General features: G+C 55.4%; 51 protein-coding genes (1 of these 51 running past the window's edge). 37 read left to right on the top strand and 14 right to left on the bottom strand.

Going from position 1 to position 57671, the window contains the following annotated elements; all coding sequences use genetic code 11:
- The coding region (locus ACWNRM_RS12135; protein ID WP_485171065.1) for a hypothetical protein at nucleotides 1-185 on the top strand (185 nt) is incomplete at its 5' end.
- 220 nt (nucleotides 186-405) lie between these two features.
- Here the strand turns inward: ACWNRM_RS12135 and flgH are convergent.
- From flgH to ACWNRM_RS12170, 7 genes are all read right to left on the bottom strand, one after another.
- Nucleotides 406-1128 (bottom strand): flagellar basal body L-ring protein FlgH, encoded by a 723-nt coding sequence (gene flgH, locus ACWNRM_RS12140; protein WP_485171066.1) that lies wholly within the window; start codon nucleotides 1126-1128, stop codon nucleotides 406-408.
- Nucleotides 1129-1159: 31 nt separating this feature from the next.
- Entirely contained in the window at nucleotides 1160-2155 is a 996-nt protein-coding gene (flgA, locus tag ACWNRM_RS12145; RefSeq protein WP_485171067.1) for a flagellar basal body P-ring formation chaperone FlgA, read from the bottom strand.
- A 7-nt stretch (nucleotides 2156-2162) separates the two neighbouring features.
- Nucleotides 2163-2948, bottom strand: coding sequence for a flagellar basal-body rod protein FlgG (gene flgG, locus ACWNRM_RS12150; protein ID WP_485171111.1), 786 nt, complete (start codon nucleotides 2946-2948; stop codon nucleotides 2163-2165).
- A gap of 281 nt (nucleotides 2949-3229) precedes the next feature.
- Nucleotides 3230-4648: a tetratricopeptide repeat protein gene (locus ACWNRM_RS12155; protein ID WP_485171068.1), complete on the bottom strand. Its 1419-nt coding sequence runs from the start codon at nucleotides 4646-4648 to the stop codon at nucleotides 3230-3232.
- Nucleotides 4648-5733, bottom strand: coding sequence for a flagellin (locus tag ACWNRM_RS12160; protein ID WP_485171069.1), 1086 nt, complete (start codon nucleotides 5731-5733; stop codon nucleotides 4648-4650). Before ACWNRM_RS12160 ends, ACWNRM_RS12155 begins: the two co-directional genes overlap by 1 nt.
- 18 nt (nucleotides 5734-5751) lie before the next feature.
- Nucleotides 5752-7320 (bottom strand): flagellar hook-associated protein FlgK, encoded by a 1569-nt coding sequence (flgK, locus tag ACWNRM_RS12165; RefSeq protein WP_485171070.1) that lies wholly within the window; start codon nucleotides 7318-7320, stop codon nucleotides 5752-5754.
- A gap of 413 nt (nucleotides 7321-7733) precedes the next feature.
- Nucleotides 7734-9392 (bottom strand): methyl-accepting chemotaxis protein, encoded by a 1659-nt coding sequence (locus ACWNRM_RS12170; RefSeq protein WP_485171071.1) that lies wholly within the window; start codon nucleotides 9390-9392, stop codon nucleotides 7734-7736.
- Nucleotides 9393-9920: 528 nt separating this feature from the next.
- Here ACWNRM_RS12170 and ACWNRM_RS12175 point away from each other — a divergent pair.
- The 4 genes from ACWNRM_RS12175 (at nucleotide 9921) to ACWNRM_RS12190 (ending at nucleotide 14163) form a co-directional block, all read left to right on the top strand.
- Nucleotides 9921-11639: a flagellar hook-basal body complex protein gene (locus ACWNRM_RS12175; RefSeq protein WP_485171072.1), complete on the top strand. Its 1719-nt coding sequence runs from the start codon at nucleotides 9921-9923 to the stop codon at nucleotides 11637-11639.
- A gap of 165 nt (nucleotides 11640-11804) precedes the next feature.
- On the top strand, nucleotides 11805-12323 hold the full coding sequence (locus ACWNRM_RS12180) for a flagellar basal body-associated FliL family protein (RefSeq protein WP_485171073.1): 519 nt from the start codon (nucleotides 11805-11807) through the stop codon (nucleotides 12321-12323).
- A gap of 46 nt (nucleotides 12324-12369) precedes the next feature.
- Nucleotides 12370-13512, top strand: a complete 1143-nt coding sequence (gene fliM / locus ACWNRM_RS12185) for a flagellar motor switch protein FliM (RefSeq protein WP_485171074.1) — start codon at nucleotides 12370-12372, stop codon at nucleotides 13510-13512.
- 48 nt (nucleotides 13513-13560) lie between these two features.
- On the top strand, nucleotides 13561-14163 hold the full coding sequence (locus ACWNRM_RS12190; RefSeq protein WP_485171075.1) for a DUF6468 domain-containing protein: 603 nt from the start codon (nucleotides 13561-13563) through the stop codon (nucleotides 14161-14163).
- A 489-nt stretch (nucleotides 14164-14652) separates the two neighbouring features.
- Here the strand turns inward: ACWNRM_RS12190 and ACWNRM_RS12195 are convergent, their stop codons facing one another.
- The 3 genes from ACWNRM_RS12195 to ACWNRM_RS12205 are packed head-to-tail and all read right to left on the bottom strand — an operon-like array spanning nucleotide 14653 to nucleotide 16476.
- Complete coding sequence (locus ACWNRM_RS12195; protein WP_485171076.1) at nucleotides 14653-15060, bottom strand: hypothetical protein; 408 nt, start codon at nucleotides 15058-15060, stop codon at nucleotides 14653-14655.
- Nucleotides 15057-15428: a rod-binding protein gene (locus ACWNRM_RS12200; protein ID WP_485171077.1), complete on the bottom strand. Its 372-nt coding sequence runs from the start codon at nucleotides 15426-15428 to the stop codon at nucleotides 15057-15059. The genes ACWNRM_RS12195 and ACWNRM_RS12200 overlap by 4 nt, the downstream gene beginning before the upstream one ends.
- Nucleotides 15394-16476 (bottom strand): flagellar basal body P-ring protein FlgI, encoded by a 1083-nt coding sequence (locus ACWNRM_RS12205; RefSeq protein ID WP_485171078.1) that lies wholly within the window; start codon nucleotides 16474-16476, stop codon nucleotides 15394-15396. Before ACWNRM_RS12205 ends, ACWNRM_RS12200 begins: the two co-directional genes overlap by 35 nt.
- Before the next feature lie 426 nt (nucleotides 16477-16902).
- Here ACWNRM_RS12205 and ACWNRM_RS12210 point away from each other — a divergent pair, with 426 nt between their 5' ends.
- Entirely contained in the window at nucleotides 16903-17736 is an 834-nt protein-coding gene (locus tag ACWNRM_RS12210) for a transglycosylase SLT domain-containing protein (protein WP_485171079.1), read from the top strand.
- Nucleotides 17737-17741: 5 nt separating this feature from the next.
- Here ACWNRM_RS12210 and ACWNRM_RS12215 read toward each other — a convergent pair whose 3' ends face one another.
- Nucleotides 17742-19316 (bottom strand): tetratricopeptide repeat protein, encoded by a 1575-nt coding sequence (locus ACWNRM_RS12215; RefSeq protein WP_485171080.1) that lies wholly within the window; start codon nucleotides 19314-19316, stop codon nucleotides 17742-17744.
- A 314-nt stretch (nucleotides 19317-19630) separates the two neighbouring features.
- Here ACWNRM_RS12215 and flhA point away from each other — a divergent pair, with 314 nt between their 5' ends.
- From flhA to ACWNRM_RS12265, 10 genes are all read left to right on the top strand, one after another.
- Nucleotides 19631-21736, top strand: a complete 2106-nt coding sequence (gene flhA / locus ACWNRM_RS12220; protein ID WP_485171112.1) for a flagellar biosynthesis protein FlhA — start codon at nucleotides 19631-19633, stop codon at nucleotides 21734-21736.
- 158 nt (nucleotides 21737-21894) lie between these two features.
- The gene (locus ACWNRM_RS12225) at nucleotides 21895-23469 is read left to right on the top strand and encodes a methyl-accepting chemotaxis protein (RefSeq protein WP_485171081.1); all 1575 of its coding nucleotides are present in this window, start codon (nucleotides 21895-21897) and stop codon (nucleotides 23467-23469) included.
- 50 nt (nucleotides 23470-23519) lie between these two features.
- Nucleotides 23520-25271, top strand: coding sequence for a DUF1217 domain-containing protein (locus tag ACWNRM_RS12230; protein ID WP_485171082.1), 1752 nt, complete (start codon nucleotides 23520-23522; stop codon nucleotides 25269-25271).
- 8 nt (nucleotides 25272-25279) lie between these two features.
- Nucleotides 25280-26704 (top strand): FliI/YscN family ATPase, encoded by a 1425-nt coding sequence (locus ACWNRM_RS12235; protein WP_485171083.1) that lies wholly within the window; start codon nucleotides 25280-25282, stop codon nucleotides 26702-26704.
- The gene (locus ACWNRM_RS12240) at nucleotides 26701-27114 is read left to right on the top strand and encodes a hypothetical protein (protein ID WP_485171084.1); all 414 of its coding nucleotides are present in this window, start codon (nucleotides 26701-26703) and stop codon (nucleotides 27112-27114) included. The genes ACWNRM_RS12235 and ACWNRM_RS12240 overlap by 4 nt, the downstream gene beginning before the upstream one ends.
- Before the next feature lie 132 nt (nucleotides 27115-27246).
- On the top strand, nucleotides 27247-28005 hold the full coding sequence (locus tag ACWNRM_RS12245; protein ID WP_062165219.1) for a hypothetical protein: 759 nt from the start codon (nucleotides 27247-27249) through the stop codon (nucleotides 28003-28005).
- Between the two features lie 18 nt (nucleotides 28006-28023).
- On the top strand, nucleotides 28024-29130 hold the full coding sequence (locus ACWNRM_RS12250) for a flagellar motor protein MotB (RefSeq protein WP_485171085.1): 1107 nt from the start codon (nucleotides 28024-28026) through the stop codon (nucleotides 29128-29130).
- Between the two features lie 65 nt (nucleotides 29131-29195).
- Nucleotides 29196-30068 (top strand): flagellar motor stator protein MotA, encoded by an 873-nt coding sequence (motA, locus tag ACWNRM_RS12255; RefSeq protein ID WP_023980041.1) that lies wholly within the window; start codon nucleotides 29196-29198, stop codon nucleotides 30066-30068.
- 286 nt (nucleotides 30069-30354) lie between these two features.
- The gene (locus ACWNRM_RS12260) at nucleotides 30355-32046 is read left to right on the top strand and encodes a hypothetical protein (RefSeq protein WP_485171086.1); all 1692 of its coding nucleotides are present in this window, start codon (nucleotides 30355-30357) and stop codon (nucleotides 32044-32046) included.
- A gap of 78 nt (nucleotides 32047-32124) precedes the next feature.
- Entirely contained in the window at nucleotides 32125-32862 is a 738-nt protein-coding gene (locus ACWNRM_RS12265; RefSeq protein WP_485171113.1) for a flagellar hook assembly protein FlgD, read from the top strand.
- 94 nt (nucleotides 32863-32956) lie between these two features.
- On the opposite strand, the gene ACWNRM_RS12270 is transcribed toward ACWNRM_RS12265, so the two are convergent.
- Nucleotides 32957-33760, bottom strand: coding sequence for a winged helix-turn-helix transcriptional regulator (locus ACWNRM_RS12270; protein WP_485171087.1), 804 nt, complete (start codon nucleotides 33758-33760; stop codon nucleotides 32957-32959).
- A gap of 507 nt (nucleotides 33761-34267) precedes the next feature.
- Here ACWNRM_RS12270 and ACWNRM_RS12275 point away from each other — a divergent pair.
- The 21 genes from ACWNRM_RS12275 to ACWNRM_RS12375 all read left to right on the top strand — a co-directional run bounded on the left by ACWNRM_RS12275 (nucleotide 34268) and on the right by ACWNRM_RS12375 (nucleotide 56372).
- The gene (locus ACWNRM_RS12275) at nucleotides 34268-34495 is read left to right on the top strand and encodes a hypothetical protein (protein ID WP_485171088.1); all 228 of its coding nucleotides are present in this window, start codon (nucleotides 34268-34270) and stop codon (nucleotides 34493-34495) included.
- Between the two features lie 96 nt (nucleotides 34496-34591).
- On the top strand, nucleotides 34592-37165 hold the full coding sequence (locus ACWNRM_RS12280) for a tetratricopeptide repeat protein (RefSeq protein ID WP_485171089.1): 2574 nt from the start codon (nucleotides 34592-34594) through the stop codon (nucleotides 37163-37165).
- A 143-nt stretch (nucleotides 37166-37308) separates the two neighbouring features.
- On the top strand, nucleotides 37309-37719 hold the full coding sequence (gene flgB, locus ACWNRM_RS12285; protein WP_062165227.1) for a flagellar basal body rod protein FlgB: 411 nt from the start codon (nucleotides 37309-37311) through the stop codon (nucleotides 37717-37719).
- A 21-nt stretch (nucleotides 37720-37740) separates the two neighbouring features.
- Nucleotides 37741-38148: a flagellar basal body rod protein FlgC gene (flgC, locus tag ACWNRM_RS12290; protein WP_023980049.1), complete on the top strand. Its 408-nt coding sequence runs from the start codon at nucleotides 37741-37743 to the stop codon at nucleotides 38146-38148.
- A gap of 81 nt (nucleotides 38149-38229) precedes the next feature.
- Entirely contained in the window at nucleotides 38230-38973 is a 744-nt protein-coding gene (flgF, locus tag ACWNRM_RS12295) for a flagellar basal-body rod protein FlgF (RefSeq protein ID WP_485171090.1), read from the top strand.
- Between the two features lie 618 nt (nucleotides 38974-39591).
- Complete coding sequence (gene fliF / locus ACWNRM_RS12300; RefSeq protein ID WP_485171091.1) at nucleotides 39592-41256, top strand: flagellar basal-body MS-ring/collar protein FliF; 1665 nt, start codon at nucleotides 39592-39594, stop codon at nucleotides 41254-41256.
- Nucleotides 41253-42302, top strand: coding sequence for a flagellar motor switch protein FliG (locus ACWNRM_RS12305; RefSeq protein WP_485171092.1), 1050 nt, complete (start codon nucleotides 41253-41255; stop codon nucleotides 42300-42302). The genes fliF and ACWNRM_RS12305 overlap by 4 nt, the downstream gene beginning before the upstream one ends.
- Nucleotides 42302-43045, top strand: a complete 744-nt coding sequence (locus ACWNRM_RS12310; protein ID WP_485171093.1) for a FliH/SctL family protein — start codon at nucleotides 42302-42304, stop codon at nucleotides 43043-43045. Before ACWNRM_RS12305 ends, ACWNRM_RS12310 begins: the two co-directional genes overlap by 1 nt.
- A complete protein-coding gene (gene fliN, locus ACWNRM_RS12315; protein ID WP_370458661.1) occupies nucleotides 43046-43399 on the top strand; it encodes a flagellar motor switch protein FliN in 354 nt (117 codons plus the stop codon).
- 489 nt (nucleotides 43400-43888) lie between these two features.
- Nucleotides 43889-44632, top strand: a complete 744-nt coding sequence (gene fliP, locus ACWNRM_RS12320; RefSeq protein WP_485171114.1) for a flagellar type III secretion system pore protein FliP — start codon at nucleotides 43889-43891, stop codon at nucleotides 44630-44632.
- Between the two features lie 502 nt (nucleotides 44633-45134).
- A complete protein-coding gene (locus tag ACWNRM_RS12325; protein WP_485171094.1) occupies nucleotides 45135-47318 on the top strand; it encodes a methyl-accepting chemotaxis protein in 2184 nt (727 codons plus the stop codon).
- A 587-nt stretch (nucleotides 47319-47905) separates the two neighbouring features.
- On the top strand, nucleotides 47906-49465 hold the full coding sequence (locus tag ACWNRM_RS12330; protein ID WP_485172219.1) for a methyl-accepting chemotaxis protein: 1560 nt from the start codon (nucleotides 47906-47908) through the stop codon (nucleotides 49463-49465).
- On the top strand, nucleotides 49465-49737 hold the full coding sequence (locus ACWNRM_RS12335; RefSeq protein ID WP_485171096.1) for an STAS domain-containing protein: 273 nt from the start codon (nucleotides 49465-49467) through the stop codon (nucleotides 49735-49737). Before ACWNRM_RS12330 ends, ACWNRM_RS12335 begins: the two co-directional genes overlap by 1 nt.
- A 19-nt stretch (nucleotides 49738-49756) precedes the next feature.
- Complete coding sequence (locus tag ACWNRM_RS12340; protein ID WP_035444293.1) at nucleotides 49757-50140, top strand: response regulator; 384 nt, start codon at nucleotides 49757-49759, stop codon at nucleotides 50138-50140.
- A gap of 15 nt (nucleotides 50141-50155) precedes the next feature.
- Complete coding sequence (locus tag ACWNRM_RS12345; protein ID WP_485171097.1) at nucleotides 50156-52477, top strand: chemotaxis protein CheA; 2322 nt, start codon at nucleotides 50156-50158, stop codon at nucleotides 52475-52477.
- 39 nt (nucleotides 52478-52516) lie between these two features.
- On the top strand, nucleotides 52517-52987 hold the full coding sequence (locus ACWNRM_RS12350) for a chemotaxis protein CheW (protein WP_023980062.1): 471 nt from the start codon (nucleotides 52517-52519) through the stop codon (nucleotides 52985-52987).
- Nucleotides 52984-53823, top strand: a complete 840-nt coding sequence (locus ACWNRM_RS12355) for a CheR family methyltransferase (protein WP_485171098.1) — start codon at nucleotides 52984-52986, stop codon at nucleotides 53821-53823. The genes ACWNRM_RS12350 and ACWNRM_RS12355 overlap by 4 nt, the downstream gene beginning before the upstream one ends.
- Nucleotides 53824-53837: 14 nt before the next feature.
- Nucleotides 53838-54866: a protein-glutamate methylesterase/protein-glutamine glutaminase gene (locus tag ACWNRM_RS12360; protein WP_485172221.1), complete on the top strand. Its 1029-nt coding sequence runs from the start codon at nucleotides 53838-53840 to the stop codon at nucleotides 54864-54866.
- Between the two features lie 79 nt (nucleotides 54867-54945).
- A complete protein-coding gene (locus ACWNRM_RS12365; protein WP_023980065.1) occupies nucleotides 54946-55335 on the top strand; it encodes a response regulator in 390 nt (129 codons plus the stop codon).
- An 11-nt stretch (nucleotides 55336-55346) separates the two neighbouring features.
- A complete protein-coding gene (locus tag ACWNRM_RS12370; RefSeq protein ID WP_485171100.1) occupies nucleotides 55347-55895 on the top strand; it encodes a chemotaxis protein CheD in 549 nt (182 codons plus the stop codon).
- A gap of 132 nt (nucleotides 55896-56027) precedes the next feature.
- Complete coding sequence (locus ACWNRM_RS12375) at nucleotides 56028-56372, top strand: hypothetical protein (protein ID WP_485171101.1); 345 nt, start codon at nucleotides 56028-56030, stop codon at nucleotides 56370-56372.
- Nucleotides 56373-56411: 39 nt separating this feature from the next.
- On the opposite strand, the gene ACWNRM_RS12380 is transcribed toward ACWNRM_RS12375, so the two are convergent.
- A complete protein-coding gene (locus ACWNRM_RS12380; RefSeq protein WP_231944573.1) occupies nucleotides 56412-56774 on the bottom strand; it encodes a flagellar biosynthesis regulator FlaF in 363 nt (120 codons plus the stop codon).
- Nucleotides 56775-56855: 81 nt separating this feature from the next.
- A protein-coding gene (locus ACWNRM_RS12385) for a MotE family protein (RefSeq protein ID WP_485171102.1) crosses the window boundary here: on the bottom strand, nucleotides 56856-57671 show its 3' portion. It continues 30 nt past the right edge of the window; 816 of the gene's 846 nt are visible here — the last part of the coding sequence; its start codon lies beyond the right edge, outside the window — the gene reads right to left on this strand; the stop codon is at nucleotides 56856-56858.

Consider the following 57671-nt stretch of genomic DNA (forward strand, 5'->3'; position numbering starts at 1 on the left):
AACCGGGCAAGCCGCTCCTCAACGTCAAAGAAACCACACTGCTTCATAGCGCCATTCCCTCAGTCAGAACCGGACGAATGGAATCACAGAGCTGGTTTCAAAACCAGTGGGTTCTTCGAACCCTCCAGCTGGAAATTTCCAACACGAAAATATCGACCATGGTGAGTGAGGGGGGAAGCATATAAATAATGGCCCCTTTCTTGCCCGTTCCTTCCGGTCATCGTTACTTTCTCTGATGCAGTTCGCATGAGCGCCCTGGCGAAAAGCCGGAGGAAACATGGGCAAGATGAAGCGTTGCTCGAGCCAGCCTCGTCGTGGCAGGGGGCTGCGCTACGCGAAAGACACCACATTTCCCAGAATTAAGAAGCCGATAAACCAAAACCTGCCAACAAGCCGGTTGCTTGGTCAGAATGGCAGGACACCATTCATAATCTGCTGTCCCCAGCGCGCATTCTGGACAGTGGTCAGCTGTCCACGACCGCCATACGAAATCCGTGCCTCTGCAATACGATCATGTGTGACGATGTTGTCTTCCGTTATATCCTGGGGTCGAACAACTCCGCTAACCATGAGTTGACGCAATTCACCATTGATGCGGACTTCCTGCCGGGCAACGACAACGAAGTTACCATTGGGCAGTACCTGCGTCACCGTCCCCGCCAGGGCAAGGGTGACAGTCTCATTACGGCGAATGACACCTGCGCCCGTATTTGCAGTCGCACTACTTGTGTCCAGCGCACTGCTACTTGATAGCACCTTACCTTGGGCCCCGAAGAAACTTGGGATCCCGAATGTCTGTGAGCCGCTTCCTGCGACGGTGGTATTGTCGTTGAGTGCCGCATTGTCCGAGATGTTGACGTTGATCGTTATCAGATCGCCAACCTGAGAGGCACGCTGGTCTTTGAAGAAAGCCCGACTTCCTGAGCGCCACAGGCTCCCGACCTCCGTCGGCGGAGGTTGGAGAGGTGGCATCGGCATTGTCACCGGACGATAGTCCGGCGACTGTGTCGGATCAGAAGTGTGGGTCATTCTCGGTGGATGACCAAGTTCCGTTAGATCAGAGAGTGATGTGCAGCCGCCCAGTAGCAGCAGCACGGTCAATGAGCCACGGGAATAAAAGCGCGTCATCGTATTCAGAGCCACCTATCGCCAAGAAACGTCAGGGCGCAGGATTGCGCATAGACGCCGAAAGCCGGCGCATTGTCTTCGGATCGGACGGGACTGGATGACTCGTCAACGCCACTTCCACATTTGACCCATCAGTGACTTTCCCGCTGACAATCATCCCGCTCGACTCATTCAATGCGCGGACCTGCTGTTTGGCACCGGCATCCTCAAGAACCCTTCCAGCAATCGACAATCTGAGCCCTGGAGCTACGTAGGTGATCATGACGGGATCTCCCTTATGCATGATCACAGTGCGCTGCAGGTCCTGCGCAATGACTGCGGAGCCCGCCACGACACCACGGCTGATGGTCTGCCCCTCTACCTCAGCCGGATCGGTGACGGCACGCGACGGCAGATGACCGGAATATGCCTCGTCCACCCTGACATCTGCGGCAGTGACAACGCTTCCTGCCCCCATCGAGTGGTTGTACACAATCACGCGCTGGGTGGCATGGACAACACCCGTCAGCATGAACGAGTCGGTTGCCAGATCTCCTGTAGGGTGGGCACGATAAACAGTGGAAGAAAACCACCCGCTCCGCTGATCCCATTTCACATCAGACAGAACAACCGGTTCGGCCTCATCCGCAGAGACTGTCACAGGATGAAAGTCGTGAAACGTTATTGAGACGGGGCCTTCGCCCAGGTCGGGCAGGTTTTTCCTGACGAGGGAAACGAAATAGTGCTCGTCAAGAATTCTTCCTGCTCTGGTAATCGTCATGAACGAAGAGGAGGATTGGTCCTCCCACTCGACACCATATTGATCGGCTATCGCAATCAGTTGTTGCCCGCTGACATGAATACTCGATCCAGGGGCCGGTCCAAGACCCAGAACCCGGTCCTGCCCTGGCTCAAGACCAGAAAAAATGTCTGAAAGACGAACCATCCCGGACGAGACGATGGACGTATTGCGCAGGGTCGCCGCATATCCTGATATGGAATAGCATATCAGAGATAGCCCTATGAGAGCAATCGTAAGCCCGCGCATATTGGTATCACCGCAGATTGGTCAGGGTTTGCAGCATTTCATTCGAGGCAGTGATCACTTTACTGTTCATCTCATAGGCCCGCTGCGCCGTAATGAGCGCGGTGATTTCGGTCACGACATTAACTGAGGATTCCTCCACAAAACCTTGACGGACCGAACCATATCCCTCACTCTGCGGTGTACTGAGGTTGGCTGTGCCAGATGAGGTTGTTTCGGTGAACAGGTTCTGCCCCATCGCCGTAAGACCATTCTCATTCTGAAATGTCGCGAGCTGCAACTGACCAGCAACCTGGGCCGTAGTCTGACCAGACAGCGTGTACTGTACCTGTCCAGACTGATCGATCGTGATATTCTCCGCATTGTTGGGAACGGAGATATTGGGAGACAGGGGATAGCCGTCCGCAGAGACAATCGTACCGTCTTCCGAGAGCGAGAACGTTCCGTCACGAGTATAGGCATATTCTCCCGATGGGAGGGTTACACGGAAATATCCACGCCCCTCAATGGCAAGATCCAGCGAATTTCCGGTCTGTTCCAGCGTACCCTGCTCGTTGATACGGTATATGCCAGCTGTGCGGACACCAAGACCAACCTGCGCACCTGCAGGAACAAGGTCCCCGGTATCAGAGCTCATCGTCCCGGCACGACGCAGATCCTGATAGATCAGATCCTGAAATTCAGCACGACGACGTTTGTAGCCGGTGGTTGTCATGTTGGCAATATTGTTGGAAATCGTCTCGACATTTGTGGTCTGGGCCTGCATGCCCGTATTCGCAATATCAAGCGATCTCATCATTTCAGGACACCCCTATCAAGAGCACTGCGAAGAGCCTCTTGCATCGACATTATATTTTTTTATCGCAACGAAATATTATTTCGGTTGCGTACAGGACTTCAATATCAGGCGATCTTCGAATTATCTGGCATGCAACATGGAGGCAGCTCGATGCCCCTATGCCGATATATGATGGTTACAGCCTACAATGCTTTGTTGCACAATACGAGACCAGGAATATGAAACTTTTCAAAATTTTCGGATGCCTGCGTCAGCGCGTCTTTTGGGACACGCCTGTCTCATCGGGCTGAGACGGGCGTGTGAGCATGCCTCGCCTCAAGAAGAGCCGTGAGATCGTCTGTGAGCAAGGCAACAGGCCCTTCCCAGTCGAGGGGCTGCTTTTGCTGATAAAGGCGTATCGACTCATACCACGGTGAATCACGTCGCCCCGAGAGCCAACGCCAGCATTGATCATAGCGTGAAAGAAGCCATGTGGGCTTCCCCAGCCCAGCCGATACATGCGCAGTCGATGTGTCGACAGCGATAACGAGATCCAGCGTGTCTATCAACGCAGCCGTATCATCAAAACTGGCGATGTGCCTCGTGTGATCCGCAAGACGCATCCCTTCAGGCGGATTTGCCGCCTGCGCTGCGCGTTCCCCTATCTGCAGGCTATAGAACCTGAGCGTCTCGAAGCGTCTGGCGACATGCCCTAACGGTGCCAGATCCTGCAGATTCATGGAGCGGCGATGGTCAGCAAGAAATGCTGCCTGAACTTCGGGATGCGGTGCGCCCGCCCATACAAGCCCCACACGAAAGGTATCGTGCCGGTCATCAGCATCCCCGGCCCGAAGCCGCTCGCGCCACAGGGCGGCCTTTATCGAGTCAGGCCGCAGATATCTGCCGGGAACAGGGATCGTCTCGAGCGTTATCCCGAGCACGTGAGGCAAGCTGAGAACCGGACATTCGAGATCGTGCTCGGGGAGGATATCGTCTTCCGACAGGACAGTGATTTCAGGGAAACTACGCTCCAGAAGCGAGACGAGCTCCGGCCTCACACGCAGAATGACCTGTCCGACCTTTTGCGCCGCAAGCGGAGCCAATCGGGAAAACTGCAAGACGTCTCCAAATCCGCCTTCGGTGAAAACCATCAGCGTTTTGTGAGGCGCCAGCTCTCCACCCCAGCGAGGCACACTACTTTGCCCGCCAGAAGCACGCAGCGCTGTCCAGCGATGCTCATACTCGCGAAAGCCTTCAGCATAATCGCCACTTTGAAGCAGCGAGACGGCGCGGTTGGTCCGGCTGTATACATTCTCCTGGTTCATCTGGACAGCGGCATCATGAAAACCGCGCGCCAGTGCATGATCGCCGCGATGATCAAGAGCTACGCCCATGTTACTGAGCGCCAGAGCATGTGAAGGCTCGAGGCGGAGACTGTTGCGATAGCAGGCGATTGCGTTTTCGTACTGGCTTAGATGTAAAAAACTGTTTCCTATATTGGACCACGCGTCGGGGAGACCAGGATCAAGCGCAACGGAACGGCTCAATAACGCGAGGGCATCCGAAAACCGGTTTTGCAAGTTGAGCAGGCCGCCGTAATTGCTCAGGGTGCGCGCGTCATCGGGAGATGCCTGAAGGCGGATTTCGTATGCTTTCGCCGCTGACACATAATCACCAGCCAGCTGAAGCGCCTCTGCGCTGCCTTCCGGATGGGTCATCAGAGATAATCCGCCAGTGTCATGCCCTTCATGTTTGAAATAAGGATATACGAGGCACTCAGGCTGGCTTTGATATTCGCTGCATTGGTCGCGACTGTCGCCATATCAGCATTTCGCGAATCGCCTAGCTGGCTTTCGAGCATTGTGGAAAGTCCAGTCAGCATTGTCGATTGCGAGGTCAGGCTGTTTTGCGTTGCGCCCACAGCGCCTTCCTCTTCGGTCAGCTGGCTAATTGTCGTGCCGAGCGACGTATAGATCTGCTTTGCGAGATCGGAAAATCCTGGCGTGTTGGACGACATCCCGTTCATTGCCGATACTGCCATAAGGTCTCGCATCAGATCCCTGATCGGCGATCCGGTGGACGTATTGTTCGACGAGGAGGTCATGGATGACTGAGTCGCAACGATACCGAAACTTGTTGTGGTGTTGGTCCCACTCATCACGCTGCGTTGATTGTCAGCAGCCTGAGCCGGAGATACGGAAAGTGTCGACGAAAATACGGATACGGCCTGATCGGTTGACCCCGCCAGAGAGGTCGCACTGGCAAGAACAGACTCCGCATTGGATGCGTTGAGAGACTGAACGCTCGCCGCAATCTGCTGAGCCAAGCTGCTTGATGACAGGGAAGCGCTCCCTTTTATGGGTGCTGTGTTGCTGTCAGTGCCCGCAAATACGTAATTTGCACCATCGCTCGTATTAAGCACTGTCTTAAGATCACCAAGGGCACTCATTGCCGATGAGGCGGCGGCAGCAACCTGACTGGATGTTGCCGTGCCTGAGATACCAAGCAGATTAGTGGAAAGTGTCTGCGCCATCGAAACAAGTTGATTGAGACCGGTGGCCGTGACCGACAACGTGTTCTGAGCGTTGGTGATATTGGATTGCCATGCCTGCACCTGAGTAATTTTGGGAGTGAGGCTGAGCGCCGCGGAACGGGATGTCCCCAGATCGGCATAAGTCGACCCGATGATACCTGTGCTGCTCTGCCACGTTGCGGTCTCCTGCTGCGAAGTCAGGGTCTTTACACTCGCCTCAAGAATGAGCGAGAGAGCCGATCCACCGTACTGACCTACCGCATTGCTCATGACCAATCTCCGGACCGATTACTGGATTGCCGATAACAGCGCATTGAACATGGTCTGCACCGTGGAAATGATCTTCGCGTTCGCCGTATAGGCATTTTGCAGCGCAACGGTCTTGGCCATTTCGTCATTGACGTTGACGCCCGAAACGTCTGCCACTTTGGTCTGCAGAAGCGTGAGAACGGCGCTGCTAGACGTGACACCCGCACTCATGGAAGCGATGGTAGCGCCCTGATTGGACGTAAGGGCGGTCGATAACGCGAGTAGTCCCTGATTACCTGCATATCCCGTCGAGATCGACCCACCTGGACCGAGATTGCTGGACGGCGCAGAAAGACTCCCGCTTACGTCTTCGGCATCCGAGCCAAAGGTGGTGGAAAGGACATTGCTGATGGTGGTTGTGACACCTGTGTTGGTGCTCCCATCACTATTCGTGGTGGTGGTGAGCGCCGACGGCGTCTTGGTATAGGTACTGTTGACACTCAGGCTGGCAGATAGCCCAACAATTCCCTGAGGCACCGGTTTACTGAGGTCACTGCCCTGAATCGAACTCGTCGCGTTGGCGTCAGAGCCGGTAACGAACAGAGGCAATCCTGCGCTGCTAAAACGATTCATTACCGTGTAGGAGAACGAATCGAGCTGCGCCTGCATCTGAGGGTAAGTGCTATCGCGTAGGGTCAGATTACCGCCAAGGCTCCCCCCTGTCAGACTCGTTGTAATATCCTGGCCAGCGAGAGTAATTGCCGGAATGGAAGAGTTCGTGTTCTGCGCACTGTAGTATGAACTGCTCGACAGTGTAGCACTCGAAGTCGAGAGAGGCCACGTGCTGCTGGGTAGCGTCTGGGTGCTATCATCCAGACCCATCTGATCAGGTCTGGTTGGCAACTGCGTTCCGTCTGCGGTGCGCACCGTCATATCGCCGTTCGCACTGGTGGTGAAGGACACGCTCAGATTGGAAGACAGGTCCGACATCACGCCCAAACGCTGATTTTCCAGATCGGTGGTACCCTGCCCGAGACTTTTGAATTTCATGATCTGCTTCGACAGGGCACCAATCTGTGTCAGGTCGGAGTTGATGGAGGACACATCGGAAACCGCACCATCAGCCGCCGCCTGTCGCTGCGAAGCATAGGCCGAGGCAAGAGTCTGCACGGTTGTCACCAAGGCAGAGGCCTTGCTGAGGACTGCACTCTGGGAGACGCTCTGGGTAGGAGTGGACGTCAGGGAAATCAGGGCACTTTGCAAATTGCCGAGCTGGTCTGAAAGGCTAGAAGTACTCCCGGAATCCTGAGAGGTAGATCCTTGCACGGAGGAGACGGCAGCCAGCGAATTGCTCATCACTGTGTAGGACGAGGCCTGGGCATTTTGCTGATAAAGCGATGATTGAAGCGCTTGATTGATCGCAAGCTGGGTATTTCCAAGCCTGACCCCTGTACCATACCCCGCAGCCACTGAAGACAGCGTCGCAGCCGTCTCTTTCACGTAGCCAGTGGTATTTGCGTTCGCGACATTGTTTGCCGTCACAGCATACTGGGCCTCGATAACACTGAGGCTACCCGTGGCGATAGAAAGGGAGGCCAAGAGGTTCATGCAATTCCGTTCAGCAAGAGAATGCCGCAGTCACCCACGACGGGCTTCAACACGCCACCCCGATGAAAAAGGGGAAACCAGCACGGACAGACCTAGAGACAAATAGTTTCGCAAAAGTTTCCAACCATCTCTGACGGTACGTGGGAAATAGCGCGAGAGGATACATACTTTCCGCCGATACGGCGGCTCTGGCTCTGGAAATTTGGCGCCACGAGAAGCTGGCACATCCGGGATAAAAAAGGCTGTAGCCACGCAAGAGCTCGGCCTCGGGGAACCGCACCCGCCCCCTGCATCAGGTAAGCCGATGCAGGGTGGTGCACACAATCCAGGTCTACTGCGCAGACCGGGCCACGCATCGTGAAAAATGGCACGGACTAAATACCTAGCCAAATGGCTGTAACTGGCCCGACACCCTAGACAACCTCGCTCAACGTGAACTCATCAACAAGCCCCTTGAGACGCCCCGCCTCGACACCGAGACTATTGGCCGCCGCAGTTGCCTCTTCGACCATTGCGGCATTCTGCTGGGTTACACGATCCAGTTGACCCACAGCCTGGTTGACCTGCCCCAGCCCCTCCGCCTGGTCTTCGGATCCCAAGGCGATTTCCGACAGAAGGCCGTCAATTCCGGATATACGTTCGACAATCCCACCCAGCGCAGATCCGGCATCCGTGATCAGCTTTGCGCCACGGTCAACGTGCGTCGTACTCTCTGAAATGAGGAGACGTATCTCCTGAGAGGCCTTCGCAGAACGTTCCGCCAACGCGCGCACTTCTGTAGCCACCACGGAGAACCCACGACCCGCCTCACCCGCGCGGGCGGCCTCGACGGCAGCGTTCAAGGCAAGCAAATTGGTCTGGAAGGCAATCTGTTCGATCATCCCGGTGATCTGCGAGATTGCCTTCGACGCCTCACGCATACGCTCCATGGCATCGATCGCTCCATCCACGATTTGGGTCGCCGCCAGTGCATCGACTCTCATTGATGAAGCTGAACAGGCCGCTGCCTTGGCGCTTTCCGCCCCTTTTGATACGCGCGCAGTAATCTGGTTGAGCGTAACGGCGGTGCGCTCGAGATTACCCGCCTGCATCTCCGTCCTGCGAGCGAGATCATTGGAGGCAACGACGATCTCATTGGCTCCGTTCGCGACCGTGCCCACCGAGGCCGCAACACCGCCGAGCGTCATGTCCAGCTTTGAGATTGCCCTGTTGAAATCTTCGCGGAGCTTCTCGTATGTGGGATCGATCTCGCCATTAAGGCGAAAACCGAGGATGTTATCGGCCAGTCGCGCCAGACCCTTACCAACGTCATCAATGGCCTTTACCCGTCCCGTGATGACTGTCGCGAATTTGACGACCTTGACCACCTCGCCTTTGATATCAAAAATCGGGTTATAGGAAGCCTGCAGCCACACCGGCTCCCCACGGCTATCGAGACGCTTGCATTCGAGCGGCACATATTCCCCTGTGCGCAGCTTATTCCAGAACGCGTTGTATTCCGGGGTGGAAGCCATATCCGACCCGACAAAGATCGCATGGTTGCGCCCGACAAGATCTGGCAGTGAATAGCCCATAGCTGCGAGAAAATTGGGATTCGCATGCAAGATGGTGCCGTCGGGCGCAAATTCGATAACAGCCTGAGCACGGGAGATCGCGTCGAGCTTGCCCGCTGTGTCAGCCCTGAGGGCCGCAGCCTCTGTCACTACAGCTGCCACCTTGACGATTTTATAGACCCGACCTGTAACGTCCCTGACCGGATTATAGCTCGCCTGCAGCAAAACCTCGGAACCGCTCTTTGCCAGTCTTATGCATTCCTGCGTGCAGGATTTTCCTTCAGATAGCCCGCGCCAGAATCCCGCATATTCCGCACTTGCCGCATAGGTATCGTCAATGAACAGGCGATGATGGCGCCCTACGATCTCATCGAGCCGATAACCCATTGCCTCGCAGAAATTCTGATTGGCCTCGAGGATCATGCCGCTCACATCGAATTCGATGAAAGCCAGTGCACGATCAAGCGCATTCATCTTGGCTTTGGCATCTGCCCAGCCACCAGGCCACGACTTAAACATCGATTTTTCACTCCGGAGATTGCCTGAAGAGTACTGGAGACGAGGGCAGATAGACACTCACAAAGCCGGAGTATACTAACGCCGCGCCACGAGCGCTGATTGTCAGAACCACCCCTATTTTGCGCCGGATCCATGCCGGCCCCTCATATAATTGTGAAAATAGTTAACGAAACGTTTTTATCCGACGCCTGCGGCTTTTGTCTCAATTTTGTCATTCGGCATTTAGCTTCCCGTTCTCGCACCGGAAAAAACACTTTACCGCATTACGATATCGTAAGCTACCATCCAGATAAACATCGTAACAAAGCTTGCGTTTCCACCAACACATGCTACCCATAACCAAGCTGGGATTCAGCTCGTTTCGGGATACTCCTGTTTGCCGCAGGCGCGGTGAGAGGCAAATTTCGATCCGGTCAACTCATCGCGCATTTTTATGTCGTCTCGTTCATTCAACATTCGGACTCTTCGTATACCATGCCCATGCGGCAAGCGAAGCAGCTCGTGGCATATAAGGTCGAGGACACTCTGATGTCAGTATTTAACGCGCTCACGACGGCCGTCAGCGGAATAAACGCGCAGTCAACGGCATTTACAAATCTCAGCAATAATATCGCAAACAGTCAGACCGTGGGCTACAAAGCCGATACGACTTCGTTCCAGAACTTCGTTGCCGGCTCTATGATTGGCAGTACGGCCTCGGCCGATGTCTCGGACTCCGTATCCGCTATCACGGTGCAGCATGTCGATAATCAGGGTACACCGACCACCAGCAGCAACAGTCTTGCCTCGGCTATTTCTGGGAATGGGCTATTCGTCGTCTCCAAGGCGAACGGTGCAGGCAATGCGAGCACAACGCAATTTTCAGATCAGAGTTACTACACGCGCAACGGTGAATTCTCGCAAAATAACCAAGGTTATCTTGTCAATACCAGCGGTTATTATCTCGACGGATATATGGTCGATCCGTCGTCCGGACAGCTTGGCACAAGTGTGACGCAGATCAATGTTGGCAATATCACTTACCGTCAGCCACAGACGAGCAAGCTCACGCTGACAGCTACTGTGGGCACAATGCCTGCAAATTCGGCGAGTTATACTAAAAATAATGCCCAGACATACACGACTGCACCCGTGACAGTTTATGATGCGAACGCGACACAGCATCATGTGGCACTCAACTGGTCCCAAAGCACCACAAATCCCCTCGTCTGGACTGCCAGCGCTTATGACGCAGATGGAACGGGCGCCATCAATCAGGCGGATAACACCTATAACGTCACCTTCAACAGCAACGGCACTCTGGCCAGCGTGACGGATTCGACGGGTGCTACAGTTGGCTCGACCACCACTGGCGCGGCTGTAACGCTCCCCATCACAGCGTCTTATGGAACGAATACCTCTCAGTCGATTAGCCTGTCACTGGGCACCATTGGTGGCACCAGCGGAACGATCATGGCACAATCGACGGGCACTGCGAGCAAGAGCGCAGTCTCGAGCCTGACGCTTGATCAGAATACTCCGACACTCACTGAGGACAGCTCTCAAATCGGTACGGCCACCGGCTCGAACCAGAGCTATATGACGTCGCCGGTTGATGTCGGGGGTACGCCCGTATCGCTTCGGTGGGCTCAGACATCTGCTTCGCCGCCAACCTGGAACGTGTCGGCCATCAACTCCTCTACCGGCGCTGCGCTGAGCTCGACGAGTTCGATCACCTTTAATGCGAACGGCACGGCAAATTCACCCCCGACGACTCTTGCCGCCACGATCAACGGGCAGGCCTATACGGTGAAGCTGCCAGACATGACCAGCACAACGAGCCCCCTGCTTTCGACTTCGAGCTCGCTTGGACAGGACACGACAGCTCTCACATCCGACGCTGTAGCCGCTGGCACCTATCAGGGCGTTCAGATACAGAGCGACGGATCGGTCATGGCGCAGTTCAGCAACGGGGCATCCCAACTTGCGGGCAAGATTGCGCTTGCCAATTTCGCCAATGTCAACGGATTGAACGCGGTAGACGGGCAAGCGTACACCGCTACCGCAGCGTCTGGTAACCCCGCTGTCGGCACTGTTGGCGCCAACGGGACCGGAACACTCTCCGTAGGTTACACAGAGTCTTCAACCACAAATCTCACAAGCGACCTTTCTGCCCTGATCGTCGCTCAGGAAGCGTATTCAGCCAATACCAAGGTCATCACCACTGCAGACACTCTGCTGCAGGCTACCATTGCCATGAAGCAATAATATAAAAAGACGATTTCCCGGGCAGCAGTCTGATGCTGCCCGTTGAAACAAGGCGGCCTCGCAGGAGGATGCTCCTCCTATGGCGCCCTAGAAATTTCCGTCCGCGCATGAATGGCGCATTAATCAAACTACAATCACTGCCAGAAGAACGTGAGCGAAAGATAAATGAGTGAATCCCGCCTGAACGATGATCTCGACATCAACGTTGTCGATGACGATCGGCTTGGGATGAAGGCTCAACCTAGAAAGAAACGCCTCATTCTCGTGGCAACATCACTGATCCTGCTCACTTTAATCGCCGGCACAGGCTATCTTGCAATCCATAAGGGGTGGTTTTCATCAACGAAGCAGGCAGCAGAGGCTGCTGACCCGTCCACTACCCAAAACACCATCCTGGCGGTACCATCCATCATCTCGAGCCTCGATAATGGTGAAAATCGACCCGTCTATGTGAAGATGACAACGCGTGTGGAGATTGCAGGAACTCAGAATGAGGCCTCGCTGAGGCGGTATATTCCCCAGATCCAGGATATATTTCAGACCTATCTGCACGAGACGCGCCCTCAGGAGATAAGGGGGAACGGGGTGTACAGGTTGCGTGAAACTCTTCTGAGGCGGCTTAGAATTGAGATAGCGCCCCTCAAGATCACCAATTTTTATATTACCGAATTCCTCATACAGTGAGACCGGTTGAGATAAACATCGGTCCTTTCGATGCAGGCAGAGTTTCATGATGTCGCCTAGTGAACACCATATCCCGCCCATACCTGATGCCTGGGCCGACCCCAAGGTCGAGAGCGAGAATGACCCCTTTTCCGGCAACGCCTCCGAGCCTTTTCAGGCGGAGGAAACGCTGAACCAGATGCTCGACCAGTCGGAGATTGACAATCTCCTTGGCGGCGCATTCAGCGACCTGCCTGAACGGCACGAGACAGGAATGGAGCGTGTGATCAGGGCCGGCTTTGTCGCTTACGAGCGCATGCCGATGCTCGAGATCGTGCTTGACCGTCTGGTCCGCCTCCTCACAACGGGCCTTCGGAATTTCACGAATGACAATGTCGAAATTACCACAGAATACACGCGCTCCATGTGTTTCGGCGACTACGTCAACAGCGTGCCGTCATCCTCGCTGTTTTGCGTCTTCAAGGCTGTCCAATGGGAGAATTACGGTCTTCTCGTAATCGATTCCGCGCTGGCCTACTCCATAATCGATATTCTCATGGGTGGCCCGCGTGGGAAGGGTCATTCAGGCACTGAGGGGCGGCCTCACACCGCGATAGAGCGCACTCTGATCGAAAAGCTCATGAACCTGACCCTGCGGGAATTGTCGGTCGCGTTCAGCCCAGTATGCGAGATCGACCTTATCTTCGAACGGCTTGAAGTAAGCTCACGCTTTGCGGCGATCGCTCGTGCTTCAAATGCTGTCGTGACATCGAAGATGCATATCGATATGGAGGACCGGACCGGCAATATGGATCTTGTCATCCCTTATGCAACCCTCGAACCTGTGCGAGATCTGCTCTCCCAGCAGTTCATGGGGGAGCGATTCGGCCGTGATTCGGTTTGGGAAAACCATCTTATTTCCGAAATTATGGAAACCAATGCCGAAATCCTGGCTGTGCTTGAGGAGCAGACCGTCAGCCTTTCGACATTGCTCACCATGAAGCCAGGTATGCGGCTCGTATTTCCCCACAAGGTGAAAAACACCCTTCCTGTGACGCTGCAGTGTAATCAGACGACCCTCTTCGAGGGACATCTGGGGCAATCAGGAGGGAAAGCAGCCGTGAAGATCGATCATCGGCTTGTGCCCGAGGATAGCCCGCATATACACAGCCCGAGTGAGGACACCACTGACTTCGAGACTATGGACTGACATCCTGCAAAACAAGGGTGGCGATAGATAACGGAGGATCGAGAGAGAATGCTCGCCCAAATTCAGGTATTCATAGAAGCGGCACTCTCGGTTCTGCTGCTGTTGGGCATCGCCTATAACTTTCACATCAGCAAGACGCTATCGGCTTTGAAGAGCGACAAAGCAAGTCTCGTCAAACTTATCGAAAAGCTCGAGACCAGTATCAAAAATGCGCATGATGGTGTTGAAAAGCTGCGTGTCGCGGGTCAAGTCAGCGGCCGACCGCTGAGCCGCACGATCGAGCAAGCCAAGATCGTCGGGGGTGAACTGGATACGCTTGTGGACAAGGCCGATTCGAAGGCTGAGCAGCTTAGCGTTCTGACACGAAAAGCGGAATCCAGTGAGCAATCCCTGGGAAAACTTCTGGATGATGTGTCAGACGTCAAACTGGATATGCTTCGACAGTCAGAGTCACCTATCCTGCAAGACGATCCGGAAAATACCGAAGCTCCCCTTCCGGATAACCACACCTTAACGAAGGCTCCCATTCCCGAACCAGAGCGACACGAGCAACGCCCGGCCGTCACGCCCGTGGTTACCGAGGCCCGCAAGCCGGTGCCAGAAGGTCATCATGCTCGCAAACGTATGGGCAGCAAGTTTCTCGGCGAGTAGAGAACCGAGCCGTTTCTACCATGCAGCCCCGGTTACATATCGGGGCTGGGTAGCCCCGGGGTCTGCAAGGCTGGACCAGGCACTCCAGTCCCAGACGCTTGTATCGCGTCGATTTTCAGCAGCCATCGCTGCAATCGAAGGAACATTCTTGATGGGCAAGTGCTGATTTCGAACAACAGGAGTCGAATTCAAGAGATAAACGAACGCCACGTCCGATCCCATGTAAACACAGCCGCATCCGATCGGGTCTGCGTAGAGATAAATGGGGCCGCCAGGAGCAGGCCGATAGGTCATCACACCAGGCGGGAGCGAATTCATCATTGCGTATCGTGCAGTTGTATCTGCGGGATGGGCTATAAACCCCGCATCCGCTATCCGTTTACCCATGGTGAGATACGGCTTTGCTGGAGACTGACATGCAGTCAACGCCAAGCTTATAAACAGACCTGTCGACCTCGCCAATCCAACGCGCATACGGTCTTTCAACTCTCAGATTTCACTGTGAAGGGTCAAGGCAGCGCTCTCTGTCGTCGGTGTGACGTAGTGACCTGACGGACTGTATGCCTGCGTGATTTCTTCAACGGGCGCGGCACATATCAATTTCAGGAATTCGGTTTGAACCACTGACATATGTTCGAGCAAAGCCTGGTTCTCCGCAACAAGCGCGATCAGGTCCCCCATGGTCGGCAGCAGAGCTGTTTTATCGCCCCCCTGCTCTTCAAATTGAGCCAGTGCCTGCTCCATTTTTGACAGTAATTTCGTTTTGTCCGCGAGCAGTAACTCAATCTGTTCAGGCTTTCCCTGACGGAGCTGTTCGTTTTCTGCTTTCAGCAGGGCCATAAGCCGCGATGCCGCTTTTGTGACGGGTGAGGTCTGGTCTGAGCGCATACCGATCATGTTTCCTCGTGTTCCTGCATCGCAAGTATTTGTCGATACACACTGTCGGCAATACCGATCCCGCCATTATTGGCTATCTGCTTTCCCATCTCCAGCACTTGCAAGGAACGGAATTGCTTTTCAGCCGCGCCTCCACCAAATTCGTTGTCTGAGATGTCTGCAGTGTCGAACATGGGCTGAAGCAACTCACCCAGCGTGAGGCCCTCAAAAGATCTCGCTGTTTCGCGTGCCTTGTCAGCTTTTGCGGTTCGGGCAGCCTCCTGCGCTTTAGCCAATGTCTCATTCTGTGCAGCAGAGAGAGAAGAGAGTGTTGCAGGCGTTAAAGCCGTCATGTCATCGAACCTCCAGATCCGCTTGGAGAGCGCCATCGGCCTTGATAGCCTGCAAGATACTGATCATGTCGCGCGGCCCCATTCCCAAGGCGTTCAGCCCGGCAACAAGGCTCGCGAGCGTGGGACCTTCACGAAGGATACCCAATCGGTGAGAACTGTCTGTACTGGCATCGATCTGCGTTCGAGGCACGATCGCCGTCGTCCCATTCGAAAATGGTGCAGGCTGGGCAATCAACGGAGTTTCCGTCACCTGGATCGTAAGGTTGCCTTGCGCAATGGCAACCGTGCTGATGCGCACATTATCGCCCATCACGATGGTCCCGCTTGCCTCATCCACAATGACTTTGGCCATCGTATCCGGTTCGATCATAAGATCGCCGATCCGATAGAGAAGCGAGGGCGCATCTCGCCCGGCCATATTGACTGAAACCGTGCGCGGATCATCCATTTTGGCCGTGCCATATCCGAGAGAACGGTTGATGGCATTGACGATCCTGTTTGCCGTCGTGAAATTCGGATTTCGCAAGGAGAGATGAATCAACCCGCCTCTGCCCAGGGAGACCGGCACCTCGCGCTCAACAACTGCGCCATTGGCGATATGCCCTGTCGTTGGAATATTGCGGGTAGCCGAGGCCGCCGCTCCTCCGACTGAGAAAGCATTCGTGACGAGGGAGCCCTGCGCCACAGCGTAGACCTCACCGTCTGCTGCCTGGAGCGGCGTCACCAGCAACGTGCCTCCCGCAAGGTCACGGGCGTCGCCCACTGCCGATACCGTAACATCGATATGCCCACCCCCGTGAGAGAAAGGAGGCAAAGTCGCGGTCACCATGACTGCGGCAACATCGTGAGTCTGTAACTGCACTTCTCGATCGCGGATATTCACTCCAAGACGATTGAGCATGCTGATGAGGGTTTCGCGAGTGAAGATCGTGTTTGTCAGCCGGTCGCCCGTTCCTCGCAGACCAACAACCAATCCGTATCCGACCAACTGGTTGTCACGCACACCCTCATAATCGACAATATCTTTGACACGTACTGCGGTGGCGTTTGACGCCGGCGCATAACCCCCGATTCCCAGGCTCATGCAAAAAAGGAGCGTCTTTATCAGGCAGCCAAACGTCTTTTTCCTGTTACGACAATGCATCGTATGATCGTCCAGCCCAGTTCCCGGTGTGACGCAAAGTGCGTATCGAAATGTCTTTATCAAATGGATGAGCCTGCATCATCGATAGCAATCGTGTACGACAGGCGCCAGCAACGACACCCTACGACACAGGCCCGTCACTTACAACCACAACAAGGTTAACGCTTTCCAACAGACAGACGGTTTCACACCGGCATTGTTGCAAAAGCGATAATGATTGTCATAACGCCTGCTTATCCTGTAACGGGAAGACCCTTGATATTGATCTATGCCGCACCACGGCGAACCGTAATCCCGCTGTCACATACACGCCGATGAAAGACTGCCATGGATTTCGCTGTGAGGCATAACGGACTCATCATTTTCATGAAATCACGCCTATCGAAATCAGCCAGCGCGTCTCTCGCAATACTGGGTTTCAGCGTTGTTCTCGCTCCCGTGCCGGCCCTGTCTCAGACGATGGAAGCCGAGCGCTGCCGTATAGCCTCCAGCCAGGCTGAAAAAGTCCTCCGCATTCCCGAAGGTTTCTTATATGCCATCAGTCGGGTCGAGAGCGGCAAGACCGACGCGCAGGGGCGACTGTCATCCTGGCCGTGGACAATAATGGCCAATGGCGTTGGCCATTATTACGATTCCAAACAGGACGCCGTCACGGCGGCAACCGAATTTCGCAATGCGGGTATTATGTCGATCGACGTCGGGTGCTTGCAGGTCAACCTGCAACAGCATCCGGATGCTTTCCATTCACTTGATGAGGCGTTCGACCCAACCTCGAATGCTCTCTATGCCGGGCGTTTTCTTAACCAGATGCACGACAAGATGGGAAGTTGGCCGCGTGCGGCGGCGGCCTATCATTCCCAGACCCCAGGGCTCGGAGCCCCGTATCAATGGAAGGTGCTCGAAACCTGGGCCATACCTGATGACGAACGGATAGGCCCGTCAGGGGACGTTAAACACCCGCCTCAGCGTAAGGGCGCGATTGATTTGGCGGCGCCACGAAGCCAGTCTCCTTACGGCGATACAATCGTTGCTGATGCGCGTGAGGGAACACAGCCTGCTGTGAGGGCATTTCATCCTTTCCAGGGTTTCAGTCATTTCACCCAACCTGCCCCTCATCATTCAGGCATGAGCGGCATGAGAGGACGCAGCCTCGCATCATACCGAAGCAGCCCTACGCAATTGGCACGACCAACAGGCTGAAAGCATCAGACGCCTCGCATATCGATCCAGAGTCTCAGCGCTTTTCCGACTTCTCGAAGGACAGGAAGGAAAGAGCGCTCATTCGAGCGGAAAATTCTCATTGTAGGGTACCATGGGCTCCCTGTTCCGGAATCCCCCCAGCGCCAGCACGCATCCCAACGGCTTATCAACCATACGGGACAACCAAGCGCTCCGGCGAGATGCGCGGGTGACGTGTCGACCGAGATGATCAGATCAAGATTACGCATGATGGCCGCCGTATCCGCCATGTCTTGTACCTCGCTCATGGGATCATGAATTGTCTGACCGGCCCAGCTCTTCAGCTCTTCCCTTGGTGTCCCGAATTGCAGATTGACGAAGGTCGCCTCAGCCGGGAGGAGCGCCTCGGCGAGATCGCTGAAGGAAATCGAGCGCCGCATATCAGCCAATGCGTATTCTGAGCGAAGACGCCGTTCGCCTGCCCATACAAGACCGATCCGCGGTCTACCCGCTGGCAGCAGGGCCGCCATTTTTTCTCGGTCAGCGGGGATATCGGTAATGTATGGAATGCAGGTTGGAATATCGTGCACCGTCCGCACCCCGCTGATAAAGGGCAGATCCGGCACGGGGCACGCGTAATCATATGCGTGGTTCGTAGCAGCACTCACAGGGTCCAGCACCGTCAAAGCCGGGTAGGACTGACGCACAAGGCGCACCAGAGAGGCGGGCACACAGACGTGGATTTCGGCACCACGCGCTGCAAGGGCGGGTAGGTGACGTATAAACTGGATCGTATCGCCCAACCCCTGCTCCTGAAAGACAAGGATACGCTTCCCTGAGAGGCCGGTATCAGGACGGAGCCGCTGAATGCTGCGTACCCAGCCCTGCTGTGGGGTTATCTGCAATTCGCGCTCGAAATAGAGTGGCCAGCCTCTCTCAAAAAGACCCGCCTTGATCAGGGTGCAGGCATAACCGAACGCGATAGCTCTGCGTTCAGGGCTGATTCTGAGGGCTTTTTCATACCACGGCAGGGCTTCAACGGAGCGATTGAGCCGCTCGAGCGCACAACCGGCATTATTGAGCAGTGACGCTGTTTCATCTCCGTCGTTGAACAGAGATTTCAGCACCGCAAGCGCCTCAGCAGGATACCCGACTTCAAGCAGGGACATGCTGATGAATTCCCCGATCTCCGCTTTCTGCCCGGGATATGTTGCCATCATCTGTGCAAAGCTTGCGCAGCCGCCGCTTACGTCCCCGCGCACGATCTGCAAATGGGCGGAGAAAGCCTGGGCGGGCACATTGTCAGGTTGCAGGCGTATGACATTGCGCAGCAGGACCCCAACGATGTCGTAACGCGTTGTGAAACGCAGGATGAGCGACGCTCCCGCCATGGAGAGCTTCCACTCGTCCTGATGGACTGCCATCGTTTCGAGTACAAGTTTTAATCCGCTGATCCCGTCACCTGAGCCCAGCAGGGCCTCGCATGCCTCAACAAACTTCCCGACATCCGGCGGTGCACCCGGGATTTTCCACCACTGCTCAGCAGGCGATGAAGCATGTGTCAGATTTCGCGGTTCCGGACTAGCCGTGTCTTGTGTCATGCCATCACCGATCATGTTCAGGTCATTTCGAAAGCAGGTTAGCGATCCATGAACGCGTAACGCTTAATATCTTGCCTCATCTACGCGAGACGGGATACCTCTTGGCGCGAGATTCAAGCGCCTGCCGCAACGATTGGCGTATCATTCATTTCAGGACGACAGGTCGGGGCCCATTGCGCAGCAATGCCGTCGGCATCATGACTTAGGCTAGGAAAGCTGACATTTTGGAAAGCGCAAACGTCTCTCCGGTCCGTGCCCCTTCCTCCAGCAAATCGCGCACGGGTGGCAACGCTGCCTCAAAACTTTTTTCTTCCTTGTCCGGGCAAGTAACGAAGGCATCTCAATCCGTCAGAGATGGCAGTTACAAGACCTCCTGGCGACGTGCGATCCCCGGCACCGATGTCGGCCTTGCGCTCGGCGTGTTGTTGCTGCTGTCGATTCTGATCATCCCTCTGCCGACGTTCATTCTCGATCTCGGTCTCTCATTGTCGATCACATCGAGCGTGCTTGTTCTGATGGTTTCCCTGTTTTTGGAGAGACCCATTGAATTCACCTCATTCCCTACCCTGCTTCTCCTCACGACACTGCTCCGCCTCTCGCTCGAAATCGCGACAACACGCCTTATCCTGAGCCACGGCAACGAAGGCACCTTTGCCGCAGGGCATGTTGTCGCCGCATTCGGAGGGTTCCTGATGGGCGGTGATGTCGTGATCGGGGGAATTGTCTTCAGCATTCTTCTCGTCGTGAACTTCATGGTCATCACGAAGGGCTCGGGACGCATCGCTGAGGTCGCAGCACGTTTCTTTCTCGATTCCATGCCTGGCAAACAGATGGCCATCGATGCTGAGCTGTCGTCAGGAGCCATCAACGACAAGGTAGCACGCCTCAAGCGCAGGGAGCTCGAAGACGAAAGCTCGTTTTACGGTGCCATGGACGGTGCTGCAAAATTTGTCCGCGGTGATGCCATCGCAGCACTGATCATTACAGGGATCAACATTGTCGGGGGGTTGGCTATCGGTGTCCTCCGGTACGGCATGCCTATCGGCGATGCGGCGAGCACTTTTACAACGCTGACTGTCGGTGACGGACTTGTGTCCCAGATTCCTGCCCTGCTCGTTTCGACAGCCTCCGGTATTGTGGTGACCAAAGGGGGAACTGCGGGGTCGGCAGACGTCACGCTTGTCCGCCAGCTCGGCGGAAACCCGAAGCCCATGGCGATGGCCGCGATTCTGTCTGGCTGCTTCGCGTTGATGCCTGGGCTGCCAGCGTTTCCGTTCCTTATCATTGCTGCCCTTGCGGCCACCGCTGCATGGTGGCGCTGGAAAGTGCCGACACCAGATGAAAATGACACTGACGTCAGCGAAGCGCCCCCGGCCCCTGCAGCGTCACCTATTTCTGATGTGCTCAAACTGGATCTGCTTCGTCTTGAGCTCGGGTTCGGGCTTCTTCCAATGACCAATGGTGAGAACGCGCAACTGACCGAGCAGATCAAGGCGCTGAGAAGAACAATCGCATCCGAGATGGGCTTCATTACACCGCCCATCCGCATACAGGACAATATCGTCCTGCCGTCTGATTGCTACGTTATCAAACTGAAGGAAATCACCATCGGTAGTGGTGAAGTCCGGCCTGGCCGCCTCATGGCCATGACACCATCGGGGGGCGCTCCCGATCTTGAGGGCGAGAGGACGTCTGAACCCGCTTTCGGTCTTCCCGCCGTGTGGATTGCACCGGCCCTCAAGCCGCGAGCCATGGCCCTCAAATGCACGGTAGTCGATCCTGCGAGTGTTCTGGTCACACATCTCAGCGAACTTGTGAGGCAAAATCTGCCAGATTTGCTGACTTACGTAGCGACCCAGAATCTGCTCGATGAACTGCCCCGGGATCAGCAGAAGCTGGTGGGAGACCTCATTCCGTCACAGGTCACCCTGAGTACGGTGCAGCGTGTGTTGCAGTCGCTTCTCGCCGAACGGGTCTCGATACGCGATCTGCCCACAATTCTAGAGAGCATCCAGGAGGGTAATGGTCTGGGCTTGCGAGGCATCCAGGCCCTCACCGCTCATGTGCGCGTCCGCCTCTCCCGACAAATCTGCAGCGGCCTGGAGGGGCCCGCAGGTTATATCCCGATGATTACTCTCTCTCCGGAATGGGAAAACGACTTCGCCGCTCATATAGCCGGACAAGGCGATGACCGGCGACTTGCCATGCCGCCATCCATGCTCAATCGCTTCGTGATCAAACTGCGCGACGCCTTCAACGCCGTTTCAGCAAGTGGCGAGGTGCCGGTCATCGTGGTCTCCTCGACTGTACGCGATTCAATGCGATCAATCGTTGAGCGCGTACGCCCCGCGGTCCCGGTGCTATCCCAGGCAGAGATCTATCCCCGGGCACGTATCAAAACCATCGAGACGATTACCTAGGCCTCACCTCGCCCCCAAAAACCAGCCCGAAAGGCTCCGCACGACCAGATCATTGACAATGATTACAAACAATCCTCTCTTCACGCTCTCTTGAAGGTTTGCTCAATAGGGGGCGCACCGCACCATTGAGTACCAACGAACAAGCGAGAAGCTGCAACATGACTGAAACCCTACTCTCTGATCTGGCACGCAGGCAGGATTTCATTGGCATGGGACAGAGTGATCTCTCCTCGTTGCGCTCGATGGCCAGTCTCATAGAACGGGAACTCCCGGGAGTACTTGACGGCCTCTACCGGAAGATCCGTGAAACACCGCGCTCACGTGCATTCTTTACTGATAACGCCCATATGGAGCGTGCTAAAGAGGCGCAACTCGCCCACTGGCAACGTATAGCCAAGGCGCGGTTTGACGAGGATTACGTTGCACATGTCACAAAGATAGGGATAACTCATGCCCGTATCGGGCTGGAACCCAGCTTTTACATCGGTGCATATGGCCGGATTCTTGTTGCTCTGATGCATGAAATCATCCGCGATGATCAGCCCCGGGGTATTCTGAAAAAGCTGTCTTCACACAGTGTGGATGACATGGCTGGACGCATCGAAAGTCTGACCAAGGCTGTCCTCATTGAGATCGATCTTACAATATCGGCTTACCTCGATGGCATGGACCAGGCCCGTCTCCGTTTACAGGAGGAGCAGACGCAGCGTGCGCGAGAAGATCAGGCAACAGTTGAGACTCTCGGTCAGGCCCTGAGCGCCCTGGCGAATGGTGATCTGACCCTCAGGATTGCAGATGGGGCAGTCCCGGAGCGGCTGGACGCTCTTCGTCTGCACTTCAATCAGGCTGCGGTCACGCTCCAGAAGACGATACACCATATCAGCAACGAGGCCGTGCATATTGGAACAAATGCCACCGATATCGGTCACGGCGCCGATCAGCTTTCCAGCCGTACCGAACAACAGGCGGCGGCTGGGGAGGAGATGTCAGCAGCGCTTGGCCAGATAGCCGGCAGTGTGAAGCAGACCGCTATCGAAACGCGCAAAACCGAAGAGATGGTTCTCGTGGCCCAGCGTGAGGCAGAACATGCCGACATCATCAGGACCGATACGATTGCCGCGATGACTGCCATTGAGTCTTCCTCAAAGGAGATCGGTGGCATCATCACCATCATGAACGAGATTGCATTCCAGACCAACCTTCTTGCCTTGAATGCGAGCGTGGAAGCCGCGCGCGCCGGTGATGTCGGTCGCGGCTTTGCCGTGGTGGCCGAAGAGGTCCGGGCCCTCTCACAGCGCTCTCGGGAGGCAGCAGAGGCTATAGGACGGCTGATCGCTCAATCGGATGCCCATGTGCGTCTCGGCGTCACGAAAGTGCGAGAGACCGGACTGGCGCTACAAAAGGTGATGGATCAGGTTCGGGAAATCAGCAGCGCCGTCACAGTCATCGCATCATCTGCGCAGAGACAGTCCCAAAGCATCGGCGAACTCAATGTGGCAATGAGCGACCTTGAGCAGACAACCATGCAGAATGCAGGCGCGGCCGAGGAAAGCGCAGAGGCAGTGAAGAGCCTCGTGTCAACAGCAGACTCTCTTGCAGAACTCGTATCGCACTTTGCCTTAAGTGATATCGAGCGCAATTCGGCGTCAGAAGGAACGTCCCCTCCCTCGGCGCGAGGAGCGCACCCGGGGAGAATGATCGCGGGAGAGGCCCATCTGGAAACCTCTTCGTAATTTTCTCCCGTTAGGATTGAGCAAGAGCGGAGGAACCCCGGGAGACGTGTATGGCCATAACAAACATATCACCGGTTGCCAGCTACCTTTCAGCCCTCAAGGATGAGGACCTGGCCGCATCGAATTACGCCAAGAGCGATATTGCAACGAAGCAGGCAGTCGCTGCCTTTGAGAAGAAAGCGCCTGCGATAACCTCTGCTGATGCCCTCCTGAAAGATTATTCCTCTCTTCAGGTCGTACTTGGGGCGTTTGGGATGGGGAGCTACGCCAATGCGACAGCACTCATCAAGGACCTGCTGACCCAGGACCCCAACTCCAGCACATCTCTCGCCAAGACGTCTCAAAACGCAACATGGCTTGCCTTCGCCGACGCGTTCAAGGTCTGGGGGCAGAACAAGGGTAGCTCTAGCGACACAGCGTTTATCGCTGGTAGCGGTTCAACGGCGCTCAGCACGACCTATACGCCGACCAGTTCTGTAACGATGAGCGCAACGCTCCCCTCTGCAGGGGCCTCTGGCCAGACATATGTTTCGCCCGCCGTCGATGCGTATGACGATGTTTCCGGGGCTCACAAGATCGCGCTTCAGTGGACACAAAGCCAGACGAACCCTTTGAGCTGGAGTGTCTCTGCCTTTGATGCCGAGGGCAACGCATCGGTCGCGAGCAATGCGTTTCAGGTAACATTTAACAGTGATGGTACGCTTGCTTCCGCGACCAATACGACCACCGGAGCAGATATTGCCTCGGGTGCAGCCGGACAGGCGGTCGAGCTGCCCATCACGCTCAACGACGCGAATGAAAAGGGTCAGGCAATATCAATCTCGCTGGGCACGCTTGGGGGCAGTTCAGGCGTGATCATGGCTGGCAACAGCTACCAGGCTACCAGCCCAACCCAGTCGGTGCTGTTGCAGAACGTCGACTCTTCCAGCACCTCGCTCTCAATGCCCTCCGCGACAATCGGGGCGCTTTCCGGCACCGGACAGACCTATATCACGGCCCCTTTCAATCCGAACCAGACGTCTGACGATACGAACAATGTCACGCTCGGTCGGACGTACCTGTCGGTCAAATGGGCGCAGAGCAGCAGCGATCCGAGCACCTGGAGTGCTTACGTCGTCGATCCTTATGGTTCTACCGTCAATAGCACCATGGTGTCAGTGGGGTTCGATGGCTCCGGCAACGTGCTTCAGGTTAACGGGCAGTACACCCATGACATCCCCTCGCTGCAGGCAACGGTCAACGGAGTGCAGTACAGCGTCGCTCTCCAACCACCCAATCTGTCACAGAGTTCCGAGGCTAGCCAATCGGTGCTCAAGAGCGACAGTAAGGTCTCCAGTACGGTTGATGGTGTGTCGATCGATCAGATCGTTTCGAACTATCAGAAACAGCAATATGAATCGAACGACGCCAACACGGATAACGGCGTAGGGAACGCTCTGTATTTTACGCGCAAGATGGCCAGCGTCACCTCGCTCAGCCAGATCATGTCCGATTCCAAGTTGCTTCAGGTGGTTGAGACCGTATCAGGCTACGATCCCTCGACGTTTGGTGCGCTGAGCTACGATCAGCAAGTGCGCATGCTCACGAGAAAGGTAGACTTCTCGAAACTCAATACTCGTGATCAGATCCAGAAATACGCTGAACAATATCTGACCCTTCTTCAGATCACTCCGCAGCCAGCGGACAAGCCTGCGGACATGCTCGATCTGTTTGGTGGTGACGACTCGAAATCAGGCATACTCGCGTTGTTCGGCGATGATGACAGCTCTTCTTCATCCAGCATTTATTCTGGTCTGTTTTGACCGATCAAATGCGCCTTGTTGAAGACTTGACACTTTCCCGGCTCACACAAGAGCTTGGTGCCCTTGCACAGGCCGTCAGAACGCCCTTGCACGACCTTCCTGTTGCATGCCTGGAAGGAAAGGTCACTGCAGTTACGGGCCTTTCCGTCGCATTAACCGGTATGACGGGCTTTACTGGCGTAGGTGATCGGGTCACCCTCGCAGCCCTGGATGGACGTGAAATCGATGCCGAAATTGTCGGCTTTCGTGACGAGACGGCCATTGCGATGCCATTCGGTGCCCTTGATGGCATTGGGGCTGGCTGTCGCGCTCTTTTTCCGCTTCTGCCATCGGGTGAACGTCAGAAACGTTCCGGCGCAAATCTCGTGGTCAATGATCATTTTGTTGGTCGCGTGATCGACCCCATGGGCAAGCCCATCGATGGGAAAGCGCCCCTCTCCCCAAGTGGCCTATCGTGCAACCTGCGGGCGTCGCCGCCAGATGCAGCGTCTCGCGCACGCCTCGGCCCCCGGATGAGCCTGGGTGTTTCCGCATTGGACCTGTTTGCTACATGTCGCCAGGGACAGCGGCTCGGACTTTTTGCGGGTTCCGGCGTAGGCAAGTCCACGCTTATGGGAATGCTTACGCGCAACAGCACTTGCGATATCGCCGTAATCGCTCTCGTTGGGGAGCGAGGGCGTGAGGTAAGGGAATTCCTTGAGGATGATCTGGGCGAAGAAGGGTTGTCGAAGGCCGTAGTCGTCGTTGCAACGTCCGATTCTCCCCCATTAATGAGGCGGGAAGCTGCTTATACCGCCACGACGATTGCCGAGTATTTCCGAGATCAGGGAAAATCAGTGCTGCTTCTGATGGACAGCGTCACACGTTTTTGCCACGCCTTGCGAGAAATTGGCCTGTCTGGCGGTGAGCCCCCCGCAACACGAGGCTATCCTCCAAGCGTTTTTGCCGAATTGCCCAGACTCCTTGAGCGAGCAGGTCCGGGGCTTTCAACGCGAGACGGGCGTGCAGGACAAATAACCGCCATCTATTCGGTCCTTGTCGAAGGAGACGACCATAATGAGCCCGTTGCAGATGCGGTTCGCGGCATTCTGGACGGGCATGTGATAATGGATCGACGCATAGCGGAGGCCGGACGTTATCCGGCTATAAACGTGCTGCGCTCCCTTTCCCGCACGGCGTCAGGATGCAACACCCGTGAAGAGAATGCCCTGACGCGTGAGGCACGCGCGACCCTGGCAGTGTGGGAGGATATCCGAGATATCGTTCAGCTTGGTGCCTATCGTGAGGGCAGTGATGCCAAGTCGGACCGGGCCATCAGGCTTGCACCGGAGATCGATTTTCTACTCCAGCAGGAACGCATGGAAGTCAGAGCCCTGTCCGACAGTTTTCTTGCCCTCAATAATCTGATTGCTGCCTATGGCGGACCACAATGACCCATCGCCTGCGCTGCCTCGCCACTTTGGTCAAAATCCGGGAACGCGAAAGACTTGATGCGCAAACGCAACTGATTGCTGCGCAGCAGCTGCAGGATGGTAAATCCGCGAGCCTGACTTATGCGACAGACGTACTTGCCGAGGAACGTCGCATTGCAACGGCGGGAAACGTGACAATGGAGACGTTTCGCGTCTGGTTTCCGTCTGGCCTTGAAAAGGTCGCGTACGCCAGAGAAGAATATCACAACGCTTCTGCCGCGACAGAAACTGCGCGACCTTTCGCTCTGGAGACGGCAGTCAGACATAAGGCTACAGAAACGGTCTTTCGGCGTCTGGAAAAAGAGCGTAATGATTCTCACACACGCCGTGAGCAAGCCGAACTCGACGAGTTATCGTTGCGTAAGCGCTGATTCATAGGCGAATGTCTTTGATACGTCGCTTTGAACGCCCGAGAGTTTGCGTTTTTTAACATTCGCAAACCTCGTCATTTCACTCCGCCAGTCAGGTGGAGACCTCATATTCCAATAGCGATCAGGAATGTTATGGAAGAGATACAGAACGCCAAGATATTCATTGCGACGCCCTGCTTCGGCGGGCTTGTAACGCAGGAATATATGGAATCGATTATCGCCTGCACAAGCATCATTCGTATTCCCATGACCTTGTCCCTCCTGGGCGACGATGCCATGGTGAGCCGCGCGCGCAACACGCTCGTTCATCAGTTCTATACACGCTCGGATGCAACGCATCTTCTTTTTGTAGATGCAGATATCGGGTTTCCCGCAGAGGCGCCCGCCCGACTGCTTGCAGCCGACAAGGATATCGTTGCCGGGATGTACCCTATCAAGGAGCGCTTCTGGGACAAGGGAACCCAGGAAAATCTGAACCGCGGTGAAAAGCTTGAAACAGCCTCGCTACGCTACGTCGGTGAGACGGATGCGATGCATTCCTCGTGGGACAAGGGGCCGTTGTTCCGAACCCATTACGCAGGCACCGGATTTATGATGATCAGCCGCAAGGTGATTACAGCGATGATCAAACACTATCCGGAGACCGCCTACCGGCGCATAGACGCGGCGGGCTCAGGAGACGGAAGCATGTGTCACGCCCTGTTCGATGGAAGCATCGATCAGGAGACCGGCACCTATCTCAGCGAAGATTTCACATTCTGCAAGCGTTGGCGCGATCTGGGCGGCGAGGTCTGGCTGGATACGTCGATCGCTCTCAACCATGCAGGACGCGCCTCGTTTGAAGGTACACCCGCGTCCCGCCTGGGCATGTTACATCTGAAAGGGCGATAACGGGACCCCTGAGCGCAGATGGCCAGAAAAAATCGCCCCTCCGTCATCATCCGTCGCCAAGATGAGGATGGACACGAGCCCCATCATGGTGGTGCATGGAAAATCGCCTACGCGGATTTCATGACGGCCATGATGGCGTTTTTTCTCGTCATGTGGCTCCTGAATGCAACGACTGACGAGCAGCGCCGGGGGATTGCCCAGTACTTCAACCCGCTGGCTGATGAAAAATCGGCAATTCCGCCGGAAAAAATCGTTGATACTCCCCCCGCTCCTATGATGGGCGGGAGCAGTTTTGATCGTCTCGAAGACAATGAGAATATGGATACGGCGGGGCCGGTGCCCGTTCCCTATGAAGGGCATGGCGCTTCGTCCCCTATCGAGGCAGTTCCGGCCTCCCATCATCAATCCGAGCATGAATCGCTGCCGGCCCAGGCGGCAATCGTTCCCATAGGGGGCCCGGAAGCAGGATCGCGTCATGATAAACCTGGCCCTGTCGGGTCCGAGGCATCGAGAGCCGAGCAGGCCAACCTGCATGATATGACACGCAATCTGGAACAGGCACTCAAAGCAGGCAAAGATACCAGCGATCATCTCGACAATGTGGCGATCTCTTATGGTCGGGATGAAATCAGGATTGAGCTTCACGACACCGAAAATGTGCCAATGTTCGAGCTTGGAGCCTCTGCACCAAACAAAGCCGCACGCGCCATGCTGGGCGAGATAGCAAAATGGCTCGCGCCGATGCCGGAGCGTATCTCAATCGTCGGGTATACGGATGCAGCCCCTTTCAAGGGCAAGGATGCAGGAGGAATGTCCAACTGGACCTTGTCCGCCTTGAGAGCCGATCAGTCACGCGAAATTCTCGTCAAGTCGGGATATCCTGACCCCAGGATCCTGGACGTATCAGGTGGCGCAGATCGGGAACTTGCTGACCCGGCAATACCGTCAGCCGCAGCGAACCGCCGGGTCGTTATCATCATGCATCGCTTGCATCCCGATATAAATCAGCTGGAGGCCAGATCAGGCAATCTGACAGGCGAGCACGAAAAACCCGTGGATAATAGACTCGGTTCGCCTAAGATCATGCCACAGGCTGGGCACAATGCCTCTTCTCCAAACCCTTAGCATTCTCCGACATCACATCAGATACCTTTCAACATTCAGCCTCGAATAAGAAACGGAATTCAAAAATGCTTTTTATCGGGGGGCTTGTCTTTTCCCTTCTGTGTGTTTTCGGCTCATTCGCTGCATCAGGCGGTGTAATGGGGCCACTGCTCGCATCCATGCCCTTTGAACTGATTACAATTCTAGGTTCGGCGCTTGGCATTTTTGTTATGTCGAATTCCATAGGTGCCCTCAAGGAACTGCCGCACAACTTCAAGCTTGCGCTTAAAGGGCCGCAATATGACAAGGCCGCCTATGTGGATCTTCTCGTTGTTCTCTTTCGCCTGACCCGTCTCGCTCAAGCCAAAGGGGCGATGGCGCTCGAGGAGCATGTAGAAAATCCGCAAGACAGTGGTATCTTCGCGCTCTCTCCGAAGGTCCGTGACGATACGGAAACCCGCGATCTTATTTGCGATTATCTGCGCCTGGTGAGTCTCAATCTCGAGGACGCCTACCAGCTTGACGACGTCATGGCCCGCGAGCTTCGCAAAAATCAGGCCGAGAAACTGCATATTTCAGAGTGTCTAACAAGTATTGCTGATGCCCTGCCTGCGCTGGGTATCGTCGCCGCTGTGCTTGGCGTGATTAAAACCATGGCCTCAATCAGCAAACCTCCTGCCATTCTGGGCGAGATGATTTCCGGGGCACTCGTCGGAACATTTCTGGGCGTTCTGCTGTCCTACGGGGTGGTGGCTCCCCTCGCCTCAAGAATTAAAGCGGTGATTGTGCAGGATGGCCGTTATCAAGGCATTATCAAGACGGTCCTAGTTGCTCATCTCCAGGGCAATCCCCCGCAGGTTAGCGCCGAAATCGGGCGAAAAGAGATTCCCCCGGCTGCTATGCCGAGCTTTTTCGAACTCGATGTCGCCCTAACAGAGTCTCAGGGAGTCGCCTCATGACACTCCTGACCTGCGAGATGACGGAGAGGTCAATATGAGAGTGAGAGAGAGACAGGGTCGATCTGTGGCGAGTGATAAGGCATCGCGGTCAAACCTGCCCGGCAATGCCCCACAACTCACTTCGGGCGCCGCAGTGTCGGGTGCCCCCCTGCCGTCCCCCCAGTCATTCCGCAGTCAACTTTCGTCAGCAACTCAACCACAGAAAGCTGTTTCGAGTGCCCTGACGCCTCCAACTGACAAATGGTCAGATGTCGTCAGCGGTGCCTCACTGGCCGTGGAGGGAGGGTTGAGCGGTTCAACGTCTCTAGCCAATGCCCCACCCGACATACTCCCGACACTGTCGAGCAAAGGGCAACGCACCAGCTCCGGGAAAGAGGATGAAGGCTCGATCAGCAACGAAGCCGTGAGCAACCAATCATCGGTCGCAGTGATGCAAGGGGGCTATTTTTTAGCCTCAAGCCAGGTCCTCGCCCCCTCTGATATGGGTCCTGCCTCAACGTCCGGACAGAGCGACATACGCACATTCGCCAACGGCTCGTCGTCGGACGGATTCGATATTTTCACACACGCAGCGCCCTTCGCTTCGGTACAGGCACCAAGTGGGTCAGCAATCCTGCAAAATGCCGATATCTCCTTCCAGCGGCAAAGCTCGGCGTTGTCAGGACAATCGGATACTGCCGCCGCCATTGCTCAACCAGTCTCCGCCGGTGCGCCCCCGCTCCCAAACCCGTTCCTTGGCGACGCAACGCAGCTACCGATAACGCCTGACACAACATTTGGCCGCAGCGCCCTGACTACCCCGCAAGGATTATCAACTCCAGCGATTGGGGCCTATGTCGGGCTTGCCTCCTCGTCAGGCGCTTCTGTCAGCAGCGGGCGGGACGACGGGAGATTGTCATTACAGCCAATCATTAACGCGTCCGCCGTATTCAATCCGGCGGCAGCGATAACCCAAACAGGAGGGACTTGGCTGGCGACACAGTCCGCTGCCGTTATCTCTGGTACCGGTGGAGGCTCATCATATCTGACGGATGGTACCCTCGCTCAAGGCTGGGTAGTCACGACCTTGCCAGACAATAGCCAAAGCAACACGCTCACTTCTTCGATCATCAATCAAGCGACCGTACATCAGAGCGAAAGACAGGCGCATTTTGGATCTCTTTCCGACAGCGCAGGCAAACCTGCCGCAGGCGTCACGCCCCAGCTATCTGGCGCAGCAGATGAACCGGATTATGAAAGTGACTGGTCCGGCATCGCAGCGTTAGGCGGTGCGACAGGTAGAGCAGAGGGCGAAGAAACATCGTCAAAAGGAGATAACCCGCCCGAGGATCACTCTGAGGCAAAGGCAGAGACGCCATTGCTGGTCGCGCAACTTGCTGATGCCATCGGGGGGTTACACAAGGACTTTGGATCGATGGTGCTCAACGGCCAAAGAGAGGACGGGCAGCAAAAGACCTCAGATCCTATGGAAAGAGCGACATCGAACTCCACGACGAATCAAGGTGACCAGGCACAGACCGCGTCCAGCTCGACGACGACACTGACTATGACGTTGCAGACAACTGATACGAGTCCGATTCAACTAAGCCTCGAGGGGCAAAATGGGATAGCGACACGCATCATCCTTCAGAGCGATGATGATTCCACTGCGGAAAGCCTGAGCAAAACCAGACACGATCTTATCGCCTCCCTGCATTCAGCTGGAATTGATACGACTTCGATCAGAATCGACATCGTCTCATCCGTGTCTGGCGGGTCCGGTGCGCAGACCCACGACCATCACGCCCAGAATGGCATGAACCTGTTGATGCAAGGGCAAAACTTTGCTGGCGGTGGTCAGAATTCCAACCCCGGATACAGACAGCAAGAGAGTAGACTTGGGACGTCCGAACCCGATAATATAGGGGATACCGGCGTTATATTGCGGGCTTCAGAATCCGCCTTGGCAACCAATGGCCGCGTCAACATCACGGCTTGATGACAGACATTCAACGCTTCGACTTTTTTCACAAGGGCAACAACATTGGCAACCTCGTCGATCAGCAACGAAACTGCATTGCTTCAGGCCGCTGAGTCCACCGCAAAAGCTTCGGCCAACTCTTCGTCATCAAGCACCTCATCGAGTTCGAGTGCTGCCTTGGGTCTCTCGTCCCTTGCGAATAACTATACAACATTTCTGACGTTGCTAACGACCCAGCTGCAGCATCAGGATCCCAGCAGCCCCATGAGTTCTGACTCGTTCACCTCTGAACTCGTCCAGTTCGCCGGTGTGGAGCAGCAGGTGCAAACCAACACCAATCTGTCATCCCTTATCTCGCTCAACGAGAGCAGCCAGCTCAGTTCGGGCAGCCAATGGGTGGGACAGACAGCTACGGCGAAGTCGACCACGTTGCCCCTTCAGAGCGGTGCAGCCTCGCTCAGTTTCAGTGCAACTCAGGGCCAGAATGTGGCCATCGCCGTTAGCGACTCATCTGGAAAAATCGTCAAGACCGATACAGGGTCCGCAGTTTCGGGCACCAACAAATGGACATGGGATGGGACTGACAATTCGGGTAACAAACTGGCGGACGGCGCTTACAGTGTCGCGGTAAAAACGATCGACTCTACCGGCACCACATCCGACGTGCCCTTTACCGTAACGGGCATTGTGACAGGCGTTACGAAAGGAAGCTCCGATCTTGAGATTCAGATGGGAGGTGCCACAATCCCATTGTCGAACATCACCAATTTCAGTGGCAAGACAACCTCGAGCACAACCCAGAGTTCCGACAGCTCGGATAGCGTTGAGGCCTAAACAGGACGACGAGGTAGCGCGATACGCAATACCTCGCAGGCCACCTTCCCAAGGCATGACAAGTCAAGCAATGCCTTGGATACCCTGATCTGGCTCAGCTCTGAGCCTGCCCAGGCGATGCCATGGAACCAAGCATATGAATACCCCCGGTTACGGGGAGGCAATTTTCTCTTGCCAGGGTGCGAACGTGCAATTCTTCCTGAGGCAGAACAATTGTCACAGGTGAAAAGGCAGGCTCATTCAGTCGATAACCTATCCCCCATTGGGTTGTGAATGGCTCATCTATTCCGGAAGCCCTTATCTTTTTCCTGATCTTGCAAATCATTACGTCGATAACTTTTCCAAAGGGCTCGTCCTCACCACTATAAAGGCTATCCAGCAGCACTTCCTTACTCAGGACCTGGTTTTTGCGCATGACGAGAAGGACGAGAAGATCATATTCCTTTCGGGTCAAGGGAACCACGGCCCCGTCAATGTGCACCTCGCGGCGGTCGATACCGACCGACATTCTGCCAACCTGCAATGTTGGGCTGTCATGACCGCCCGCGCGCCTAGCCACCGCGCGCAAACGCGCGAGAAGAACCCTATGATCGGTCTCCTCGCCAACGCAGTCATCTGCGCCCGCGGAAAGCAGTTCGACCTCTCCTTCCGCCGAACCGATTTTACGAACAACGATGACAGGTACTGCAATCTTCCCTTTGCGTAATTGCCGGATGATACGGGTATCCGAAGCGGCCTGCTGCAGAACCACGATATCATAATGCGAGCGCCGCAAGGTCTCCACAATCCCGGCAGGACCGCTGGCCGTGATCGACAGGGACCCTGCTATCGCCGCTTTTGCGAGCTCGTCGCTCGGCCTTCCTGCCCCAGAGCTTTCGGCAACACACAATACGCGCATTTATGATCCACCAATAGTTTTACTTATGATTGTATAATTTTATCTGGTTATTTAGTTTATTAAATATGAAAATATACCTTGATTACCTTACCTGCGTTCACAGACCGACATTACTGGTCAAGAGACCCTCAAGGGGCACAGGCTGACCATACAGGGCAGACATTAACGAGACCACCATTGGGTGACGAAATATGGCTGACTCGCGACGATTTTTTTCCCCTGTTGCCCAAAGTCACCTCCACATCGTCAAATTCCATCAATACCCTCTCCGGTAGACAATTTCGGGATACCCGAAACGTTTCGACAAAAGCATGGCCCTACCATCGAAATCCGTGCTAGCATTGAGTTATGGTGCCTGAGGCGTCCCATATGTAACAAGCAAAAACATTAACGTTATTGTAATAAATAAGGCGCATAACTTGTGACAAGATGTTTTACAATGTAAGCCGCAAGCCATTTTCAAGGGGTATTTTTGCCCCGTTTGACGATTTATAACCGGAAATAACAATGTCAGATATTTCAGCTGCCTCCTCGCTCTCCGCCGCGCTGCGTCAGGCGACAAGCGCGAGCGCGCACACATCCTATGCTGCAAGCCGCCACGGTACCTTGTCATCTCAAGCTCTTGCCGAAACAGCCAAATCCGGGGCAGTGCAATTTTCTGCTGACGGGGGCTTGTCCGCAACCTCTGCACGAAGCGGCTCAACCATCACCCAGATTCTCGATTTTCTGGCCTAACCTGATAGCGCCCATGTCCTGCCAGATAGAAAGAACGCCCGTTACCGCAGGCGTCTGCACTGGAGATATCGGCCACGCTCATTGGGCGGACCGGCTGTGTCGCATCTGAATTTCAAGGCAATCGGGAAAGCCCTGTGCCTCGCACCTGCCGCGTTGCTTCCAGGCCTTGTCTTTGTGGCGTCCGCAAGGGCCGATCATCGGCATACGCTTCCAGGACGCAAAGAGCTGCACCCGCATACGCGGCCTGCCCATCCGCGAGAAATACCAGACCAGAAAGAGCATCTGGCCAATCGGATTTCCGGGAGTGACCTTGTGCAAGGCCTTCCCCCTTCGTGGCGTGCAACGCTTCTGAATGCTCCTGCAGCTTTACCTACGGAAAAGACAGGCAGCAGACCCAAACCCGCCCCTGCACCCCTGCCCGCCGTCACAAAGGCGGCCGCGCCGTCAGGGGCCGATCTGCCCGTGTCAACGTCACAGGCCTCCCAGGATCGGGTCCTGCTGCCTATCCCGCCCAAGGCTGGCATCGCGGCATTCGAGAGCGGGGATCGCTTTGTCATTATCGTTGACAACGCCATTCCGATGGATACGTCCGCGATACATGGAGACGGCGTTTTTTCGTCCCTGAGCGTCGATGTATTGCCAGACGCCACCATCATCCAGCTACGCAGATCAGACAGCCGACCGCTCTTTCTGTCACAACAGAGCGATGGCTGGGTGCTGGGGCTCAAACCGCCGCTTGATATTCCCCAACAGGATCGACGCACTATAAACCCTCACGTCGTCGCAACGGGTGTCCTGTATCCGATGCGCCGCAGCGGACGCGTTCTATCTGTATCTGACCCAGCCTCGGGCGCACGCCTTCTGATTGGCACCTCCCTTCTCGATGATGGGGGCGTCACATCCATGCGACGTACACCGGGATACGATGTGTGGCCGACCAATGAGGGCGTCGTCGTCTCTGCACGTGACGCCGAAATCACGCTATACGCCGTCCCTTCAGGCCTTCTGCTCAATCGAGACGGACGCAGCATGGTGGATGATGGCCAGGCGGTCTATACCAACGACATCGATCTCGAGTGGCTTGCCCTCAAAGATCTTGACGATACCGCTATGCGTCAGAGATTTCATAACGCTTTTCTCGCAGCAGCAGACTCCAGCCCTTCCAAGCGCTTCGAGGCTCGCGTGAAAGAAGCGCAGGCAGCCTTCAGCATGGGAGCATTTACCGAGGCGAGAGGCATATTGGCCGTTGCGCTCAGAGACGATCCAGAGGAAATCGGCCGTCCGGAAATAAGGTTCCTGACTGAAGCAACCGCGCTGATGAGTGGCGATCTTGATGACGCCTCGGGATTGGATGGCCCATGGCCCGAGAAACAGCAACGAGCGGCGCAGTTATGGCGGGCACTCTATCTTGCTCAGGCTAATCAGATCGATGCGCGCGGCACCCATCGCCTCGTGCTTGATCTCGATCGGATCAGGAGTTACCCCGCTAACGTGCGGGATATTTTGCTTCCCCTCGCTGCCGAAACAATTGCGCGCAACGCTACGCCCACTGATCTGCCCGCCTTGAACAAGCTGCCGCAGTTATCTGGCTTTCAGTTGGGCCGCGCGCTCGCCAATATGCGGCTTGGTAGGACTGACGCAGCGCGGAGAAGCTTTGAACACCTCAAGACCGATCGCGATCCTGTAATCGCCGAAAAGGCGGCGGAAAGCGAGATCGTGCTTGACCATATGCAAGGCAAGTTATCTCCCCAGCAGATGATCCATGCCCTTGATGCCATCATCCTCGATGCGCGACTGGCCGGGCGCGAGATGGCGGTTCGCCTCACTCAGGCAGAGGCATTTCTGCAGCTGGGCGATTGGCAAAACGCTGCTCTGATGATCGATCAGGGCGTCCCCTTAGGGCGTCCCTCTGCCTTGATGAGCAAACGTAACACGATACTTCTGAGAGCCCTGAAGGGGCTGGCTGAAATTCCCGCCACCGGTCTGGACAAGCAACAGGCGCTACGCAATGCAGCGCTACTCAAGGCCCATATTGCAGGACTTCCGAACGGTCCCGAGCAGGCCAGCCTACAAGCTGCCTATGGAAGGCTTCTTCTTTCTATCGGTCTGATCGATGACGGGTCCAAAGCACTCGAAGCAGCCGTGCCGGCTCTGGAGAGTCCAGAAGACAAAGCCAGTGCGGGTCTTGCTCTCGCCCAACTCGCCATACAGCAACGAGACGCGGCACGCGCGCTTCAAACGCTCGATATGACCGAGTCTGACACGGTATCCCCCGAACTTCGCGCGCAGCGCAATGTCGCAAGAGCCGAAATTGCCCTTCTGGACGGAAACACGGCAAAAGGTCTCAACATCCTGAAGGACGCACAGGGCCAGTCTGCCAGACTGGTATCAGCGGCCACCTTTGAAAATCAGGGGGACTGGGCCGCTGCGACTCATGAGCTCAAAATTGTCGCACAAGAAGATCTTCCCGCCAAAGGTACTCTTTCGGATGTGGCACAGGACCTTGCTCTCAGACTCGCATCCGACGCCGCACGTGCCGGAGATGACACAACGCTCAAATGGCTTGCAGGGCGCATCGCCGGGAGAGCGATGAGCCCTTCCAGGGCAAGCATATTTTCGCTTTTAACCCAGCACACCCCGCCGCCCACCCTGTCGGCCGGCAATCCATGACATACCAAGGAGAGGCGACGCAGAAATTTTTTGTTACGCATCGCGGTTCTGCTTCTCCAGGCCGCTTTTTCATACTAGAATGGGAACTATCCGAATAATGCTATTTATCGCTTCTGTCGGCGAAGAATGAAGGCCGAAATTTAATGCTCCAAGCAACGTCACCGCTTTCAGTCAGCGCTGATAAAGGGACAGATATTCTCGACCTCGCCAACCGCCGCATGCAGTGGTTGCAGTCGCGCGAGACGCTCATCGCAGGCAATATCGCCAATGCAAATACGCCTAATTATGTGGCCCGTGACCTTCCTGATTTCAAAGGCGCCCTACAGAACCAGATGTCTGTCCAGCTTGCCCAGACCGAGCCAGGGCATATTGCCAGCAACATGAGCCAGAAAGGTTCGGTCAAAGCCGATAGCAGCACGTCGATCGATGGCAACAAGGTCGACCTTGAGAGCGAACTCGTTAAAATTGCGCAGACCGATGACCAACAGCGCATGGCTACGAGCGCTTACAGCACCTATATGTCCATGTTTTCTCTCGCTCTAGGTTCATCCTGAACCTGGTCTTTCGAGGTCGAAATGAACTTCACAGATACTATCGGAATTTCCGCGTCCGGCATGCAGGCTCAGGCGAAGCGCCTACAGGTCGCAGCCGAGAACTTGGCAAACTCTGAAACGACTGGCTCTACACCGGGTTCCGATCCCTACCGCCGAAAAACCATTACATTTAAGGAAATTCTTAATCGCGATACTGGCGTTTCATCTGTCTCAGTGAAGGAGATAGGTGAAGACCGGACGGCCTTCGAGACCCATTACGACCCATCCCAACCGGCCGCAGACAAAAATGGGCTCGTCAAGCTTCCCAATGTCGATGCGATGACCGAAATTATGGATACCCACGAAGCACAACACTCCTATGAGGCCAATTTGAACGCTTTGCAGGTGACGCGTTCGATGCTCACGCGCACGATCAACCTGATGAAGTAATGGATTGTATTTTTATGTTCATGCGCAAGTGTGCGCGCATGATTTCTTTGCCATTCAAAATAAAAAGGCTGGTCGAGCGCCATGGATAGCACTGCTTATATTGCCTTGTCGCGCATTGACGTGCTCAAGCGTGAGCTCGACGTTGCCGCCAATAATCTGGCGAACGAGAACACCGACGGCTTCAAGGGATCCCGGGAACTCTTTTCGCAGTATCTTGTCCATCAGAAAGGGTCCGGGGTGACTCTAGGGGATCGGGAGCAGGCGTATGCCCAGGATAAGGCAACATTCAGGGATCTGGTCCAAGGCCCCTTGAGAAGCACAGGTAACGCGACCGACGTTGCGATCAATGGTGACGGCTATTTTACCGTCCGCACAACGCAAGGGGTACGACTGACCCGCAACGGACAATTTACACGCCGCCTCGATGGCACGATCATTGATAGCGCGGGCAATCCTGTGCTGGACAATAACGGTCGCAATCTTGTTCTGCGGCAAGAGAGCGGAGATTTCTCGATCGCCAAGGACGGAACCATATCGACCGAAGATGGTCCACTGGGGACGATAGGCGTTGTCACGGTCGATAACCCCCAGACACTCATGGCAGAGGGCAGCTTCCTCTTTAAGCCTACAACACCAACGCGGCAGATGCCCACTCCCGAGTTGCATCAGGCAATGCTAGAGGGAAGCAATGTCAATGCGGTAGCCGAAACAACCCGTCTGGTGCAGATCCAGCGCGATTACGATCTCACTTTTCAGCTCATCCAGACGGAGACGACCCGAGGCATGAATGCTATCGACAAGATTGCAGCCGAGCCTAGCAGTTGACGCTAACGAAGCGATTCCGCATGCCGGCCTCTCCCCATCGGTGATTGAAATGCTCCCCTATCGGTCAAGGATCGCAATGAGCTTCCGGTTCTGCGTTTTCTCTTACAGGCCCATGCTTCGTTGCTGCATACTCGGGATAACTGGTCTTCAGCTTTCTGCGTGCGCGGCTGATGACATCGCACGTCATCTTACCGGTCGTGAATGCAACGCCGGTTACATACAGCAGGGTGAAGACTGGTGCGCTCCAGCCGAGCGACCACCTGCGCCACAGCCATATTGCACCCAAAGCTGGAACGGCGTGGACTGCTGGAGCAGACCTGACCTCATGCCAAATGTCGCTCGTCAGGTGGCACAGGGCCCCACGGGCCTGACGCAGGATCAGAACGCAAACCGCCTCAATCTGCCGCTCAAGGAAACACCGCCAACGAATGCCTACATCCCATGATGAGCATACTTCCACGCGGACGGGGAGCATTCAGGCTGGAAAAACTGACGCCTTACAATACGCTAAAATATTTGATGCATCACACAAAAATATACCTCAGAAAACACACGGGAGATTGGATGCCGACCATGGATAAAACAGCAAAACCCGATCGCGTCTGACGACAGTTATTTATGAAAAATCTCCTTACATCCATAAAGGGGCTGGGTCGTAACCAGCTGATTGCCCTGGGAGCCGCAGGGGCTCTGCTGCTCGGACTTCTGGGGTATCTCGCGCTTGGTGGCTCCGGGCAGCCCAACGCACTGGTGTACGGCAATCTGGACCTCAACGAGGCAGCCCGGATGGTCGAAGACCTGTCAAAGGCCCATATTCCGAGTTCGACCTCTCCGGATGGAACGAGCCTTTACGTATCCAGCGACCAGGTTGCAAAAGCTCGCCTCCTTCTCGCCAAGGATGGCCTTCCCAATGGTGGAAGCGTTGGTTACGAGCTGTTCGACAAGAGCGCGACCCTGACGAGTACCCAATTCGAGCAAAACATCAACGAAACCCGCGCCCTGGAAGGCGAACTCGAGCGCTCGATCCGGCTCCTTCAGGGAATACGCAATGTGCGAGTGCATCTCGTATTGCCTCATCGTGACCTGTTTTCGGTGCAGACAAACCCATCTCAAGCGAGCGTCGTTATCGATATCGGCCACGGAGGACGCATCGCACCTGATGGCATACAGGCGATTCAGAACCTTGTTGCCGCCGCAGTGCCGGGGTTGAGGCCGCAATCCATCTCGATTGTTGATACACGCGGCGATGTTCTGGCAAAACCGGGAGAGCCGAACAGCGAGGACGGTCAGGAGAGCGCATTCGAGAAGTTCCGTCATGCCGAGGAGACACGGCTGTCCCAGTCTGTTGAGGAGATGCTCATCCCTACGCTGGGCACGGCGCATGTCAGGGCGCGGGCAGCAGTCGTCATCAACAATGACGAAGTTCACGAAACAGAAGAAAGCTTCGATCCGAACCAACAGGTGCTGCGGTCGCAACAAACCAGTACAGACAAAAGCGTCAACACTGAATCGACCCCCAACACATCTGTCGCGAACAACCTGCCTAACGCAAATGCCGGGCAAACCGACAAAAACGGATCGAGTGATACGCGCGACGAAGAAACCAATAATTATGAAATTGGCAAGCGCGTCCGGGTCGTTAACCAAACTCACCCACGTGTGGCACGAATCAGCATAGCGGTCATGGTTGATGGTTCCTACACGAGGGATAAGAGCGGAACAGAAGTGTGGAAGCCTCTCGATGCAACCGCAATTGACCGCATCACCACACTTGTTAAAACCTCAGTCGGTTACGACAAGGCCCGTGGAGATCAGGTCGAGGTCGTATCAATGCGATTTATGCCGGATGGAGGTGTCGAACCCCTCCCGGCTGCGCCAGGCTTCTTCTCGCGCGCTCACCTGATATATCTGGCAGAATGGATCATACCGATCCTCCTCGCGCTGGGTGCAGGGTTCTTCGCGCTCAGGCCACTCCTCCGTCGCAAAACAACGACACACCCTGCCCTGTCGCGATCTAGCCCCACCCATCTGGAGGCGCTTGGTGGCTCCGGTTCCTACAGGGAGGGAGAGCCTGATCACACCGCTCTCGGACAGGGCTCGTCTAACAGCCTGGCTCTTCGCACTGATACCGATACCGTGTCGATAGACGGAATTGAGGGGAGAGCGCGTGCAGGAACGATTTCGAAGGTCGCTGACCGTATCGATCAAAACCCGGAAAGCAGCCTGAGCATTATCCGAAACTGGCTCGAGGCACCCGAGCCACGTCCGGGAACTCCATCATGAATACCGCCAGCCCCCCCGATATGCCTCCCGCAGCTCCCATAGCGCCGGAATTTTCCCTCTCCGGCAAACAGAAGGCAGCAATTCTTTTCATGGCAATCGGTCGTGACCGAAGCGCCGTACTCATGCAGTCCCTGCACGAGGATGAAATACGTGACATCTCGATCGCCATGGCGGGACTGGGCGTCGTCAAGGCCGCCATGGTCGAATCAGTGTGTCGGGAGTTCGTCGAGAATTTCGAATTGGCCGATGGTCTCGTCGGGACTTTTGAGACAACCGAAGCTTTCCTGCGCCGCTCACTCAGTGCCGAGCAGGTCGAAAAGATCATGGACGAGATCCGTGGTCCCGCTGGCCGCAATATGTGGGACAAACTGGCAAATGTGCAGGAGTCAATTCTCGCCAACTACCTGAAGAGCGAGTATCCGCAAACGGCTGCGGTTATCGTGAGTCGTTTGCAGCCCGCGCATGCAGCACGTGTCCTCGCCTTGCTGCCTGAGGATTATGCGACAGATGTGATGATGCGTATCCTGCATATGGAAACGGTGCAGCGCGAAGTGATTGAGAGTGTCGAGGCGACCCTGCGATCCGAATTCATCTCATCCCTCGGACGGTCATCCAAGCGGGACAGTTATGAACTCCTCGCCGAGGTATTCAATAATTTCGATCGCAAGACGGAGGGGCGCCTTACAGAGCTCATGGATCGTCAGAGCCATGAGGATATGGAGAAGGTCAAATCGTTGATGTTTACCTTTGAGGACATCGCGCGTCTCTCACAGGAATCCCTCATGCGAGTTGTGACCGAGGTGGATCGGGATCGCCTCCCGGTTGCCCTGAAGGGAGCGACGGACAGCGAACGCAAACTCTTCCTTCAGTGCATGTCAAAACGGGCAGGCAATATCCTCCTGGAAGAAATTGCATCGCTAGGCCCCGTACGTGTCAAGGACGTGGAAGCTGCACAGGCAGAAATCGTAACGACCATCAAGAATCTCATGAACGCAGGGGAAATCGATATAAGCGATAACTCCGCAAGCGACGAATTCATCTCCTGATGCGAGACTTCGTTCCTTTTTCGCTCAAGTCCAGACGAGAGGACCAAGCGAGTAACGCTGACTCCGCCCCCCTGCCGCTCGCCCACCACCTCGTTGATTTTGATGCCAAGCCAATGCCTCCGGCACCGCCTCCCGCCACCGATCAATCAGATTCGGCTCTGGCAGACGGGCAAGCGAAGCCTTTGGTGCCCTTGGCTCAGGACGAGATTGATGCGCTGCAGCGTGCCGCTTACGACGCTGGTTTTGCAGCAGGCGCGGCTTCGGAGCAGGCCAGAGCCGAAGCCAACCTATCTTCTACACTGGCGGACATGATCCGTCAGAACGAAGATGTATGCGCCCGCCACTTCGGCCTGGCGCAAAAGGCGGGGGAAATTTTTGCCGAGGCGTTGGTCGACATCGTCCGCGCTCTGACCCGCCTCCCCCCGGAGCAATTAAATGGTATCCATCGCGATCTTTTGCAGGATGCAATCGATCTGATTCTGGGATCCGAGACAGTGGTTGAGGTGACTTGCACCGCAGATGACGAAGTCCGCCTCAGAAGCGCGATTAGCCAGCCTGACAAAATAAGGTTTGAGCCTTGTGCTGTTCCCGGGGATTCACGTATCAGAATCAGCACTGAGACCAACACGATCGTCCTCGACCCGGAAGAATGGCGCAGGAAGGCAATTGAGAAGGTGCTGACCTCACTCAACTCTTTGCAGCGTTCACCAACTGCCTCACCCAAGACGACAAACGGACCGTAAATGATGAATGCAGATAACGGAATGATGGGGCTCGAGGATTTTGCCTCAGAGCCTCTCGATTCTTCAGGTTCCACAACCGAGACAGCAGCTGCCGGCAGCTCCACCGCGCCTCGAACCGAAGCCGTGTACGATATCCCGGTCAAGATTACCGCAGTGATCGGCACTGCCACCATGCCGGTCAGCCAGCTCCTTAGGTTGGGGCGTGGCGCTGTGGTCGAGTTGAACAAGAAACTGGGCGAAGCTGTCGATATCTATGCCAATAACCGCCTCATTGCGCGTGGCGAGCTGGTTGTCGTTGATGACAACAACATAGGCGTGACAATGACTGAAATTCTGTCGTCTTCGTCCTCCTGAGTGTGAACACCATGCTTGCTCAGGGCCAATGTAACGCATGCAACGGGCAGCACGGATGAGCCTCCTGTCATGGGTGAGCTATGGTGCATCGTTTGCACTGGTAATATCGCTCATATTCCTTTTGCGATTTGTTGTGCGCTATCTCGAACCCCGCCTGGGCAGACGGAATACAACCAGAAGTTTACAGATTGTGGAAACACTGCCTCTTGATCCGAAAAGGCGACTGATCGTCTTTTCCTGTCGAGGGCGCGAAGGCCTTCTACTCACCGGGCTAAATGGAGATTCGTTCATCGGCTGGCTTGAGGGCGATTGCGGCCCGAACGACGGTCTCGTCCAGGCTAATCCTGAACCTGCCTCGGGTTTCAGCCAGTATCTCTCCGTCGAGCGTAGCTCATGAATAATTTTGTGATTCATTCAACCGGGGCGATAAAATCCCGCGTAGTGAGCTCATGCAATACCAAAGCTACGACCTCTGGCAAGAGTCGAACCATCGGCCATTGTTTCACGCTTGTTGTCCTCACAGCCGTTCTGCTTTGTGCCCCTTGCATCGCGCACGCGCAGTCTCTTTCTATCGATCTTGGCGGTAGTGGCGGCAGCCCTGGAACAACGAGCCGCCTGATCCAGCTTACTGCCCTCATCACCCTGCTGTCTCTGGCACCGAGCCTTCTTGTAATGGTGACTGCTTTCACGCGTATCGTGATCGTCCTGTCGCTGCTTCGGGGTGCAATCGGCGCGCAAGGTACCCCACCGAACACAATCATCATCGGCCTCTCGCTATTTCTTACGTTTTTCGTGATGCAGCCTACTTTTGAACGATCCTGGTCACAGGGGATCGCACCGATGATCAGTGGGAGCATGTCGGAGATAGACGGCCTCAAGGCTGCAGCAGAGCCGTTCCGCGGCTTCATGGTTGCGCATGCCCGGCCTGGCGATCTCGCAACCTTCTATCATCTGGCCAATCTTACACCTGCCGAAACCGCTGCGGAAACCCCATGGCGGGTCCTGATGCCTGCTTTCATGATTGGTGAGTTGAGCAGAGGCTTCGAAATGGGCTTCCTTCTCTATCTGCCCTTTCTGATCATCGATATCGTCACATCAAGCGTGCTGATGAGTCTCGGCATGATGATGCTGCCCCCTGCAACAATCTCGCTGCCATTCAAGCTCATCTTCTTTGTCATGATTGATGGGTGGCAGATGGTAGCAGGCGGCCTGGTACGCAGCTTCGGCTCCTGACAGACGCGTTTCAGCAATGACGCCACCAGCCAGCTATTCCCACTTTTAACCGAAGCTCAGTCCAACCATTCACCCCGTGAGGGTTGAGACGCAAATGTCGTCGCATGCCTCAGCCATGGAAGCTTTGACCGCACCCCTGCGCGCACCCCGATAAGGCTTAAAGGTACGGATTCCATTCATTACGATCTGTCGTCGGACACGGCAATGAGTACAGAACGCCGCTGCGCAGAATTCTTCTCATGCTGTTACCTGTTTACCAATTTGAACAAAAATCTCGTCCAGAATGAAACATAACGGTGACGGAATATATTGACGTATAACATCCGGCGTGAATGATTAACCTGAATCTAACGTTGCGGGAGCGGGCTTGCCTGCAAACGCGCCTCATGCCCCAGCGCCCACCTTCATGCCCGTCGGGAGTCTCTGCTCTAGCAAATTGTATCGATGAATCTTTTCACCCCTCCTTCCGGCCTCATGCCTCCAAAAACGGAAAGCAGTCCCCGTGCGCAGAAAATCTCTTCATCATCCTGCCTTCAATCTCGCCAGCAAAATCGTTCTGGCCTGCGGCATTTGCTTCATAGCGATCCAGATCGTCGCCGTATCCATATCCGGGTTCATGATGAAGAAAGAGGTAGAGAAAAAAATCTACTCGCAAGCAATCCAGAAAAGTCAGATATTGGGTCAGAAGATCGCCCGATCAATAGCTGAGCAGAGCCTGGTTGTACGAGGCATTCAAAGCGCCATCGAAAGCGGCCATCAGACGGGCGTCTTGAACAAGCAGTTCATTGTTGACCTTCTGGTCGAGGACATGCGGCGTTTTCCAGCGATTTTCGGCATGGATTTCAAGGAGGTTCCATATGGTTTCGATGGGACGCAGCTTCCGGGCGGTCCAGGAACGAACTCGGAGGGAATATTCTTCCCTTATGTCGTGCGCGACAGCCATGGAAATATTGCCGTGCGAACCCCTTCCGCCCACTATAGCGATTTTTACAAGGCCATAATCAGAACAGGCAACCCGGATGGCCTTGAACCCTATATCGACCACGATTCGGGTGTTCCCATGGTCTCCCCGACCTTCCCTATCACGTTCAATGGTAAACGAATCGCCGTCGTAGGGGCGGATATCCCCTTGGACTGGCTTGTCCCTATGCTCAAGGAAGTCCAGATCGCGCCGGGCACCAAGATCTCGCTTCTGTCCAGCCAAGGCTTCTGGGTCGTAAGCCCTACACCTGCCCAGATCATGCAGCACTTCCATGATGACGCCTCCAGAGCTTTCAGCAAGGCCCTCTCTGCGCACGATGTCACCATCATCCCCGGGTTTGACGGTGGGAGTGCAGACCGTATCCTGGTTCCCATCACGGTGGATGGTTTCGGCACTTACTGGACCCTTGTGGTCGACCTCCCGGGTGAGGCCATCACAACACCGGTCTGGCATACAATTTTCACTCTCGTCATTCCGGGCATCGTGCTGATCGTCATTTCGCTCGTCCTGATGTGGCTCATCTTCCGCAAGCTTCTCAGCAACCCGCTAGGCAGCCTGATTCATGCTGTCTCTGAATTGGAAAACCGCCACTATCAGGCACGTGTCTTCGGAACAGAGCGCCAGGATGAACTCGGTGCAATCGCACGCGGGCTGGATGCATTCCGCTCATCATTGCTCAAGGCGCAGGAAGCCGACTTGCTTCTGGAAGGGGAGCGACGCCGTAACGAAGAAGCGCAGCGGGTGCGGCATGAGCAGGATGAACGCAGGCTGGATGACATAAGAAAGGTCGTTGAGCAGATTGGAGGGGCGCTTTCAGCCCTTTCGAACGGCGATCTCGCCTCAGAACTGCGTCAGCCTCTTCCCGATGAGTTCGAAATTTTACGGACGGATTTCAACAGGTCGATCAGGGAACTCGCAAATACCATCTCAGGTATCTCGACTGCTGCACAGACCATCCGGGATGGAAGCGAAACCGTCCATGGCGGTGCCGAGAATCTGGCACAGCGGACCGAACAACAGGCGGCTGCTCTTGAGCAGACAACGGCTGCGATCAGTCAGATCGCGCGCAGTGCCTCTCATTCGGAAGAGCTGATCACCAGCGCCCAGTCAATCGGTGAGGAAGCTTGCCACTCTGCCGCAGCTTCAGCCGATATCATGCGCCGCACACGTGACGCCATGTCGCAAATAGAGAACAGCTCGTCCCAGATTGTCGACATCGTCTCGATTATCGAGAACATTGCATTTCAAACCAATGTCCTTGCCCTGAATGCCAGCATCGAAGCGGCGCGGGCTGGCGACGCCGGTCGCGGTTTTGCCGTCGTGGCTGACGAAGTGAGAACTCTGGCGCAGCGATGCACCGAAGCGGCCAAAAGTGTAAGTGCGCTCGTAGGGAAAACATCAGACGAGATACATATCGGCGCCGAATGTGTGCATGAAACAGAACACGCGCTTGCCACGATTTCCGGTCTTGTCACAACGATGGGTGAAAGACTGACCACCATCGTTCGAAATGCGCGCGAACAGGCGGTAAGCCTGAAGGAGGTCAATTCGGCCATCGGGGTCATGGATCGCACGACACAGCAGAATGCCGGTATCGCAGATGAGGCGCGTTCTGCTTCCAGAAGCCTGTCGGATGAAACACACTCCATGCTTCACCTGATCCTGCGTTTTTCGCTCCCGGCAACGAGCGCGGCGACCTATTGAAGGTCACACCCTCCTGCCTTGAGCGCGTCATGTTGGATCGAGGCAGGTGACCTCCTTACATGGCCAAAATATCGTCAGGCGCTTACCGCTCACACCTGGAGTGGACGCCCACAATCAGGTCGTGCCGGGACTACAGGGGGACAAGCGACGACTCCCCATGGCGGCTGGCCTCTGACAGTCGCCCCCCTCAGCCACCGACGGGAGGTCGTCGATCCTCGATCAGGTTTCTTCAGTTCCTGCACTGCACCAGCAACGCTCATTCAGACGACAGCATGAGACATGGGCACTTTCTGATGATGCGGCAGGAGAACGCGAAAAGCGCGGAAAGCCTCTCTCCGGCAGATAGTGCCTGCGACGTAATAACTCCCTGATATCATGACCCACTAGCCGACAATTTTCGGGATCTCATCATCGTACGCGATACGCTTAACTTGTTCTTAATGGCTTCGTGTGAGCGTAAAGTCTCTGATCTTTGCGGCCGAAGGATAAAGACGAGATCGAAAAGACACTTTGCCCGCCACTCATCATAAATGACTATCGAAACAATAATTTCATATAATTTACTTACGATCGCAGAGTAGGAAAAAATGAAAACCTGGCTGTATCGAGAAGCATCATTCCGGTCCAAAATTGGTACGGTCATGCTTTGCTCCGAAATCCTGCTCGCCGCGATCGTGCTCGGCGAAGTCGCTGCTTTTCTCGCCGGGGCCCTGACGTCAGTCGCCTTTTCTTTCCTGCTGCCACTCACACTGATCACAGCGGCAGCTGTTTTTGCAGGATGGCAGATACTCAACCAGACAATCTCGGTGCCGGTGAAGGCAATCCTCAATCTGGGGGAGGCCCTCCTCCGTGGAGACACACGCACGCGCACGCGTTACACTGGCTTCAGAGATGATAGCGGCTCCCTTGTGGCTCTACTGGAACGCCTTCACAACCAAACGCATGACGATGCTGACCGGGCGGCAGCCCACAAGCATATGAGCGAAGAGATTGAAGAGCTGAAGCGCACCGCTGCCAACAGGCAGAAAAGCGTCGCGTCAGGGGCGGAGACCCTCGTATCTGCACTGAGAACCGTTGCGCAGGGCAATCTGGATTGCCGCATTCCGGCCGAGGCGGCTGAGGGGGAATTCGCGCCGATCCGCGAGGCTTTCAACGAAGCGTGCCAAAGCTGGAAACATATCCTGCAAACAATGGCAAAAAGCTCGGAATTTATTACGACAGGGGCTGCAGAGATTTCCACGGCCTCGGACGATCTCGCCAGAAGAACGGAGCGTCAGGCTGAGAATCTTGGCCAGGCGGCTGCCTCGGTACGTACGATCAGCAACGGCATTCAGACAACTGCCGATGTCTGTTCCGATTCCAGCCTCGAGACCAAGAAAACGCTCGACAAGGTCAAGCTCGCAACAGAAATCATGGCGGATGCCAATGCCGCAATGGTCGGCATTCAGAAATCCTCGACAGCAATAAGCGAGATCATTTCCGTCATCGACGGAATTACATTCCAGACCAATGTTCTCGCGCTGAACGCTGGTGTTGAGGCTGCGCGAGCGGGCGACGCAGGACGCGGCTTTGCCGTGGTGGCGCAGGAAGTACGGTCACTTGCAGAGAAATCGGCCAAATCAGCGAATGAGATCAAACGTCTCATATCTGTTTCCGCAGAGCAGGTCGACAAGGGCGTAACTCTCGTTCAGCGCACGAGTGAATATCTCAGCGATTTCTCCGAAAGCGTTTCGAACATAGCCCAGCGTATTGATGGCCTTACGGTCACAACGCGAGAGCAGGCAGCGCGTCTCGTAGAGGTCACGACGTCGATCAATGAAATGGACCAGGTAACCCAGCAAAACGCAGCCATGGTGGAAGAGGCTACAGCCGCCAGCCATAACCTGAGCGCCGAGACCCGCACTCTTTCAGAAACGCTCGGACGCTTCCACGTGGATACAAATGCGAAGCCGAAAACATCTCCTCCCAAACCGCCAGTGGCCAGGCCGCCGGTCGTCAAACCAGCCGTCACAACGAGGACTGCTGTCGTCCCTCCGGTGGTGAAAAATCCGGCCCAGCCCCCTTCCCCCGCACCTGCCAAACAGGCGGCAGTTCCCAGGCCTGCTTTGCAAGTCACGTCTTCTGACCAGGGCTGGGAGGATTTCTGATGTCCGTCATACCTGTGCCCCCGGAGACGATGCCTCATCAGATCATGCTTCCTGCGCGCCTTGACACCAAGGCTGCCGCAGCGCTGCGCGATGATCTCATTGTGGATGATGGCACTCCCCTGGATGGATCGGAAGTCACTTATCTCGGAGGTCTTTGCCTCCAGATTCTCCTTGCTGGCAAACGCGAGATTATAAACCCATCCGAAAAGATGACTGAAGCTCTGGCACTCTTCGGTGTGCCTTTCCTCCTGCGGGAACCCCGCACAACATAACATCCAGCGAGACCTAGACATGAGCGATTCAAAGACTGTGCGCGTTCTGACGATTGATGATTCCCGAACGATGCAGAGTATGCTCCGGACAGCCCTGGAAGGCGCTGGATACGACGTTATTCAGGGGAATGATGGTGTGGAGGGTATCAGCGTTCTCGAAGCAGCGACCCCCGCGCCGGATGTCATCATTACCGACATCAACATGCCCCGTATGGATGGTTTCGGCGTGATCGAGACGGTGCGCGGGCTTGAGCCGTTCCGTCACCTGCCGGTTATCGTTCTCACAACTGAAAGCGACCAGGAAAAGAAGGCTCGTGCCCGAGCCGCCGGCGCAACCGGGTGGATCATAAAACCCTTCAACTCCGAAAGCCTTGTCTCCGCCATACGTCGCGTCACAGAGTAGAGAAGCAGGATCAGCATGAGCTCAGACATGGACGAAATCCTGGAGATTTTCTTTCAGGAATGCGAAGAGCAGCTGCAGGAGCTGGAAACAGGGTTGTCTGCGCTCGATGCAGATCGTGCGGAGGCGGATACAGTCAATGCGGTGTTCCGTGCCGTGCACTCCATCAAAGGCGGTGCCGCTTCGTTCGGCCTTCAGAATCTGGTCCGCTTCGCTCATGTGTATGAGAACTCGCTTGACGGTGTGAGGTCGGACCGGATCGCCCCCACACGCGACGTCATTGCCGTATTCCTCAAAAGCATGGATGTTCTGAGCGACCTCGTCGTCGAGGCCCGCGGAGGCGTGGCAGTCGATGCCGTTCGCATTGACGAGAACCTGGGCGAACTCCAGCGTGTCAATGCCTCCGGGGCTGGCCATACCGAGGCGAGCCAGGCCACAGATGCAGGGGCCGTCGAGGACAGCTTCTGCCCCGTCCCTATGGAATTCGAGCCTGTCGCCTTCAGCTTCGACGACGATTTCAGCGTTGAGGCTGTAGAAAGTGAAATACCGGCCAGATGGTGCGTTTCTTTCCGCCCCCATGATGAGATGTATCACTGCGGTGACGATGCGCGGAATATCCTGACCGCGCTCTCGAATCTTGCGAAGAGCAAGAGCGAAACGGCATTGATCACTTGCAAGATAGATTCTTTACCTGATCTCGATGCGATAGATGCTGAAAAATCCTATCTCAGTTGGGAGATCCTGTTGCCTTTTACGGTTGAAGAGGCAGCAATACGCGATGTTTTCGATTGGGTCGTTGACAGCTGCACATTTACGATCAGTCGGGACGAAAGAAATTCTGTCCCGACGCAAACGCCCAAGGCGTACCCAGAGGCTGATATAGCTCCTGATTCGGATGAGGGTGCGATTGTCAGCGTCGAGGAGCAGCCCGCTCAGCCCTCAGGCGCCGACCTCGCAATCATCCCGCCAGCACGCGCGGATGATGAGCAGGCACCCCAGTTACCGGCGGTCGACATCCGTCCTCCAGCAGAGAAAATTCTTGAAGCTCTTGCATCGACTTCGCAAACACTGAGGGAGGAAGAGCCTTCCACCGCTGCGGTGAGTGGGACACGCAAGACCGAGACAGCATCCATCCGTGTCGATCTTTCGCGCGTGGACGATCTTATGGATCTCGTAGGTGAACTGGTCATCGCCCAAGCTGCGGTGCAGTCACTCTGCCAGAAGAGCGCCGTATCCGGCCATCATGAGCTGATACAGAGCATTGAGGGCATGCAAACCCTTACAAGGGACATACAGGATGCCGTGATGTCTGTGCGCGCCCAGCCAGTGCGGAGCGTCTTCCAGCGGATGCAACGCGTCGTGCGCGAGGCTAGCGCCATGACGCGCAAGGCTGTCAATCTCGAGCTGGAGGGAGAGGATACCGAAGTTGATCGCACCCTGATCGAAAAGCTGGCGGCACCGCTCACGCATATGCTGCGAAACGCCGTCGATCACGGCATAGAGTCTATTGAAGATCGCTTGGCCGCAGGCAAACCGTCTGAGGGGAATATCACACTCTCTGCCGAGCACCGCTCGGGGCGCATTCTGATCACGATCAAGGACGACGGCGCGGGCGTCAATCGCCAGCGTGTATTCGAGACAGCGGTGAAGCGGGGGATCATCCCACACGACGCAACCCTGAGCGAAGACGAGATTAACAACCTCATCTTTACCCCAGGCTTCTCAACGGCCTCAGAAGTCTCGGATCTCTCGGGTAGAGGGGTTGGAATGGACGTGGTCAAGCAGGCTATCATGAGCCTTGGTGGCCGCGTAGTGATCAGCAGTGTGCCCGGCAAAGGGACAACCTTCAGTCTCAGCCTTCCCCTCACCCTTGCCATTCTCGACGGGATGCTTATCAACGCCGCCGAAACAACAATGGTCATCCCGATCTCAGCCGTCTCTGAAGCCATCATCGTTAGTGAGGGTGATGTTTACGCATTGCCAGATGGTACGAGTATCATCTCGAAGCGCGGCGAATGTATCCCGCTTTTGCCACTCGCAGCGACTCTCGGTCTTGCCGCGCCGAGCAAGCAGGAGACGCTCGAAGGCGCTGTCGTGCTTGTGGTCGAAAATGAGTCGGGCAGCCGCGCAGCACTCATTGTTGATGAAATCTGCGGTCAGACGCAGGTCGTCATCAAGAGCATGGAAAAGAACTATCGCCATATTTTCGGTGTGTCGGCCGCAACAATTCTCGGGGATGGAAGCGTTGCCCTCATTCTGGACGTTTCGGCCCTCATCGCAGCAGCACTCAGCCAGACAGACAACAAATCGATGCTCGGATTGTCCGAGCTGGTAGCCTAGATCTTCATGAACATGCTCAGTATCAATCAGGAACCTCCGATGACCGAACAACTGACAACCATTGAAGGGCCCGGTGTCTCGTCGATCAAGATGATCGTTTTTGCAGTCGGTGCACAGGAATACTGCATACCCATTCTGAGCGTACGCGAAATCAGAGGTTTCGAGAAAACCACAACCCTGCCCTTTGCCCCCGCTTACGTATGCGGTGCGATCAACTTGCGCGGCATTATCCTGACCGTTATCGATCTCGCAGCCTACCTGAACATTGCTCCGGAACTGGAGAATGCCCGGCGTGTCGTTGTCATCGTCGAATCAAGAGGCGGTGTGGTCTATGGCCTTCTGGTGGACCGGGTTATCGATCTCGCCGATATCAAATCGACTGATATCCAGCCGACCTCCGATGAGGGGGGATGCTTGCACGGTCTGGTGCTGGTCGATAACCGGATGATTGGAATTCTGAAACTTGATACGGTCGTCAAACAGCTTGTTGGCGAATCCCCCAAAGAATGACCGCCTCCATCACCCTTACTGCCCCTGAATATACAGACACCGATTTTCGACGTCTGCAGGGAATCGCACAAGAGCAAGCTGGTATCTGCCTGCCAGACACCAAGAAGGCGCTCGTCTATGCACGTGTGTCGCGACGCGTGCGCGAAATGCAGATGGGCAGCTTCGAGGCGTACCTGCAGTTTGCCACCAGCCCCGCAGGCACGGTCGAACTCGAAAAGCTGATCTGCGCTCTTACAACGAACGTAACGGGCTTCTTTCGTGAGCGGAATCACTTCGATCATTTGCGCACCGAAGTCATGCCCTCCCTGACTCCGTTGCTTCGTCAGGGAAAGAAGATACGTATGTGGTCAGCGGCCTGCTCGACAGGGCAGGAGCCGTGGAGCATCGCCATGACGACGCTCGGAAGCTTTCCGGAAATAGGGTCCTTTGATTTCCGCATTCTGGCGACAGATATCAACAGCGACGTCGTGGCCCGTGCCGCCGAAGGCATTTACGCTCGCGACGAACTCGAGGGGATTCCGGAGCGGGAACGTTCTCTCTATCTTGAGGACCACGGCGGTTCGGCAAGCATGAGCGCCTCGTTGCGCGCCCTTCCAAGCTTCCGGGTCCTTAATCTGAATGCTGGATGGCCTTTCCGCGGCAGCTTTTCAGTCATCTTCTGCCGCAACGTTGTCATCTATTTCGATGATACGACGCGCGAAGCATTGTGGGCTCGTCTTGCCGAACGCCTCGAGCCGGGTGGCTTTCTTTATGTCGGTCATTCGGAACGCGTCGCCAATGCTGCGCAGTGCGGATTGATCAATATTGCACCGACCATATACAAAAAGGAGGGCTAGGTTTGTCCCCCCTGGTGAAAGTACTTGTAGTTGACGACTCCCGGACGGCGCGCGCGATGATACGCCATGCTTTTCAGGGGCATCCTGATCTGCTGATCACAGGCGAAGCCTCCAATCCCCTCGAAGCCAAGGATATGATTATTAAGGACCAGCCTGATGTCATCACGCTTGATATCGAAATGCCGAATATCAACGGGCTACAGTTCCTGGACAAGATCATGCGGTTGCGACCGATCCCGGTCGTCATGGTCTCGAGCCTGACACAGCGGAATGCCGAACTGGCACTTACTGCCTTGCAGATGGGTGCCTTCGACTGTTTTCCCAAGGCAATGTCATCCGCACCCGGAGTCAACGCCTATGCCGGCCTGCCAGGGATCGTCCGCCAGGCGGCAAAGTCCAAGCCGGAAACACGCGCCAAAGAGACGAAGCTGCCAGCATCGACACCTGAGCGCCTTGTCTGGTCTCAGGATTTTGCCGTTGTCGCCATAGGCTCATCGACCGGAGGCGTCGAGGCGCTTGAGGAGGTCTTGAGCGGGTTCCCTCCTGACAGCCCACCCATTGTCATATGTCAGCATATGCCAGCATTTTTCACAGCAAGTTTCGCTGCCCGTCTCGATAAGAAAATAGAGGCGCTATCGATACGCGAAGCGCAGGATCGCGAAGTCCTGCGAAAGGGCGATGTCCGAATTGCGCCCGGTGGCTCTCATCATGTGACGGTTACCCTCAACGCCCAAACTGTCACGACACGACTGCATACGGGTCCCGCCGTCAACGGACATACGCCGTCTGTCGACGTGCTGTTCGACTCGGTTGCGGAACAGGTGGGCAACGCGGCGCTTGGCATCATTCTGACAGGTATGGGGCAGGATGGTGCAGAAGGGTTGCTAGCGATGCGCCGTTCAGGGGCATGGACAATTGCGCAGGACAAAGCGACCTCGGTGGTGTACGGAATGCCCCGCGTCGCTGCTGAAATCGGAGCAGCAACGCAAATCATGCCGCTCAGCCAGATTAGCCATGCCGCGATGGCCGCTCGGGTGCGTTAACACGATGATCCGCTTTATTCGCCAAATATCAAAGCCTGTCACATTACCTTCTCTCAGCGTAAAGCCCTAAGGATCCGATATGCCCGCAGCCTCTCAAATTCGAGCTCTGATTGTCGATGACCAGGCTTCTATCCGTCAGGTTCTAGCCAACAATCTTGCCCAGCTTGGTTTCACGCAAGTGGCCCAGCGCAAAGATGGCAAGGAGGCACTTGAGTATCTGGGGCAGAATCCCACCCACCTGGTGATCTCGGATTTCAACATGCCTGTCATGGACGGCCTCGCATTGCTTCGCGCAGTGCGAGAAAATCCCAAGACACAGAAAACCGCTTTTGTCATTCTCACGAGCGAAGCGAGCCGTGATCTCGTACAAGAGGCAATCAAAGCGGGCGTGAACAATTTCCTCGCGAAGCCCTATACCGTCGCCAAGCTACGCGAAGTACTGGAGAAGGTCTTCGGACCTATCACCTGATGCAACAGCAAATGCTTACCCAAACCGTCATTCAGGGTGATGTCATTGTTGCCGGGGGGGCCGACACTCTGCTTACCACCCTGCTGGGATCGTGCATTTCCGTATGCATGTACGATCCACTTGCCGGGATAGGTGGCATGAATCACTTTCTCCTTCCTACTGGAGAAGGATGCGACAACAGCACGGCCCTTCGTTTTGGGGTGAACGCTATGGAAAAGCTGATAAACGGCATCCTGACTTCTGGCGGTAAGAGAGACCGCCTTTTGTGCAAGGCATTCGGAGGCGCCGCAATCGTGGCTTCCCTGGGCAAGATCGGTCAGGAAAACAGCCTCTTTGTGATGGGATACCTTGCAAACGAGAGAATATCCTGCGTCGCGCAAAGTCTGGGGGGCACACAGGCGAGACGCATACGCTTTTGGCCAGCCACCGGGCGCGCACAGCAAAATCTTGTCGAGGATGGCCGCGCAATCGGTGTTCAGGAACAGGCCTATAACAAGAAAGAAGCCGCTTTCGAAAGAAAGTGGAAAACTGACGACAAGACCCATGTCGAGCTATTTTGAAAGATCGCCGATCGTCCAGGTGCTGACGCGACACCCCCTCCAGTCGCAGCAAATGAGGTTCAGAGTTTTTACGCGCCTGCCAATCTACGGGAAATACCTCCCAGCTTAAGCTATTTGGGATTCATGCAATCGATGAACACCGAGCCTCGCGAATTCATATCCAATATTGTTGCGCAACTGGTTATCACACATGGCGATCTGCTAAGTGTGCAGGCAGCTATCGAGAGATCCGCGCTTAATATGAGTTTTCATGAAAGCGAGATCAGAAATCTGCAGAAGCTCGATCACGCGACCCAGTTTGTCGACGCGATCACTATCATACTACGCAACTTCATGCACACTGCGTGCCGTGATGATGACACACAGCTGAATCTCGAAGATCTTCTCAAAGATGTCCAACTTGGAAGTGTGCAGGGTCTCTTTACAGGCAGGAATGCCCCTTCACCAGCCGCCACCGGTGAAATAGATTTCTTCTGAGAGTTATCTCTGGTTTGATCAGTGTGTTCGGGCTGCTGATCAGCCCGTCACTCCTGTTAATCCGTCAAGCACATCCCGGGAAATATCAATAAGGGGAAATAGAGTCAGCTCCTCGTTCAGGATAGCCTGGATCCCGTATTTCTGAGCTTTGTCCGCAAGGTTTACAATCAACGCCCGTTCATCATCCGGCGTATGGCCGCTGTCAATGATATTGGCCTTCATGATAAGCGACCATAATTTCTGGTGTCGGTCGAGAGCTTTGGCGCGCAGGCTCGCATCTGCCTCTGCATTTTGCAACTCTTCGATCATCATCGTGAAAGCGACCACCTCCGCTTCTCTACCGGACAGGCTTGTCTCTGCGACTGCTTTATAGGCGCGTAATCCAGGGTGCATGGCGTTCATTTTTCAGCCCTTGCGGCAGGTCGGTGGTGATTAACTCTACTATCTCAGTCAGGCTGAACATCAAGATCCTATGCGTAGAATCTACTCTTTCGGAACAGGTGGATGATCTGAGCCTACACTTGGGAGCCATGAGAGTGTGCCCACACTACCCGCATGACCAGCCACGCTGTCAGAACCACTCCGGTTAAGGTGGAAATTACGTACGCCAGCCAGATACTGCGACACCGTGTTGACCCGCTCGGGAAACATGTATCCCATGATCGCTGATATCTTCCGCGGGTTCATGCTGTTTGCAATCGACACGAGCACGTGGATATCCATGATATTGAAAACCGCAGCGGCCTCTCTCGGCGGCATTTCCTCGTAGATCTTCACGAGACGCGAGGTCTCTGCGACCATCATCTCTTTATGCTGCGCCTGTTTTTCAGCAAGTTCGGCCATCGAATTATCAATGGCGCGCATCTTCTCCTCAAGAACGATACGTGCCGAGTCCAGAACGTGTTTCTGCTCCTCAAGCTTGCGACGTTCATCCTCTATGGATCCCTGGTGCGACAGCAGACGCTTAACCAGTTCAGCCTGGGCCTGATCTGTGGTCGATGTATCTGTCACGTCCGTAGCACCACCCGGCACACAGGATATGCCGATACAGGATGCAGCAGGACCATCGTTCTTCAGGAAGGCGGCGTCGACCGGAATTGCATCGTCGTCAGCTCGGATTCCTTCCGATGTCACAGGGATGGTCTTCCACCCTTCCGTGTTCGTCGAAGCCGCAGATACCGAAGGCTGCTCATTATGAGATTTGGGAAGTGGTGCCTGAAGCTTGGCAGTCATATTTGCTGTGTCGGTGTTTTCAGGCTGGGTGCTGCGGTCATCTTCACCCATACGACTAGCGAGCGC

It is taken from the genome of Asaia sp. A2 (assembly GCF_057319415.1).

Bases quoted from the DNA above. Each gene is read 5' to 3' on its own strand.
- flgH (WP_485171066.1), bottom strand. From the start codon at position 1,128: ATGACGCGCTTTTATTCCCGTGGCTCATTGACCGTGCTGCTGCTACTG.
- flgA (WP_485171067.1), bottom strand. From the start codon at position 2,155: ATGCGCGGGCTTACGATTGCTCTCATAGGGCTATCTCTGATATGCTAT.
- flgG (WP_485171111.1), bottom strand. From the start codon at position 2,948: ATGAGATCGCTTGATATTGCGAATACGGGCATGCAGGCCCAGACCACA.
- ACWNRM_RS12155 (WP_485171068.1), bottom strand. From the start codon at position 4,648: ATGACCCATCCGGAAGGCAGCGCAGAGGCGCTTCAGCTGGCTGGTGAT.
- ACWNRM_RS12160 (WP_485171069.1), bottom strand. From the start codon at position 5,733: ATGAGCAATGCGGTAGGTCAGTACGGTGGATCGGCTCTCTCGCTCATT.
- flgK (WP_485171070.1), bottom strand. From the start codon at position 7,320: ATGAACCTCTTGGCCTCCCTTTCTATCGCCACGGGTAGCCTCAGTGTT.
- ACWNRM_RS12170 (WP_485171071.1), bottom strand. From the start codon at position 9,392: ATGTTTAAGTCGTGGCCTGGTGGCTGGGCAGATGCCAAAGCCAAGATG.
- ACWNRM_RS12175 (WP_485171072.1), top strand. From the start codon at position 9,921: ATGTCAGTATTTAACGCGCTCACGACGGCCGTCAGCGGAATAAACGCG.
- ACWNRM_RS12180 (WP_485171073.1), top strand. From the start codon at position 11,805: ATGAGTGAATCCCGCCTGAACGATGATCTCGACATCAACGTTGTCGAT.
- fliM (WP_485171074.1), top strand. From the start codon at position 12,370: ATGATGTCGCCTAGTGAACACCATATCCCGCCCATACCTGATGCCTGG.
- ACWNRM_RS12190 (WP_485171075.1), top strand. From the start codon at position 13,561: ATGCTCGCCCAAATTCAGGTATTCATAGAAGCGGCACTCTCGGTTCTG.
- ACWNRM_RS12195 (WP_485171076.1), bottom strand. From the start codon at position 15,060: ATGATCGGTATGCGCTCAGACCAGACCTCACCCGTCACAAAAGCGGCA.
- ACWNRM_RS12200 (WP_485171077.1), bottom strand. From the start codon at position 15,428: ATGGCGCTCTCCAAGCGGATCTGGAGGTTCGATGACATGACGGCTTTA.
- ACWNRM_RS12205 (WP_485171078.1), bottom strand. From the start codon at position 16,476: ATGAGCCTGGGAATCGGGGGTTATGCGCCGGCGTCAAACGCCACCGCA.
- ACWNRM_RS12210 (WP_485171079.1), top strand. From the start codon at position 16,903: ATGAAATCACGCCTATCGAAATCAGCCAGCGCGTCTCTCGCAATACTG.
- ACWNRM_RS12215 (WP_485171080.1), bottom strand. From the start codon at position 19,316: ATGACACAAGACACGGCTAGTCCGGAACCGCGAAATCTGACACATGCT.
- ACWNRM_RS12225 (WP_485171081.1), top strand. From the start codon at position 21,895: ATGACTGAAACCCTACTCTCTGATCTGGCACGCAGGCAGGATTTCATT.
- ACWNRM_RS12230 (WP_485171082.1), top strand. From the start codon at position 23,520: ATGGCCATAACAAACATATCACCGGTTGCCAGCTACCTTTCAGCCCTC.
- ACWNRM_RS12235 (WP_485171083.1), top strand. From the start codon at position 25,280: ATGCGCCTTGTTGAAGACTTGACACTTTCCCGGCTCACACAAGAGCTT.
- ACWNRM_RS12240 (WP_485171084.1), top strand. From the start codon at position 26,701: ATGACCCATCGCCTGCGCTGCCTCGCCACTTTGGTCAAAATCCGGGAA.
- ACWNRM_RS12245 (WP_062165219.1), top strand. From the start codon at position 27,247: ATGGAAGAGATACAGAACGCCAAGATATTCATTGCGACGCCCTGCTTC.
- ACWNRM_RS12250 (WP_485171085.1), top strand. From the start codon at position 28,024: ATGGCCAGAAAAAATCGCCCCTCCGTCATCATCCGTCGCCAAGATGAG.
- motA (WP_023980041.1), top strand. From the start codon at position 29,196: ATGCTTTTTATCGGGGGGCTTGTCTTTTCCCTTCTGTGTGTTTTCGGC.
- ACWNRM_RS12270 (WP_485171087.1), bottom strand. From the start codon at position 33,760: ATGCGCGTATTGTGTGTTGCCGAAAGCTCTGGGGCAGGAAGGCCGAGC.
- ACWNRM_RS12275 (WP_485171088.1), top strand. From the start codon at position 34,268: ATGTCAGATATTTCAGCTGCCTCCTCGCTCTCCGCCGCGCTGCGTCAG.
- flgB (WP_062165227.1), top strand. From the start codon at position 37,309: ATGCTCCAAGCAACGTCACCGCTTTCAGTCAGCGCTGATAAAGGGACA.
- flgC (WP_023980049.1), top strand. From the start codon at position 37,741: ATGAACTTCACAGATACTATCGGAATTTCCGCGTCCGGCATGCAGGCT.
- flgF (WP_485171090.1), top strand. From the start codon at position 38,230: ATGGATAGCACTGCTTATATTGCCTTGTCGCGCATTGACGTGCTCAAG.
- fliF (WP_485171091.1), top strand. From the start codon at position 39,592: ATGAAAAATCTCCTTACATCCATAAAGGGGCTGGGTCGTAACCAGCTG.
- ACWNRM_RS12305 (WP_485171092.1), top strand. From the start codon at position 41,253: ATGAATACCGCCAGCCCCCCCGATATGCCTCCCGCAGCTCCCATAGCG.
- ACWNRM_RS12310 (WP_485171093.1), top strand. From the start codon at position 42,302: ATGCGAGACTTCGTTCCTTTTTCGCTCAAGTCCAGACGAGAGGACCAA.
- fliN (WP_370458661.1), top strand. From the start codon at position 43,046: ATGATGAATGCAGATAACGGAATGATGGGGCTCGAGGATTTTGCCTCA.
- ACWNRM_RS12330 (WP_485172219.1), top strand. From the start codon at position 47,906: ATGAAAACCTGGCTGTATCGAGAAGCATCATTCCGGTCCAAAATTGGT.
- ACWNRM_RS12335 (WP_485171096.1), top strand. From the start codon at position 49,465: ATGTCCGTCATACCTGTGCCCCCGGAGACGATGCCTCATCAGATCATG.
- ACWNRM_RS12340 (WP_035444293.1), top strand. From the start codon at position 49,757: ATGAGCGATTCAAAGACTGTGCGCGTTCTGACGATTGATGATTCCCGA.
- ACWNRM_RS12345 (WP_485171097.1), top strand. From the start codon at position 50,156: ATGAGCTCAGACATGGACGAAATCCTGGAGATTTTCTTTCAGGAATGC.
- ACWNRM_RS12350 (WP_023980062.1), top strand. From the start codon at position 52,517: ATGACCGAACAACTGACAACCATTGAAGGGCCCGGTGTCTCGTCGATC.
- ACWNRM_RS12355 (WP_485171098.1), top strand. From the start codon at position 52,984: ATGACCGCCTCCATCACCCTTACTGCCCCTGAATATACAGACACCGAT.
- ACWNRM_RS12365 (WP_023980065.1), top strand. From the start codon at position 54,946: ATGCCCGCAGCCTCTCAAATTCGAGCTCTGATTGTCGATGACCAGGCT.
- ACWNRM_RS12370 (WP_485171100.1), top strand. From the start codon at position 55,347: ATGCTTACCCAAACCGTCATTCAGGGTGATGTCATTGTTGCCGGGGGG.
- ACWNRM_RS12375 (WP_485171101.1), top strand. From the start codon at position 56,028: ATGAACACCGAGCCTCGCGAATTCATATCCAATATTGTTGCGCAACTG.
- ACWNRM_RS12380 (WP_231944573.1), bottom strand. From the start codon at position 56,774: ATGAACGCCATGCACCCTGGATTACGCGCCTATAAAGCAGTCGCAGAG.